The organism is Pseudomonas helmanticensis (assembly GCF_900182985.1).
Taxonomy (GTDB): Bacteria; Pseudomonadota; Gammaproteobacteria; order Pseudomonadales; family Pseudomonadaceae; genus Aquipseudomonas; species Aquipseudomonas helmanticensis.
The window spans coordinates 4,070,304-4,126,911 of record NZ_FXUY01000001.1; the positions used below are offsets into that span (position 1 = coordinate 4,070,304).

The following is a 56,608-nucleotide window of genomic DNA, read 5'->3' on the forward strand; positions in this document are numbered from 1 at the left end:
CTGCGATCTTCGCCGCTGACGCCCCACTGAAAATCGGCACCACCGCCGCCTTCGCCATCCCTCTGGAAGCCGCCGTCGAAGAAGCCTCCAAACAGGGCCTGAAGGTCGAGCTGGTGGAGTTCACCGACTGGATCGCGCCGAACGTCAGCCTCGCCGCCGGCGACATCGACGTGAATTACTTCCAGCACATCCCGTTCCTCGAAAACGCCAAGGCTGCCGCCGGTTTTGACCTGGTGCCGTTCGCGCCGGGGATCATCAATAACGTCGGCCTCTACTCGAAAAAATACAAAAGCTTCGATGAGCTGCCAGAGGGCGCCAGCGTCGCTATCGCCAACGATCCGATCAACAGCGGTCGCGGTCTGCAATTGCTCGCCAAGGCTGGTTTGATCACGCTGAAACCGGGTGTCGGCTACAAGGCCACCGAAGACGACATCGTCGCCAACCCGAAGAAAATCAAAATCCTTCAAGTCGAGGCCGTGCAACTGGTACGCGCCTATGACGACGCCGATCTGGTCCAGGGTTATCCGGCCTACATTCGTCTGGCGAAGACCTTCGATGCCGGTTCCGCGCTGCTGTTCGACGGTCTCGATCACAAGGAATACGTGATCCAGTTCGTCATCCAGCCGAAGAGCAAAACCGACCCGCGCCTGATCAAATTCGTCGACATCTACCAGCATTCGCCAGTCGTTCGCGCAGCGCTGGATAAGGCCCACGGCAAGCTGTATCAAGCCGGTTGGGAAAGCTGAGCATGACGGCCGCGATCCAACGGCGACTGGAAATTCCAGAGCCACACAATGCTGAAAAAACCGAGCTGCATCCCGAGTTGAATCGCGCCCACGTACGCTTCATCGGCCTGGGCAAAACCTACAACGGCCGGCAAGGCCCGGTCGCTGCGCTGCAAGGCATCGATCTGGCGATTTCGCGCGGTGAAGTGTTCGGCATCATTGGTCGCAGCGGTGCCGGCAAGTCGTCGTTGATCCGCACGATCAATCGTCTGGAACAGCCGACTTCGGGGCGCGTGCTGATCGATCAGATCGACATCGGCGAGTTCGATGAAGACCGTCTCGTAGCGCTGCGTCGGCGGATCGGCATGATCTTCCAGCACTTCAATCTGATGTCGGCGAAAACCGTTTGGCAGAACGTCGAACTGCCGCTGAAAGTCGCGGGCGTGCCGAAAGAGCAACGCGAGAAAAAAGTTCGCGAACTGCTCGAACTGGTCGGTCTGCAAGAAAAGCACAAAGCCTATCCGGCGCAGCTTTCCGGTGGGCAGAAACAACGTGTCGGCATCGCCCGCGCGCTGGTGCATGACCCGGACATTCTGCTCTGTGACGAAGCGACTTCGGCGCTCGACCCGGAGACCACCCAGTCGATCCTCGGCCTGCTGCGCGAGATCAACAGACGCCTGGGCCTGACCATCGTGCTGATCACTCACGAAATGGCGGTAATCCGCGAGATCTGCGACCGCGTGGTGGTGTTGGAGCATGGCCGCGTTGTCGAGCAAGGCCCGGTCTGGGAAGTGTTCGGCAACCCACAACACGAGGTCAGCCAGACCTTGCTCGCGCCGTTGCAGCACGCCTTGCCGGAAGAATTGCAGAGCCGTTTGCACCCGCAGCCGCCCTCCTCCGACGCAGCCGTGGTGCTGCGTTTGCAGTTCACCGGCAGTGCCAGCGACGAACCGGATCTGGCGGCGCTTTTTACTGCGCTCGGTGGCCGGGTGAAGTTGCTTCAGGGCGGCGTCGAACGGATTCAGGGGCATGCGCTGGGGCAACTGCTGTTAGCCGTCAGCGGCTCATCGTTTGGCGCCGAGCAATTGCGCGAGCGCGCCGCGCCATGGGCACAACGGGTGGAGGTCGTCGGATATGTGGTTTGATCGCTTGCTGCAAGGTTTTATCGACACGTTCTTGATGGTCGGTGTGTCGTCGTTGATTGCGCTGCTGGTGGGGATTCCCATGGCGGTGATCCTGGTCACCAGCGACAAGGGCGGGATCTACGAAGCGCCACTGTTGAACCGCGCGTTGGGCGCGTTCGTGAACCTGTTTCGCTCGATCCCGTTTCTGATTCTGATGGTCGCGCTGATTCCGTTTACCCGGTTGATTGTCGGTACTACGTACGGCGTTTGGGCCGCCGTTGTGCCGCTGACCATTGCCGCTACGCCGTTCTTTGCGCGGATTGCCGAAGTGAGTCTGCGCGAGGTCGATCATGGTTTGATCGAGGCGGCGCAGGCAATGGGTTGCCGGCGTTGGCACATTGTCTGGCATGTGCTGTTGCCGGAGGCGCTGCCGGGGATTGTCGGCGGGTTCACGATTACCCTGGTGACGATGATCAACTCTTCGGCGATGGCTGGGGCGATTGGTGCTGGCGGCTTGGGGGATATCGCTTATCGCTACGGCTATCAGCGTTTTGATAGCCAGATCATGCTAACGGTGATTGTGTTGCTGGTGGCGTTGGTAGCGGTGATTCAGCTGGGTGGGGATCGCTTGGCGCGGGGGTTGAACAAGCGCTGAGGCAAGAGCAAAAGATCGCAGCCTGCGGCAGCTCCTACATTGGCATGTGTACCCTCTGTAGGAGCTGCCGCAGGCTGCGATCTTTTCGCTTATAGTCAGCGCATCTCTCCTTGAACACGCAACTGACCATGAAACAGACCCCCACCGACCTCGAACAGATCACCGCCACCACCCTCGGCCACTACAACTCGGTGGCCGAGGACTTCCGCGAAGGCACGCGCGACCACGATGTCAGCCAGAACATCGATGCGTTGCTGCGGCATATTCAGGGCGCGGCGCCGTTCACGATCCTGGATTTCGGTTGCGGTCCGGGCCGGGATTTGCAGACGTTTACCCGTATGGGGCACGTTGCGGTCGGCCTGGATGGTTCGCAGGAATTTGCGCGGATGGCGCGCGAGGACAGCGGCTGCGAGGTGTTGCAGCAGGATTTTCTCAAGCTTGATCTACCGGTTGAACGCTTCGACGGGATTTTTGCCAACGCGGTGCTGTTTCACGTTCCATTGCAGGAGTTACCGAGGGTACTCAAGCAATTGCACGGCGCGTTGAAGCCTGGTGGGGTGTTGTTCAGTTCGAATCCGCGTGGGGATAACCGTGAGGGCTGGAACGGGCCGCGCTATGGCTCTTATCACGATCTGGAGGCCTGGCGCGGATTGCTGAAAGCGGCGGGGTTTGTCGAGCTGGAGCATTATTTCCGGCCGGCGGGGCTGCCACGCGAGCAGCAGCCCTGGTTGGCCAGTGTCTGGCGGCGTGTGGGTTGAAGATCAAAAGATCGCAGCCTGCGGCAGCTCCTACATGGGGTGATAGGTAGGAGCTGCCGTAGGCTGCGATCTTTTACTTTTGCCCTAGGCGGCGTCTTTTTTCGGTTCGCGAATCTTGTACCAGGCCACATACAGCGCCGGCAGGAACAGCAGCGTCAGCAATGTCGCGATCACGATCCCGCCAATCATCGCGTAGGCCATCGGCCCCCAGAACACCTCCCGGGCAATCGGGATCATGCCCATGCTCGCCGCCGCTGCGGTCAGCAAGATCGGTCGGCGGCGGTGCTCGGTCGCCTCGACCACTGCATCCCACGGCGCATAACCCTTCTTCTCGTATTCATCGATCTGCGTCACGAGAATCACCGAGTTGCGGATGATGATGCCGATCAGCGCGAGAATCCCCAGAATCGCCACGAAACCCATCGCCGTACCGGTCGGCACCAGCGCCAAAACCACGCCGATCAGACCCAGCGGCGCCACGCTCGCCACCAGGAACATCTTCTGCACGCTGTGCAACTGGATCATCAGGAAGGTCGCCATCAGGAACAGCATCAACGGCAGAACCTTGGCAATCGGCCCTTGGGCCTTGCCGCTTTCCTCGACGGTACCGCCGGTGGCGACCTTGTAACCCACCGGCAGTTTATCGGCGAAAGCGTCGATAGAAGGCTTGAGGATTTTCACCAGGTCGGTGGGTTGGATCTCGTCGCGCACCGACGCCTTGATGGTGATCGTCGGCAAGCGGTCGCGACGCCAGACCAACGGCTGCTCCAGTTCGTAACGCACAGTGGCGAACGCCAGCAACGGAATCGACGTGCCGCTCGGCGTGACGATCTGCAGGTTTTGCAGGGTTTCCGGGGTACCGCGTTCGGAATCCACTGCGCGTCCGACCACGTTGATCAGGTAGATATCGTCATCGACCTGGGTCAATGGCGAGCCGCTGACGATGCTGTTCATCAGGTTTGCCACGTCTTCGGACGACAGCCCGAGTTGGCGCGCCTTGTCCTGGGCGATGTCGATGCGCAGGACTTTGCCCGGTTCGTTCCAGTCGTAAATGATTTCGCCGATGTGCGAGTTCTTGTCCAGCTCGGTGGCGAGGTCGATGGCGTGCTTGCGCACCTGATCGATGTCCTTGCCGCTGACCCGGTACTGGATTGGACGCCCCACGGGCGGGCCCATTTCCAGCGCTTGCACGTAGCTGCCGATGCCGACGAACTCCTTGTGCAGACGCTCGCGCAAGCGCTCGCTCAATGCTTCGCGGGATTCGAAGCCTTTGCTGACGATCACCAGTTGCGCGTAGTACGGGTTCTGCAATTGCTGGTCGAGCGGCAGGTAGAAACGGATCGCGCCCTGACCGATGTAAGTACTCCAGCGCACGATGTCCGGGTCGCCCTTGAGGGTTTCCTCGAGTTTGTCGACGGCTTTGCGGGTTTCGTCGATCGAGGCGTTTTGCGGCAGGTTCAGATCAACCAGAATTTCCGGGCGGTCGGAAGACGGGAAGAACTGGTTCTGGACAAAACGCATGCAAAAGATCGACAGGGCAAAACACAGCACGGTGATACCGATGGCCCACCAGCGATTGCGCATGCACCAGAGCAAACCGCCATTGAACGCGCGGCCGATGCGCCCGGGCTCGGCAGAATGGGGTTTGACGTTGGTGCTGAGGATGTGTACGCCGATCACTGGCGCAAAGAACACCGCGACCACCCACGACACCAGCATCGCCACGGCAATCACCGCAAACAGCGTGTAGGTGTATTCGCCGGCAGAACTGGCATTGAGGCCGATCGGCACAAAACCGGCGACGGTCACCAGCGTACCGGTGAGCATCGGGAATGCTGTCGAGGTGTAGGCGAAGGTCGCCGCCTGTTCCTTGGTCTCGCCCATTTCCAGGCGCGTGACCATCATCTCCACGGTGATCATCGCGTCGTCCACCAGCAGGCCGAGGGCGATGATCAACGCACCGAGGGAAATCCGCTGCATGGTGATGCCGCTGTACTCCATGTACACAAACACCATGGCCAGCACTAACGGAATCGAGCACGCCACCACCAGACCGGCGCGCACACCGAGGCTGATGAAGCTCACCACCAGCACGATGATCACCGCTTCGAACAGCGCGCTGGTGAAACCGCCAACGGCTTCTTCCACCACCACCGCCTGATCGGAAACGGTGTGCACGCCGACGCCCACCGGCAGGTCGGCGGTGAGTTGGTCGATGCGTTCGTGCAGGGCTTTACCGAACGCCTGCACGTTGCCGCCCTTCTGCATGGCAATCGCCAGGCCGATTGCCGGTTTGCCGTCGAAACGGAACTCCGGTGTCGCCGGGTCGACGTAACCGCGACTGATCTCAGCGATGTCGGCCAGGCGATAGAAACGATCATTGAGTTTCAGATTGACCTCGGCCAGATCCTTTTCCGAAGCAAACTGCCCCGAGGTGCGCACGGAAATCCGTTCTGGACCGGCCTCGATCACACCCGCCGGGGTCACGGCGTTCTGCGATTGCAGGCTCTGCACCACCTGACGCTGATCGATCCCCAGCGCGGCGAGTTTGCGCGTGGAGAAGTTCAGGTAAATCACTTCGTCCTGCTGGCCGACCATTTCGATCTTGCCCAGCCCCGGCACGTTGCGGATCTCGGCTCGCGCCTGCTCGACGTAATCGCGTAGCTGGCGCATGGTCAGGCCGTCGGCGGTAAACGCGTAGACCGAACCGAATACATCACCGAACTCGTCGTTGAACCCCGGGCCTTGAATGCCTTGGGGGAACTGCCCGCGAATGTCGTTGATCTTCTTGCGCACCTGGTACCAGATTTCCGGGATGTCCTTGGCGCTGGTGGTGTCGCGCAGGTACACGTACACCGTCGATTCGCCGGGGCGCGTGTAGCTTTTCACGTAGTCGAGGGAGTCGAGCTCTTCGAGTTTTTTCTCGATGCGATCAGTAACCTGCTTGAGCGTTTCCTCCTGGGTCGCGCCCGGCCATTTGGTCTGGATCACCATGGTCTTGATGGTGAACGACGGGTCTTCTTCGCGGCCCAGATTGAAGTACGAAAACACCCCCATGAGCAATCCGACGAACATCAGATACCAGACGAATGACTGATGCTTGAGGGCCCATTCGGAGAGGTTGAAAGAGCCTTTCATTGACTGTCCTCGTCAAGTTTCACGGATTGTCCGGGTTTGAGACTGTTGACGCCGGCGCTGACCACTTGCTCGCCGTTCTTTACCCCGCCGGCCAGCACCACAGTGCTGTCGGTGCGGCTGATAACGCTGACATCACGCGGGCTGACGGTTTTGCTTTGGGTGTCGATCACCCAGATGCGCGCTTTGCCATCGACCTCCTGCAATGCCGTCGCGGGCAATTCGATACGCGGCTTGATCGCTGAACTGAGGGTCACACTGATCGCGGTACCGAGGCGGAAACCGTCCGGCGTATCGGCCAGGGTCAGCCGTGCACGGCGAGTACGCGTGGCACTCTGCGCTTGCGGTTCGATCTCGCGAATGACGGCGGTGGTGTTGATGCTTGGATCGAGTTGCGCGGCCACTGAAAACACTACGTCGGCGGGGATCTGATCGACCAGGGTGTCGGGCAGATCAATCACCGCTTCCTTGATGTCCGGCTGCGCCAGTGTCACCACTTGCTGGCCGGCGGTCACCACCTGCCCGGCCTCGGCGTTCCACGCGGTGACCACGGCTTTGTGGTCGGAGCGCAGCTCGGTGTAGCCGAGTTGATCCTTGCTCTGATTGACCGCCGCCCGCGCCTGATCGAGCGAAGCCTGAGTGGTTTTCAAGTCGGTGTTGGCGACGTCCAGTTGCGCCTGCGCGCCAACGCCGCGATCAAACAGCGCTTGCTGCCGACGAGCGTTGGCCTGGGCGTTGATCAATTGCGCCTGGATCTTCGCCAGGTCGCCCTGGGCCGAGCGCAACTGATTCTGTTGATCGGAGGGGTCGAGGGTCGCAAGCAGCGTGCCCTTCTCGACTTCCGTGCCGACATCGACGTTACGACTGGCGATACGGCCACCGACGCGGAACCCGGTATTGCTCTCGTAGCGCGCCTGAATGCTGCCGGCAAAACGCCCGAGGCTTTCCTCACTCAACGCCTGGACCTTGACCGACAGCACCGGGCGCACCGGCTCGGGCGGTGGTTCTTTCTTCGAGCACGCGGCTAACAACACAGCTACGGGAAACAGCCACAGAGACTTCATGGCTGTGCTCCCGGTTGCAGATCCTTGTAGGTGTTTTCGGCAATCTCGACTTTCATCCCCGGGTGCAACAACTGCCCGCCGGCGACGATGACCTTCTCGCCGCCCTTGAGGCCTTCGCTGATGATGACTTTGCCAGTCAGGTAGCGACCGACCGTGACCGTGTGCAACTGCGCCTCGCCCTTGTCGTCGACCATCCACACCGCCGGGTCGCTGATGTTTTTCGTCAGCGCCGACCACGGCAATTCAACCGCCGATTTGCCGGAGCCTTTCGCCGTGGCGCTGACCACCGAACCGAGCTGCATGCCCGGCGGCAATTTATCGAGGGTGACTTTGACTTGCACGGTGCCGGACTGCGCGGACACCGCCGGGGTGACTTCGCGCACGGTGCCGGTGGTTTTGATCTCGGGATTGTCGAGCAGGCTGACGGTGATCTTGTTATCCGTGGGGCGCTCGGCGAGCAGTGATTCATAAACGTTGAACACCGCGTCGCGGTCGCCATCGCGGGCCAGACTGAAAATCGGCGCGGTGGCCTGGACCACTTGACCCACTTCGGCCTGGCGCTCGGTGATCACGCCCGGCGCATCAGCGATCAACGAGGTGTAGCTGAGTTGGTCTTTGGCATTGGCCAGTTGCGCCTGCGCCGCGCTCAATGCGCTCTGACTGCTGCGCAATGCCGCTTGCGCGGAATCGTATTCGCTCTGGCTGGTGTAGCCTTTGGGCAGCAATTTCTGCTGACGCACGAAGGCCGCCGCGCTCTGTTGCACCCGCGCCTGTTCAGCGACCACCTGGGCTTGCGCAGAATCGACGTTGGTCTGCAGATCCTTGGGATCGAGCTTGGCCAGTACCTGTTTGGCCGAAACCCGGTCGCCGACATCGACCATGCGCTGGATGATCTTGCCGCCAACACGGAACGATAGCTCGGTCTGCACGCGCGCCTGCACGTCACCGGTGAGTGTCACCGAAGCCGCGTAATCCGTGGGTTTCACTTCCTGTACGAAGACCCGTGGCAAGTATTCCTGCGCGGGTTTCTTGTCGCCGCAAGCGGTCAGCAAGGCGACGGCACTGAGGGCCACCACCACTTTCAATCCGGGACCCGCCATGCAGACTCCTTGGCATTTTTCGAGACTATCGGGACGATACGACTTCAGAGCTTAGAACAGGGTTCCACCATTGCTCGCTCGAATGAAGATTAATCTCCGCAGGAGCTGCCGCAGGCTGCGATCTTTTGATGGTGTTTTCAAAGATCAAAAGATCGCAGCCTGCGGCAGCTCCTACACAGGAGGTATTCTGTGGCGGATTCAGTGCATCCAGAGAAGGACACTCATGCTTAAAACCCTGGCGGTGGCCAATTACCGCTCGATCAATAAATTGGTGATCCCGCTCGGCCGGCTGAACCTGATCACCGGCCCCAACGGCAGTGGCAAGTCCAATCTCTATCGAGCTTTGCGCCTGCTGGCGGAAACCGCGCAGGGCGGCGTGGTCAATGCGCTGGCCCGCGAGGGCGGACTGGATTCGACCTTCTGGGCCGGGCCGGAAACCATCAGCCGGCGCATGCGCAACGGCGAGGTGCCGATCCAATCGACAGTGCGCCAAGGTGTGAAGCGTCTGCGCCTGGGATTCGCCGGGGAAGATTTCAGCTATTCGATCAGCCTCGGTCTGCCCGACTCCAATGGCCATTTCATGCTGCCCGAACATGCGCGGCCAATTCCCTCCCGCTTCAGCCTCGACCCGCAGATCAAACGCGAATGCATCTGGGCCGGGCCGCATTACCGGCCAGCCAGCCTGTTGGTCGATCGCGACGGGCCGATGATCCGCGCACGCGCCGAGCGCAAATGGGATGTGCTGGCGCAGCACACGCCGAACTTCGACAGCCTGTTCGATCAGGTCGGCAGCCTGCGCAGCTCGCCGGAAGTGTTTCAGATGCGCGAGTTCATCCGTCGCTGGCGCTTCTACGATCACTTTCGCAGCGATGCCGACGCGCCGGTGCGTCAGCCACAACTGGGCACGCGCACGCCGGTTCTGCATCACGATGGACGCGATCTGGCGGCCGCGTTGCAGACCATCATCGAAATCGGCGACGGCGAGGCGATGCGCGCCGCCATCACCGATGCCTTTCCCGGCGCGCGCCTGCATATCGAAGCTCAGGCCGGCGGAAGATTTGCTATCGAGTTTTATCAGGAAGGCTTGTTGCGGCCGCTGTCGGCGGCGGAGTTGTCGGACGGAACATTGCGCTATCTGCTGCTGGTTGCGGCGCTACTGACGCCGCGGCCACCGTCGCTGATGGTGCTGAACGAGCCGGAAACCAGCTTGCACCCGGATCTGCTACCGGCGTTGGCGCGGTTGATTATTCGCGCCTCGGAGCAGTGTCAGGTGTGGGTGGTATCGCATGCGCGGCGGTTGATTTCGGCGTTGCAGGAGGATCAGGAATGCAATTGCATTGTGCTGGAGAAGACGCTGGGGGAGACCGGGATTGTCGGGCAGAAAGTGCTGGAGACGCCGGCGTGGTATTGGCCGGACTGAGTGCTTCGGTCAAAAGCCCCTCACCCTAGCCCTCTCCCGGGGGGAGAGGGGACTGACCGAGTTGAATATTCGAGGTGCACCAACCTGATCTTGCTGTGTTGAATCCATAATCGACTCGGTTTTTCAGGTCGATGTGTGACGCAGGACACCTCGGTCGGCTCCCTCTCCCTCCGGGAGAGGGCTGGGGTGAGGGCCAAGCCTCACCACCGCCCCACAGACAATCACCCCTGCCACTTGCCCCCTTCAACAATCACGCTCTCAGGCTTGGTGTCATCGCTCAGTTCTTTACGCACGTATTGGTCGTACAGCTTGAGCAGATACTTCTCTTCACCCAACTTCGTCAGCTCGGTATTCACCCAGTCACGCAGTTCGATATTGCCCTTCTTCACCGCCGGCGCAATCGGCGCTTCTGCACCGAGTTTGTCCTCCAGCACGCGGTACCCCGGGTTCTGCTTGGCCCAGCTGAACAGCACCAGATTGTCCTGCGCATAGGCATCGCCACGACCGTTGGCCAAGGCTTGCAGCGACTCGGAGTTCTTCTCGAACTTCAGCAGTTTCCAGTCCGGGTGGTTTTTGGTCAGCCAGATATCAGCGGTGGTGCCAGTGGTGACGATGGTGGTGCGAGTCGCCAGGTCATCAAGGTTTTTCACCGGGCTGCTTTGCGGTACCAGTGCCTGCACGGCAACCTTGAGGTTCGGGTTGGTGAACTCCACCGCTTCCTTGCGCTCCGGGGTCACGGTCATGTTGGCGAGGATCAGGTCGACCTTATCGCTTTGCAGGAACGGAATACGGCTCGCTGGCTCGACGGCAACGAACTCGACCTTGGTCTCGTCACCGAGCAGATCCTTGGCGAAGCGCCGGCCGATGTCGGTATCGAAACCAACGTAACGCCCGGCCTCATCGACAAAACCGAACGGCGGCTTGTCGGTGAAGACGCCGACGATCAGCTTGTCGCGGGCCTTGATCTTGTCCAGATAACCAGCTGGCGCAGCGCTTTCGCTGGCGACTTTCGGCTTCGGTGGTTCTTCGGTTTTGCTGCAACCAGCGAGCAAGGCGAGGCTGAGCAAGGGCAGTAAAAAAGTGGCCGTTTTCATAACAGTTCCAGTTCCTTTGTCGGATTCGTTTTTGGCAGTGTTGCAACGAAGGAGAACTTCTCCAGAAACTGCTGCGCGCGTGCGGTTTGCGGGTTCGTAAAGAAAATCTCGGGCGGGGTTTGTTCAAGGATGCGCCCGGCATCCATGAACACGATGCGGTCGGCCACCGCGCGGGCGAAGGCCATTTCATGGGTGACAATCAACAGGGTCATGCCTTCGCGGGCCAGGCCCTGAATCACCTGCAAGACTTCCTTGACCATCTCCGGGTCGAGGGCAGCGGTGACTTCATCGAAGAGCATCACCCCTGGGTTCATGCACAACGAACGGACGATGGCGATGCGTTGTTGCTGGCCGCCGGAGAGCTGGCGCGGAAATGCATCGCGCTTGTCGGCCAGACCTACGCGTTCAAGCAAGGCCTCAGCTTGCTGCTGCGCTTCGCGGCGCTGGCGCTTCTGCACCTTCAGCGGGCCGAGCAGCAGGTTGTCGAGCACGCTCATGTGCGGGAACAGGTGATAACTCTGGAAAACCATGCCGATCTGCTGGCGGATGTCACGCCAGTCGGTGGCTTTGTCCAGCAGCTCGCGGCCGACAAATTTCAGGCTGCCGCTGTGTGCTTCTTCCAGACCGTTGAGGCACCGCAGCAAAGTGCTTTTGCCGCAGCCGCTAGGGCCGAGGATGACGATCACTTCGCCGCTCTGCACTTGCAGGTCGATGCCGTTGAGCACTTGCTGCTCGCCATAGAATTTGTTGAAGCCGTGAAACTCGATCAATGCGCTCATGCTGGCGTCCAGCGCCGCTCCAGCACGCGCGAGGCGGCCGAGAGCGGGTAGCAGATGAAGAAGAAAAACAGGAACAGCGCGCCGTAGATCAACACCGATTCGTAAGTGCGCTCGATGATCTGCTGGCCGACCTTGATCACGTCGACCACACCTATGAGCACCGCCAGCGAGCTGGTCTTGATGATCCGCGTGTAGACGTTGATGGTTGGCGGCGTCATGCGTTTCAGCGCTTGCGGCAACAGCACGTAGCCGTAGAGTTGCGCAGTATTCAGGCCAATCGACAGCCCCGCCTCACGCTGGCCGCGTGGCAACGAATGCAGCGCACCGCGTGCCACTTCGCCAACCTCGCTGGCTCCCCACAGCGACAGCACCAGTACCGCGCACCAGAAACTCGGAATGCTCAAACCAAAGAAAATCGGCAAGCCGAAAAACAACAGATACAACCAGACCAGCACCGGAATCGCCCGGAACAGCTCCAGATACACCCGCAGAATCGCGTTCAGCCACGTGATGTTGAGCGTGCGCAACACGCCGTAGAGCACGCCGCCGATCGTACTGATGGCGATGCTCAGAAACGAGATCGACAAGGTTTGCCCGGCGCCCTTGGCCAATTGCGGCAACGACACCCAGAGCAACTCAAGACCCGAACTGGCCATGCTGGAGCCTCCTTTCCAGACGGCTGAGCAGCAGCGACAGCGGCAAGAACAACAGCACGCAGATCAGCGTCAGCACGGCGAGCATTTCGTAGGTTTTGTAATAGAGCGCGATGTAGCTCTTGGTGGTGTAGAGGATTTCCGGCACCGCCACCGCCGAGACCACGGTGGTTTCCTTGAGCAGGAAAATGAAATTGGCGAACAGCGACGGCAGGCTGAGGATCCCCGCTTGCGGCAGGATCACGTAGCGCAGCAATTGGCCGTGGGACAGGCCGATGGAGCGTCCCGATTCCAGCTGCGCCTGCGGTACGGCATCGACGCCGGCGCGCAGCACTTCGGTGAGGTAGGCGCCACCGAGAAAGGTCATGGTGATGATCGCGGCGGTGAAACCGGAAACCTGAATTCCCGCTGCCGGCAAGGCGAAGTAGACGAAGAACAGCTGGATCAGTAGCGGCGTGTTACGCGCCAGTTCCACGTACAGGCCGACCAGCTTTTGCAGGTAAGGCGTGCGGAATACCAGAATCGTCGCGTTGAGCAGCGCCACCAGTAACGAGGTACCGATGGCGATGAAACCGACCTGCAGCGTCACGCCCACGGCTTTGAGAAACGCCGGCAGGGTGCTGAGGATGAAAGCGTAATCGAAGGTCATGAAACGTCCTGGACGTCGCTCGGTAAGCGGCGGTGATGCAGTCCATGGACAGCGGATGGCTGTCCGGCAGGGGATGACTTTATAGGTATAAAAACCAGAATTTAAATACCGTTAAAGCATATTGATATCACCCAAAAAACTATCTTGTAGGTTTGCCGGGAAGGAATAAGAAGGCTATTTTCCTTTGCGCTGTAGGACGGATCTTTTTTTCACAAAAGCCCTCCAAGGATGAACAGCTTTTGGCCAGACTCCCCCGGCCAAACCATAACAAGGAAGACAACATGGACGTAAAAGTGCCGCAGCGACTGGATCCGCAGGACATTGTGAAATTGCTCGTGGCGTTGCGCCGGGCGTTGAAGGCTCAGGTGGCCTGAGAATCAAGAGCACCCTCACCCCAGCCCTCTCCCCGAGGGAGAGGGGGCTGAGCGAGGTGTCTGGCGTCATACATCGACCTGAAAGACCGAGTCGATTATGGATTCGGCAGAGATCTTTCACGTCGGCGTATTGCGTCAATATCCCCCATTCAGTCCCCTCTACCTCTGGGCGGTCCGACGTTTCGGGAGGGTTAGGGTGAGGGCCGCTTTGCGCACGCACACAAAAACGCCGATGACCGTCGCTGGCCATCGGCGTTTTCATACCTTGAAGGGGTTCACTCAAGCGTCAGATCAGAACGCCGGCAGTACCGCGCCGTTGTACTTCTTCTCGATGAACGCTTTGACTTCCGGGCTGGTCAGGGCTTTGGCCAGTTTCTGGATCGCGTCGCTGTTCTTGTTGTCCTCGCGGGCCACCAGGAAGTTCACGTAAGGCGAGTCAGCACCTTCGATCACCAGAGCGTCCTTGGTCGGGTTCAACTTGGCTTCCAGCGCGTAGTTGGTATTGATCATGTCCAGATCAACTTCTTTCAGAACGCGTGGCAGCAGCGCCGATTCCAGTTCCTTGAACTTGAAGTTGTGCGGGTTCTTGGCGATGTCTTTCGGCGTTGCCAGGGCGTTTTTCGGGTCTTTCAGTTCGATCAAACCAGCCTTCTGCAACAGGATCAGTGCACGGCCGCTGTTGCTGCCTTCGTTGGGGATGGCGATGGTCGCGCCGTCCGGCAGTTCAGCCAGGGTTTTGTACTTGCTCGAGTAACCACCGAACGGTTCAACGTGCACGCCTTGCACGGTCACCAGGTACTTGGATTTGTCGTCCTTGTATTTGCCCTGGTTGAAGCTGTTCAGGTACGGCAGGGTCTGGAAGTAGTTGGCGTCCAGACGCTTCTCGCCCACCTGTACGTTCGGCTGAACGTAGTCAGTAAAGACTTTGATTTCCAGATCTACGCCTTCTTTGGCCAGGGTCGGCTTGATCAGCTCGAGGATTTCAGCGTGCGGAACCGGGGTCGCGGCAACCACCAGTTTCTCGCCGGCGTTGGCCAGAGAAGCAGTCAGAGCAGCCGCCAATGCGGTAAACAACAGAACCTTTTTCATGCAGTGTCCTTATCGAAAATCACGGTCGCGAATGGCGACGGCATTTAATACGAGTGCCAGTGAAGTGCTATCTCTGGCGTGAAGCGGACAATACCGGTATTTTTTATTCCCGGACAATAACGTTTATTCACGTTGTTATTCCATTTTGTTCATACACCCGATTTAGACGTGTAGGAGCTGCCGAAGGCTGCGATCTTTTGATTTTCAATAGGTTAAATCGCCAAAGCAGGGTCAAAACATCGCAGGCTGCGCCAGCTCCTACAGGAGACCGGTGTTTTTCAGGAGTTGCTTGAGGGCGGTCTGGTCGGTTGTCGAGCCGGTGGAGAGGATCTGCTTGATCTGGGCCTCGATCTGCGTCAGTAGCGGCGGCAGATTGAGGTGCTCCGGGAGGATTTCGTCGCCAGTGCTCACCAGCAAGGCGAAGTGAATGACGTTTTCCAGTTCGCGGGTGTTGCCCGGCCAACTGTGCTGTTCAAGCACGTGCTGCGCGGCTTCGCTGATCAGTGGCACAGGGAGATCCAGACGCTGGCTGTAGATGCCGAGGAAGTATTCGGCCAGCGAGAGGATATCGCCGGTACGCGCGCGCAACGCTGGCAGCTCGAGATGTCCCTCGCTGAGGTAATGATAGAGCCGCTCGTGGAATTTCCCGGCGTCGACCGCTTGCGCCAGATCGATGCTGGTCGCGGCCACCAGGCGCACATCCACCGGGCTCGGCTGATGCGCACCGACGCGGGTGACTTCGTGGTTTTCCAAAGCGGCAAGCAGTTTGATCTGGATCGGCAGCGGCAGGTCGCCGATCTCATCCAGATACAACGTGCCGCCATTGGCCGAACCGAACCAGCCAGCGCGACTGCTGGCCGAACCGCTGTAACCGCCGGCGGCGTAGCCAAATAATTCCGCGTCGGCGTAGGTCGGGCTGATGGCGCCGCAATTGACCGAAACGAACAAACCGCTGCGATCACTGGCGCGATGGATATGCCGGGCGAGCAACTCCTTGCCGGTACCGGTCTCGCCACGGATCAAAACCGAAATCGAGCGCGGCGCCAGATGCTCGAGTTCTTCACGTAATTGCCGCGAACGCGGATCGACGAACACCAGCGCTTTGGCGCGAATGCTCAGGGGGCTTTTTTCCGCATCGGGAAAGGTCAGCAACGGCTGACCGAAAGTTTCGAAACTCATGGCAGACTCCCGCCCAAAACCGCCGGCAGACGGGGGCGTTGAAAGAAAAAATCAGGCGCGACGGCGGGCGTGGTGTTCCATACGGTTTTGCAGGCGATAGAGATACGCAAAACCCTGCTCCCAACGCTGATGCCCGGACTTCACATTGATGTGCCCGGCACCGCCGAGAATGCCCGCCTCGGCGCCCCAGTTACGCGCCAGCTGCAGCGCTCGCGGGGCGCTGACGGCGGCGTCGTTGTCGGAGCTGACGACCTGACTTGGGAATGGCAGCAGATCCGTCGGGATCGGGGCAAAATTGCGCAATGCCGGGGCGCAGGTCGGACGTTCTACATCCGCTGGCGCGACCAGCAAGGCACCGCGCACCTGACGCAGGTATTGCAACGGCGCAGTGGCGGCCCAGTGAGCAACGGTGACGCAGCCGAGACTGTGCGCGATGAGGATCACCGGCGTGCTGTCGGCGGCGATCGCATCCGCCAGTGCCGCCACCCAGTCTTCGCGGCGCGGCGTCAGCCAATCGGCCTGCTCGACCCGCGCACTGTTCGGCAGGCTGTTCTGCCAATGGGTTTGCCAATGATCATCTGGCGATCCTTGCCAGCCCGGCACAATCAGGTAGCGGATTGATTCGTTGCGCATGGGGAAGCTCTCCTGCGTCGTGTCTGTTCCTGAACGAGTATAGGGAGAGGATTTATATTCGTTAAGGAATAAGAAGCTATTTATTAAGACCTGAATTGAATATGAGATTTGTGCGTGCGTTGAAATCTTTTCCCCCTCACCCCAGCCCTCTCCCCCAAGGGGGCGAGGGGAAAAGGAGCCGATCTTCATGCCGTTCAAATCTTGAGTTCGACTCGATATCCCACGTCGGCGTACGTCTACCAAATACCTCGATCAGTCCCCTCTCCCTCTGGGAGAGGGCTAGGGTGAGGGGCTTTTTCAACGCAATAAATAAAAAAAAGGGCCGCACCCTGCCAAGGAGACGGCCCCGGAAAAACATGAAAGCTTTTACCGCGCGGTGATCACCGATAATTTGGTAATCCCCGCGCGCTCGATCGAGGCCATGGCGCGCGCCACTTCGCCGTAGTTCACCCCGTCATCGGCCTGCAATTGCACGCGCACTTCCGGGTCCTTGGCTTTCGCCGACTTCAAGTTGAATTCCAGCAAGTCCGGCTGAATCTCATCCTTGTTGATAAACAGTTTGCCGGCGCCATCGATGCTCACCACCAGCGGGTCCTTCTGCTCGACCGGCGCCACCGCTTCGGTCTTCGGCAGGTTGATCGGTATCGCGTTGGTCAGCAGCGGCGCGGTGACGATAAACACCACCAGCAGCACCAGCATCACATCCACCAGCGGCGTCACATTGATCTCGCTGAGCACCTCATCACTGTCTTGCGTGGAGAAGGCCATATCAGGACGCCTCCTTCACTTTTGCCGCGTTGCCCGGCGCTGCAACCTTGTGCGCGGTCGGGTGGATCAGCACGCGGAACGCACTCTTCTGCGCCAGGCTGTAGAAATCGTGGGCGAAGTCATCGAGATCCGCCGCCGTCAGTTTCAACCGACGCAAAAAGTAGTTGTAAACCAGCACCGCCGGCACCGCGACAGCGATCCCCACACCGGTGGCGACCAGTGCCGCACCAATTGGGCCGGCGACCGTTTCCAGGCTCGCCGAACCCGCTGCGCTGATACCTTTCAACGCCTCCATGATCCCCCACACCGTGCCGAACAAACCAATGAACGGCGACGTACTGCCGATACTCGCAACCACCGCCAGACCGGTTTCCAGCGAACGGCGTTCGCGGACAATCTGCTGACGCAACGCACGCTCCAGGCGATCCTGATGGTTGATCGCCTGGCTCAGATCCGCGGCCTGTGGCGCCTCACCTACTTGAATCGCTGCGTAACCGGCTTGTGCCACCCGGGCCGCAGCGCCGGGTTGGGTTTCGCTCAATTCAGCGGCGGAATCGAGACTCGACGCCGCCCAGAAACGTTTATGAAACTTGCGATCCTGTGCCTTCAGGCGACCGAACTGCACAGCCTTGAGCAATGCCAGGCCCCAGGTGGCGACGGAAAAAACCACCAGCAGCCAGATCACCGCGCTTTCGATGGATTCCAGTGGAGATGCCAGTAACGTCATGATGATTCCCTCGTGTAAACGTTTCGCGCGAATTTGGTTTCGGTTTAATGAATCTTGAAATCGATGGGCACGCTGACCCAGCCGTCCTGGGCGACATCACCCTGCTTGGCCGGGACGAAACTCCAACGTTTGACGGCGCTTAGGGCCGCATCGTCGAGTTGTTGCCGGCCACTGCTTTTGGCTATCTGGATCTCGCCCGGTTTGCCGCTGGCCAACACATGCACCCGCAACAAAACCGTGCCTTCCCAACCTCGACGCTGGGCCAGCGACGGATATTCCGGCGCCGGGTTTTTCAGGTACGCGGCGTTGGCCGAGGCCGGCGTTACCGGTGCTGGCGCAGGAGGTGCCGGAGGCGCTGGCGCGGCGACCGGAGCGGCTGGCTGTGGCGGTGCCGGTGGTTGCTCGACAGCCTTCGGTGCGGGTTTCGGCGGCTGTTTAACCACCGGTTTCGGTTTTGGAATCGGCTTCGGCTGTGGTGGTTTGACGGCCAGTTCGTCCTCTACCGGTGGTGGCGGCTCCACCACCGGCGCAGGTGGCGGCGGCTCGACAACCGGTGGCGCTGGCGGTGCCGGGCGCGAGAATTCGATGGTCATCGGTGGAATTTCCGGCGGCACGATTGGCAACGTCGGCGTCGGCTGCTGATTGATCCAGTAGATCACCGCGCCATGCGCCAACAACGCCAGCACACCCAGCAGGATTGCCTCGCGCCGACTCAAGATGCCTTTGGGGGCACGCTGCAAACTCTGCTGCCCCAACGGCACACGGTGCGGCCGGCCGAGATCGACCAGTTCGCCACTCGGCGTCTGACGCCACAGCAATTCCTCTGCGCTGGCGGCGGTCTGGACATTGCCCATTGATTCACTCCCTGCGGTCTTTTTGCGTTCTCTACAAAAGATGCCGATCGACCGTTTGTTGAAGCCCCCACGGCAGATCGCTGGGTGAATCATTGGGCTTGGCACTTATCTCCGAAAGTAATCTTTAACGTTATGCATAGGCATTTATGGAATATGTAAATTGATCAATTCCGCCAAAGCCACGTCGTACGGGGGCTGCAGCGCAGGTTGCAAAAATACATGCTTTTCAGGCATTGAAAGTATTCATGCAACGCATCGAATGCGGCTGACCCGGTTTCGCCGGACAACTAATACCAAGTAGATAGTTGATTATTATTTTCCAGAAATAACAAAAAAGGCCGGTGCACCTTCGTGCACCGGCCTTTGGGTTTAATCAACTTTTATTGCTTGACGAACTCCCCTGCGACGCCAACAACATCACCGTCGAAGTTGGTGCGCGAGCCAACCGCACGAACTTTCGAGTAATTGTGATCCGGCGAGAACAATGTCCAGGACTGATAGCCAGTGCCGTCATTCAGAGCCGTGAACGTGATGATCGTAGGCTGCCCGGTGCTGTTCTGGAAATGGTAGTGACCGTAGGCGATGTCGTAATTCACGCCATTCTGGCTGAATTTGCCGCTGAAGGTGCCGTTGGAATCGTTGCCATCGGTAATCGTCAGTTTCGCGCCAGCGTTAGCGTTTACGTAATTGCCATTAATGCTCGACATAACTAGATTCCCTTTATCGTTGGATAAGTGTCTTCCGATGAGAGCAAGTTTCCTCCTGGAAACTCACGAGTCAGAGAATGGTTCGACATCCAGTCATTGTCCACACGAGCAACTAACCAATTCGCAATAAGCACCATTCAACTCGCTCATAACTTATCGCCAATCATTCGAGCATTAATTCCAATTAAACTAGCGACTGGCGTTGGTCTGTTGTATTGCGATGCCAGGCGCAATCACCGCCGTCTCGGAGCGCGGTGTACCTTGCGGCACCCAGTCATAACTCACAGGCAGCGCGCGATACACCCAGTTGCTGATGGCGTCACCGCCCGGCGCCTTGCCGAGGTACGGGCTGACGTATTCCCAGACGTTTTCACCGCTGGCCGTTACTTGGAAAAACCGCCCGTTCATGCCTTCATCGATCAACGTATTGCCGTTGGGCAAACGCCGCGCGCTGCTGATGAACGAGCTGTAAAACGCCCATCCCGGTTGCTTCGAATTGGCGGCGCTGTACTGCCAGACAATTTCATTTTTCACTGGGTCGATTTCCAGCACCCGTGAACCGGAAATCAGCCCGAGGGTGACGTTCGGATAACCTGCCGAACCCTGGTTATCGAACACCAGCACATTGCCCGCGCCCGGTAACCCGGCCGCAATGATATGGGCGTCATGCTGACCGACAAACTGATCGACCGGACGCGGCAAGGTTCGTGCGGTTTTCGGGCTGGCCAATGGCAGGTTCGGCCCCAGACGCCAGACTACTTTGCCGCTGTGCTTGTCGATGATCGCGATGAAGTTGGCATTGCGTGAATCGAACAGCAGATTGTCCGGATTGAAACGCTTGTCGCCGGCATCGAACCACTTGTTCGGCCCGACCACACTGAGGTTGTTGATGTGCAGGTAGTCGGCATCCTCGCTCCCTCGCACCAGTTTCAATTGCTCTGGCGTGAAGCCGAATTCGTTGAGGTGCTCCGACGCCAGCCACTGCCATTTCACTTCACCGTCAGGGCTGACTTCATAGATTGCATCGTCGATCACCTCGGGGACTTTGAAGCCTTTGATCGGGTGCACTTTGTTCGCCAGCACCACCGTGTTGCCGTTGCTCAACCGGCGTTGGTCGTGATGCTGCTGCGCTGCGCCACCGGGCGCCTTGTCGCCCCATTGCCAGACGACTTTGCCATTCCAGTCCAGTTCGCCGACGCTCTGATTGCCCAGGCCATTGCCAGCCGAACCGAGCTTGCCGGGGTCCTTGTCACTCAGTTGCAGCAGGACATGCCCGCGCTCGCCGTCGACCAGTTTCGGGTCGATGATCGCTGACGGGAAACCTGCCTGCGGCCAGGTTTTGACCTCGTTGCCGTTCATGTCGATCAAGTGCGTCTGCTTGTCGGCGCCGCTGAAAATCACGTACTGATTGAACGCTTTGTCCGGGTCGTACCGAGTGACGCCGGTCGGGTACACGCTGGGCGCGGCGAAGGCGCCAGCGCTGAACACCGCGCCGGACAACAACAGCGCAAAAGCCGTTTTGATACGTAACATGGTGCAGCTCCTTGAGTGACGAATCAGAAGTCGTAGCGACCGGTGACGCCGAGGGTTCTTGGCGTGCCGAGCAAGCCTTCATAGCCGCCGTTGCCGCCCGTCCACAGGGTCGTGTAGTAGGTTTTGTCGAAGGCGTTTTTCAGCCACAGCGAGATGTCCCACTGCCCTTGGTTGAAGTCGCCGCGCAGGCCGGTGGAGAGATTGACCACTGCGTAACTCGGGATCTGCCCGTAGTCGGAATCCTCGACCGTACCGACGGCTTTCGAGCGGAAGGCGTAGCTGCCGGTGACGTAGGGTTCGAAGCCGTTATCAAGATTCCATTTGTATTCACCGTTGGCGTTGCCGATCCATTTCGAAGCGCCGACCACTTGATGGCCGCTGAGGTCGCAAGAGGCTGGGGCACCCGGCGCCTGGCTGATTTCCGGCGGGCATGGCGCGTCTTTGTAGGAGAGGTAGCTGACGTCGTTGAAGGAGCCGTTGAAGTTCAGCGTGAGGCCGCGCAACGGGATCACCGTGCTTTCAAACTCGGTGCCGCGCGAGCGCACCGAACCGGCGTTGGTCAGGTATTGCACGCGGTTGACGTCGTCGTAGGCGTTGGTCTGATAGGCGTTGACCTGGGTCCAGAATACGTTGGCGTTAAGCTGCAAACGTCGATCCCACAGCGTGCTTTTGAAACCGAGTTCGGCGTTGTTTGCGCGTTCGGTGCCGATCAGCAGCGAGTCAGCGCCGGCGGCTGGTGCAGAGCCGACCGAGAGGTTAACGCCGCCTGATTTTTCACCGTGGGACACGGTCGCGTAACCGAGTAAATCGTCAGTGATGCGATAGCTGAGGTTGAGCAAACCGGACGGGCTGGAACTGTACTGATTCAAGTCGCCGGAATCGTAGGCACCGGCACGACCGCGTCGCGCCGTCGCCGCTGCACCCGCCACCGCCGCGCCACCGACCGGCGCATCGCGAGTGACCCAGGCGTTCTTCTCTTCGTAAGTACCACGCACGCCGGCCGTGAAATCCAGACGCTCGCTGAGGTGCCAGGTGCCTTGGGCAAACAGCGCAAAACTGTCGGTCTTGATATGGCCGTTGCCGACGCTGCCAATGTTAGCCAGCGCAACGGCCGGCGTGCCGTTCCAGATATCCGCTTGCGGGCCGTAATAGGCGAAGGATTTGTTGTCCAGATCGTTGCCGAAGTAGTAGGCGCCAACAACGTAATCGAAGAACTCGCCTTTGGGCGAAGCCAGACGAAATTCCTGTGAGTACTGTTTGTCTTCTACCGATACACCAGCGTTGTAAGTCGACGCGACGTTGAGACCATCGTCATTTTTCGGGGTGAAATTCCAGAAGCGATACGAGCTGATCGAGGTCAGGGTGAAATCGCTCGGCAGTGCCCAATTGGCTTCAACCGAGGTGCCGCCCTGGTGCACGGTGACGTGTTGGTCGCTGTCCAGATTGACCTTGCGGTGCGAACCGTTGACCAGCGTTGCGCCAGCGGCAGCCGCCCGCGCCGAGTAGAGATTGACGCCATTGATGGTCGGCCCGGTGTTGTACAACACGCGGGTGCCGGCGCTGGAATCCTCTTCGTTGTAGTCGCCGATCCAGCGCAGGTTGAAGTCTTCATTCGGCTTGAACAGCAACTGCGCACGGAAGCCATCGCGCGAGCCGCCATTCAGATCATGGCCGTTGTATTCGTTCTTGATGTCGCCGTCGCTGCGCGTGCGATACGCCGAAAAACGTCCGGCCAATTCATCGTTGAGCGGCCCGGAAATCGTGCCTTTGGTTTGAAAATAACCATCCTCGCCAACCGAGGTTTCGATGCTGCGCTCAGGCGTGAACGTCGGCGCGCGGGTGCTGATGTTGATCACCCCGGCGGTGGTGTTCTTGCCGAACAACGTGCCCTGCGGCCCGCGCAGAACTTCGAGCTGTTCGATGTCCATCAAGTCGAACACCGCCATCCCCGGGCGGCCCAGATAGACGTTGTCGATGTACAACCCGACGCTGCCTTCCAGACCATCGCTGGCCGGGTTGTTGCCCAGGCCACGGATCGACACGCTGGACTGCCGCGCGTGCATGTAGGCGACGTTGACGCTGGGCACCAGTTGCTGCAAATCCTGAATCCGGTAAACCCGTTGCGTCTCCAGATTCTGGCCGCTGACCACGCTCATTGGTGTCGGCACGTCCTGCGAACTTTCTTCGCGGCGGCGAGTGGTAACGGTGACCGTTTCCAACTGCGAACTGTTCGCCACCGGTTTGCCTGCGGGTACCGGCGTCGGCGCTTGCGTTTCCGCCGCGTAGCTGTGCGTCCAGCTGGCGCTCCCTGCCAGCAACAGGGCCAGAGGCAGGCGTTTGAGCCGTCGTGGTGTTAGGGGTGACGCGAGGTTCAACGGACTCATGGCGCGGCTCCTGGTCAAAAAACACACAGACATCTTCAGCGCTGCATATTCTTTTAAGTTATTTATTTATGGATTTACAAATATTTACTGCATAAGAGATTGCCTTTATAAGGAGTCGACCTAATGCATATCCAATGCATTTCCCGGATATTTTTTATGTGAAAAATGCATATCGACTTGCGACAACTTCGTCACTTCATCGCCCTAACTGAGCAACGCAGCTTTGTTGCCGGCGCGCAGGCGGTGAACCTGTCGCAGTCGGCGTTCAGCCGCAGCATTCAGGCGCTGGAACACAGCGTCGGCTGTCAGTTGGTTGATCGCGGGCGCAAGGAATTGCCGCCGACCAAACAGGGCCAGGTGCTGCTTGAGCACGCGCGGCGGCTGGTCAGTGGCGCGCAGCAAATGGCCAACGAGATCAGCCAGTTCAATGGGCTGGAGGCGGGGGAACTGCGCTTCGGTTGCGGGCCGGCGCCAGCGGCGGGTTTGATCCCGCGCGCGATTGGCAGCTTCATCGGGCGTTATCCAAAAGCGCGCGTTCAGTTCCAGGTCGATGACTGGCAGAGTTTGAGCAAACGCTTACTGAGCGAAGAGTTTGAATTCTTCGTTGCTGATACTCGGCATTTTGAAGCCGATCCGGATTACCTGACGCACCGGTTGCGGCCGCGCAAGTGGCATTTCTGCTGCCGCGCGGGGCATCCGTTGGCGGCTTTTGATCGAATCACTGCTGAGCAATTGATGAGCTATCCGCTGGCGGTGAGCATTCGGCCGCCGAACTTGCGCAAGGTGATTGTCGATCTCAGCGGGCGGCCGGATTTCACCCCGAATGTGGAGTGTGAAAACAGCTCCAGCCTACTGAGTGTGGTGTTGCGTTCGGAGGCGATCGGGATTGTTGGCGCCTATTCGGATGCACTGCATCAGGCCAAGGGTGAACTGGTGTGTTTGCGCATTGAAGGGTTGGCGGATGATCTTGAGGAGTTGTATACGCGCTATGGGATCGTCAGCCGCGCGGGGTATCGGTTGTCGCCGCTGGCGGAGGCGATGATTGAGCAGATCAAGGCGATTGATGCGGTGGATGAGGAGGTGTGTTCACTGGACGGACTCGCTGTCTGATCGACCGCTATCGCGAGCAGGCTCACTCCTACATTAGAAATGCATTCCCCTGTAGGAGTGAGCCTGCTCGCGATAGCGGCTGCCCGGGCACCAATGCACTCCCTGCATAAACCCCATTCCCCAAATGCACTTGCCGAACACCCCCACCGAAAGCGAAAACCCTCGCCTGTCCCACTGACCGGTGAACCCCATGCCCACCCCGCCAAACCCCGTGCGCAATGTGCTGTACATCATGTGCGATCAACTGCGCCGCGATTACCTGTCCTGCTACGGCCACCCGCATTTGCACACACCGAACATCGATCGCCTGGCCGCCGCCGGCGTACGTTTCAGCCGCGCGTACACCCAAGGCACGATTTGCGGCCCGTCGCGAATGTCGGCCTACACCGGGCGCTACGTCAGCAGCCATCAGGTGGCGTGGAACGCCGTGCCGTTGCCACTGGAAGAATTGACCATCGGCGATTACCTGCGCCCGCACGGCATCCGTACTGCATTGGTCGGCAAGACCCACGCAACGGCGAACGTGGATGCCTTGCAGCGGCTGGCGATCAATCCCGATAGCCAACAAGCGGAAATCCTCAACGAAGTCGGCTTCGAACCGTACATGCGCCACGACGGTATCTATCCCGACGATCCGCTGTTCGCCGACAAACGCGAATCCGCGCCCTACACCCATTATCTGCGCGAGCAGGGTTTCGACGGCAAAAACCCCTGGCACGACTGGGCCAATGCCGCCGAAGGCGAAAACGGTGAAATCCTCAGTGGCTGGCAAATGCGTCATGCGAATTTGCCAGCACGAATTCCCGAGCAACACTCAGAGACTGTCTACACTACAAATCGAGCCATCGACTTCATCGCCGAGCAAGGTGAGAAATCCTGGTGTTTACACCTTTCCTATATCAAACCGCACTGGCCTTACATCGTACCAGCTCCATACCACGCCTTGTACAGTACGAAATCGATTCTCGAAGCGGTCCGCGCGGCGCCCTCAGAAGCCAGCAAACACCCCGTATACACTGCCTTTCGCCAGCACGAGGAAAGCCTCAACTTCTCCCGCGATTCAGTACGATTGACTGTAATTCCCACCTACATGGGCTTGATCAAGCAAGTGGATGATCAGCTCGGGCGTCTGTTCGACTTTTTGCAAAGCAACGGCCGTTGGGACGACACACTGATCGTGTTCACCAGCGATCACGGCGACTTCCTCGGCGATCATTGGCTCGGTGAGAAGGAGTTCTTGCTGGAGCAGGCGGTGGGTGTGCCGTTGATCGTGCGTGACCCTCGGGCGGCGGCGGATCTCACGCGCGGAACGGTGGACCATCGGCTGGCGGAAACCATCGATGCGTTGCCGACCTTCCTTGAAGCGCTGGGATTACCGGATGCGGCGCATCGACTGGAAGGGCGCTCTTTGATCCCGCTTCTTCATGGCGAAAACCCGGACTGGCGCCGCTATGCGATCAGCGAATACGACTACGCCTTTCAGGCACCGGCGCGAGAGCGACTGGGTCAGCCGATCGACCGTTGCCGCATGACCATGGTGCGCAGCGAGCGCTGGAAATACCTGGCGTACGACGGCTTTCGGCCGCAGTTGTTTGATCTGCTCAATGACCCGCAGGAGCTGCATGATTTGGGTGATGACCCGGAATTCGCAGCGGTGCGCGAGGAGCATGCGGGGTATTTGTTCGAGTGGGTGCGGGGGTTGAAACGACGCACGACGATCAGTCATCAGGAGATAGATTTGCGTGGGCAGCGGTTTCGTTACGGTGAGCCGGAAACCGAGAAGGTCGTGCAGATCGGCGTTTGGTGATTCCAGTAGGAACTGCGGCACGCTGCGATCTTTTGATCCTGACCTTTGAAATCAAAAGATCGCAGCCTCGTTTCACTCGACAGCTCCTACAGGTGCCAAGTCCGGTCAGACGCCGACGATATCTGCGCCTTTGATGGTTTGACTGCGCTGCCCGTTTGCACCCACCGGCACTTCACCTTTGAGTGTCACCCGACGCACCACCCGATCCTGAGTGCCGTAATCATCAATCGCGTAATGCTGCGTCGAGCGGTTATCCCAGATCGCCACATCACCCGCCTGCCAGCGCCAGCGCACGGTGTTTTCCTGGCGAATCACATGGCTCTGCAGCAAGCCGAACAGGTGCGCCGAATCTGCCTGCGAATAACCCTTGATGCGTTTGACGAAATGCCCGAGCAACAAGCTCTTCTCGCCACTGATCGGGTGCACACGCACCACCGGGTGCTCGGTCTCGTAGACGGTCGAGGTGAAGACCTTGCGATAGAGCTCAAGCTTCTCCGCCGAGACGTCAGGCTTGGCGCTGGCGTAGTCGTATTCGTTGCTGTGCACGGCGATCAGTTTATCGGCCAGTTCACGCAGCTCGCTCGGCAGGCCGTTGTACGCCGTCGCGGTGTTGGCCCACAGGGTGTCGCCACCGAATGCCGGGGCCACCACCGAACGCAGGATCGAGGCTTTCGGGTAGGCATCGACGAAGGTCACGTCAGTGTGCCAAGAGTTGGCGCGCTGACCTTCAGCGCCGTCCAGTTCGAGCAGATAGCGCGTGCCTTCACGCGACGGCACGGTCGGGTGCGCCACAGGTTCGCCGAGCAGATGGGCGAAGGCTTCCTGACGCTGATCGTCGAGCTGGGTCTGTTCGCGGAAGAACACCACCTTGTATTGAATCAGAGCCTGCTGGATGGCTTCGACGGTGGCGGCGTCCAGCTCACCGGACAAGTGCACGCCACGAATCTCGGCGCCGATACGACCGGCCACCGGGTGAATTTCCAGCGCGTGGACAGCGGGTTTTACAGCGAGTGCGGCATTGCTCATGGGTAGACCCTCATCGACTGCTTACGGTTGGACGGCAGCGAAACAACGCTCTATCTATATTCCATTTACATCTAATAGATATTCACATGCTTCGTTGACGGAATAAGAGCTTGCATTTAAAACCTCTAGCAACCCTCGTCGCAAATGCCTTCGAGCTATTTTTAGGATGCCGGAAAAGCATATGGATCTTCGCCAGTTGCGTTACTTCATCGCCCTCAACGAACACCGCAGTTTTGTCCGTGCGGCGGACGCGATGGGCATCACTCAACCGGCGTTCAGCCGCAGTATTCAAGGGCTGGAGCAAGAATTCGGCTGCGTGCTGGTGGATCGCGGCAACAAGGATTTACGCCCCACCCCCGAAGGCCAAGTGGTGCTGCAACACGCCCTGAGCCTGGTACAAGGCGCGGCGATGCTCAGCGCGGAAGTGACGCAGATGACCAAGCTCGATGCCGGCGAAGTGCACTTCGGCTGCGGCCCGGCGCCGGCGGTGAAACTGGTGCCGGATGCAGTGGCGCAATTCATCAATGCGCACCCGAAAGTGCGCACCTGTTTTCAAGTGGATAACTGGGAAAAACTCAGCCGCGCGCTGAGCCGTGAAGAGATCGAATTCTTCATCGCCGACATCCGCCATTTCGAGGCGGATCCGAACTTTCAGACTCAAGCCCTGACACCGAAACGCGGAGTGTTTTTTTGCCGTCCGGGGCATCCGTTGTTGGCCAAGGAAAGCCTGTCGACCAACGACATGTTCGACTACCCGCTGGCGACCACGCGGATCCCGCCGGGCATTCGTAAATTGCTGGCGAACCTCAGTGGACGCATCGATTTTTCCCCGACCATCGAGACCGAGCATTTTCCGGCGCTGGTGAAAGTGGTGCTGCAATCGAATGCGATTGGCGTCGGTACGGAAGAGGCGTTTGTCGAGGACATTGCCAAGGGTTCGCTGGTGCTGCTGCACTGGCGCAATTTGCCGCAGAACCTGGAGAGCATGAATGCGCGTTGCGGGATTGTCAGCCGTACCGGGTTTCGACTGTCGCCGGCGGCGCGGGCGATGATTGAGACGCTGGTGGCGGTGGATCGAGAGGAACATCGCGTCGCTGTTTAAAGAGGATCGTTCCCACGCTCTGCGTGGGAATGTAGCCCGGGACGCTCCGCGTCCCAAAGCGGACGCAGAGCGTCCATTGATGCGTTCCCACGCAGAGCGTGGGAACGATCGGTTCCCCTGTAGGAGCTGCCGCAGGCTGCGATCTTTGTTTTTAAAGCTTCGCCGCGGCCAACTCCGGCGCCACCCATTCATTAACCTTGAACGGCTTGCGAATCAGTCTCTGCTGCGCCGCCAGATCGACCTTGTCCTGCAAGCTATCCAGGAACGCCGGATCCAGCGTCGACGGGAATACTTCGCTCAGTTTCTGATCTTTCAGATCTTCAGTGAGAATCACCGGCGGATAACTCGCCAGCCCCGACACCAATTGCACATAGGCGTCCTTGTTGCTGTCCTGCGTTAGCCACTCCACTGCCTGCTGCTGCGCCTTCAACAACTTCGCCACTGCCTCCGGATGCGCATCGACAAACTTGCCGGTGCCAACCAGTACCGACTGCACACTGCCAGCACCACCGAGATCCTTGGTGTTCAACGGCAACTCGGCGAGGCCCTTGGTCTGCAACGCCGCCAACCCGGAACTGCCCCACGATGCATCAATCTGTTTGGCCGCCAGCGCTGCGGTCGCGCCGGTGAAGTCGAGGTTAATGACCTTCAGATCTTTCTCGCTCAAGCCCTGACTGGCCAGCGCCGCGTCAAACGACAGTTGCGTCGCAGTACCCCGGAAGATCGCCACGCGCTTGCCCTTCAGATCCTGCAGGGTCTTGATCCCCGAGCCAGGCACTACGCCCAGATACTGCTTCACCCCACGCGCACTCGCGCTGAGCAACCGGGTATCGAGACCATTGGACTTGCCGATGATCGCCGCCAGATCGCCCAGATACGCCAGATCCACCTGGCCATTGGCGAACGCCTCATTGATCACCGGTCCGGCGCCTTTGAAGAAACTCCACTGAATCTTGATGCCCTGATCGGCGAAGGCCTTTTCGAAGATCTGCTGATCGCGCAATACGTCGACCACACCGCCACCGCTGTGCTGAGTGCCGGCACTCAGGTCGGGCACGGCGATCCTGATTTCCTTGAGTTCGTCGGCGTGAACGGTGAACGCCAGCAGGCCCGCCAGTGCAGGAACGGCAAACAGACTGAAAACACGTTTGAAGGGAAGGTTCATGGGTGCTGCTCCTTGATCACGACAGGCGTTGAGGAGCCGAAAGTAGGCTGAATGCACACCTTCACTTAAATACTATAAATGCACATTTTTATAGCTTTTAAAGCTAAGCAAGCAAAAGCGGGGCTTGCAGCGGCGTATGCATTAACAGCATGGAAAATATTCTCCGAATGCATTGGATGCGTGTGGTCTGGAGGCCTTAAATGGCCTCGCTTATCTCTTAAAAGAATCTATATCGATATTGTTATAACTATTTGTTTTTAGCTAATACCGCTAAAGATCGCAGCCTGCGGCAGCTCCTACAGGGGCGACGCAATCCCATGCAGGAGCTGCCGCAGGCTGCGATCTTTGATCTTGACTCGATCTCGATCCAACCCGACAACGGAGGTCACCCATGGCCCGTCAATCCCTGCTCAGTTTGCCGCTGCCGGCGCCACCGCTGAAAAGCCAAGGCATTTCGCCAACCATCAACCAACGCCTGTTGCCGTGGCTGCTGCCCATCGGCCTGTTCGTTTTGTGGTGGCTGGCAGCGCGCAACCAATGGATGAGCGAGCAGATCCTGCCCGCGCCATCACTGGTGTGGAACAGCGCCGTCGAACTGGCGCATGGCGAGTTGTGGAGCCATTTGTGGATCAGTCTGCAGCGATTGTTCTGGGGCTTGCTCGCAGGGGTTTGCGCCGGTGCGTTACTCGGTGCGGCGCTGGGTTTCAGTCGCCGTCTGGAACGTTTGATTTTCCCGACCTTCGCCGGTCTGGCGCAGGTGCCGACGCTGGCGTGGATCCCGCTGTTCATGGTGTTTTTCGGCATCGGCGAAGTGTTGAAACTGGTGGTGCTGATCAAAGCCATCGTCGTCCCCGTGACCCTGCACACACTGGTTGGCGTGCGCGACGCACAGCCGAAACTGCGCGAGGCTGCCGCCGTCTTGCGCCTGCCGCCGCATCTGCTGATTCGTCGATTGGTCTTGCCCGCCGCCCTTCCCGCGTTCATGGCCGGCGTGCGTCTGGCGCTGGCAGCCGGCTGGACGTCGTTGCTGGCGGTCGAGTTGCTCGCTTCCAGCGAAGGCATTGGTTACCTGATGGTCTGGGCGCGCCAGCTGTTCATGCTCGACATCGTCTTCGTGTGCATCGTGGTCATCGGTGTGATCGGCGTGGCGATGGATCGCGGCATCGGGCTGCTGGACCGCAAACTGGTGCACTGGCCACATCCCGCCACTGCCGAGATTCGGCGAGGCCCGCGCTATCAAGGCTGGCAGCGCCTGCAACCGTGGTTGTTGCCGCTGGGCTTGCTGGCGTTGTGGCAACTGGCGAACGATCAGCAGTGGGTCGATAACAACATTCTGGTCAGCCCGCTGGCCGTGTTGATCACTGCTTGGGACGGTTTGCTTGACGGCACGTTGATCAGTGGCATGGCGCTAAGCCTCGGTCGCACCCTCGGTGGTTTGCTGCTGGGTGGCGGGTTCGGTTTCGCCCTCGGCTTGCTGCTGGGGCTGTCGCGCACCAGTGAACGCCTGCTCGGTCCGACCCTCGCCGCCATCCGCCAGATCGCGATTTTCGCCTGGGTGCCGTTGCTCACCGCCTGGTTCGGTCTGGGTGAATTGGCGAAGTGGGTGTTCGTCGCCCTCGCCGCGTTCTTCCCGCTGTTCATCGCCACGCAACGCAGCGTCGCCAATCTCTCACCGCAACTGAACGAAGCCGCGCAAGTCTTGCGCCTCAGCCTCGGCCAGCGCTTGCGTCGCCTGGTGCTGCCGGGCGCCGCGCCGGGGATTTTCGCCGGCCTCAGGCTGAGTCTGATCTACGCCTGGCTCGGCACCATCGGCGCTGAATATTTCATGCCGTCGAATGGCGGCATCGGCAGCCAGATGATCGGCGCACAACAACTGCTGCGCATGGATCTGATCATGGCCGGCATGCTCTTCGTCGGCCTCACCGGCGCCCTGCTCAACCTCATTGGCCAACGCCTGGAAATTCGCGCGACCCGCTGGAGACACGCATGAACGCACCGATTGTCAGCTTCAACCACGTAGGCAAATCCTTCGACGTCGACGGTTTCGAACTGGAGGCGATTCGTGAATTCAATCTGGACATCGCCGAGGGCGAATTCGTCGCCATCGTCGGCTCCAGCGGCTGCGGCAAATCGACGTTATTACGCTTGCTCGTGGGCCTCGATACGCAATTTCGTGGGCAGATCACTGTTGACGGCAAAGCTGTCAGCGGCATCGGCGGCGAACGCGGCATTGTCTTTCAGGAACACCGTTTATTCCCGTGGCTGACCGTCGCCGACAACATTGGCCTGGGTCTGGTCAACGAGCCGTTGAGCGCTGCGCAAAAGCAAAAACGCATCGACGATTTCATTGATCTGGTCGGTCTGCGCGACTTCACTCGCGCCTATCCGCACCAGCTCTCCGGCGGCATGGCGCAACGTGTGGCGATCGCTCGCGGTCTGGTCGCCAGCCCACGAATTCTGCTGCTCGATGAACCCTTTGGCGCGCTCGACGCACTGACACGCCAGCAAATGCAGGACGAACTGTTGGCGATCCGCGCCCGCGCGAAGATCACCACGATCCTCGTCACCCACGACGTCGAAGAAGCGATCTTCCTCGCCGACCGCGTGGTGGTGATGGAGCCGCGTCCGGGGCGGATCAAGCAAGTGGTCGACATCGCCCTGCCCCATCCGCGCCAGCGCAGCAGTTTCGACTTCCATCAGTTGCGTGAAGAGCTGCTGCACGAACTGACCAGTGACGACCATTACCAACCGAGCGTGCCGGTGCAGATTCGTGATCTGCCGCTGACGTTCATTGCCTGCTGAACAGGAGTTTTGCGATGCCGCAACGTCCCAATTTTCTGGTGATTCTGGCCGACGATCTCGGCTTCTCCGACATCGGTGCGTTCGGCGGCGAAATCGCCACGCCGCACCTTGATGCCCTGGCCAACAACGGCCTGCGCCTCACCGATTTTCATACCGCACCGACCTGCTCGCCGACCCGCTCGATGTTGCTCACCGGTACCGACCACCACATCGCCGGCATCGGCACCATGGCCGAAACGCTGACCCCGGATCTGATCGGCAAGCCGGGTTACGAGGGCTACCTCAACGACCGCGTCGTCGCCTTGCCGGAACTGCTGCGCGAGGCCGGATACCAGACGTTGATGAGCGGCAAATGGCACTTGGGCCTGAAAGCCGAACTGGCGCCGCATGCGCGCGGTTTCGAGCGCTCGTTTTCGCTGCTGCCCGGCGCGGCCAACCACTACGGTTTCGAGCCGACCTACGATGAGCAAACCCCCGGCCTGCTGAAATCCACCCCGGCGCTGTACATCGAAGACGACACCTTCATCGACGAATTGCCAAAGGATTTCTATTCCTCCGATGCCTTTGGCGACAAGTTGCTGCAATACCTCAAGGAACGTGACCAGACCCGGCCGTTCTTCGCTTACTTGCCATTCTCCGCGCCGCACTGGCCGTTGCAGGCACCCGCCGATATCGTCGAGAAATACCGTGGCCGCTATGACGCTGGCCCGGAAGTGTTGCGCCTGGAACGACTGGAAAAACTCAAAGAACTCGGCCTGATCGAGCCGGACGTTGAGCCGCATCCGCTGATTCAGTTGACCCAGCAATGGGACGCGCTGAGCGCGGAGCAAAAACAGATCTCCGCACGGGCGATGGAGGTCTATGCAGCGATGGTCGAGCGCATGGACTGGAACATCGGCCGGGTGGTCGATTATCTGCGCCAGCAAGGGCAGCTCGACAACACGTTCATCCTGTTCATGTCCGACAACGGTGCCGAAGGCGCGCTGCTGGAAGCGTTCCCCAAGTTCGGCCCGGAACTGGTGACGTATCTCAGCCAGCACTACGACAACAGCCTCGACAACATTGGCCGGGCCAATTCCTACGTGTGGTACGGGCCGAACTGGGCGCAGGTAGCGACCGCGCCATCGCGGTTGTTCAAGGCGTTTACTACTGAGGGCGGGATTCGCGTGCCGGCGCTGCTGCACTATCCGCAGTTGGCGCTCAAAGGGCAGATCAGCCATGGCTTCGGCACAGTGATGGACATCACGCCGACGATTCTCGATCTGGCGGGCGTGCGTCATCCGGGCAAGCTCTGGCACGGCAAACCGGTGGCGCCGCTGCGTGGCAAATCGTGGCTGGGGTTCTTGTCGGGCGAGACCGCGCAGGTGCATGACGAACACACGGTGACGGGTTGGGAATTGTTTGGGCGAAGGGCGATTCGGCAGGGGTCGTGGAAAGCGGTGTGGATCCCGGGGCCGGTAGGACCGGCGACCTGGCAGCTTTATGATTTGAGCAGTGATCCGGGAGAGATTCATGACCTGGCGGTGAGCCAACCGGAGAAGCTCAGCGCGTTGATCGGGCATTGGCAGCAGTATGTCGAGGAGACCGGGGTGATTTTGAGTGAGTCGCCGTTTCAGCCGGATTGAAGGGGAAGATCAAAAGCCCCTCACCCTAACCCTCTCCCTGAGGGAGAGGGGACTGACCGAGGTGTCTTCCGTTAAATATCGACCTGTGAAAACGAGTCGATTATGGATTCAACGAAGCACTTTCACGTCGGCGTAACTCTTCAATATCCCCCAATCGGTTCCCTCTCCCTCCGGGAGAGGGCGAGGGTGAGGGCAACTCGTCAGGCCTCCACCGCCTCCCCAGCCACCGCGATTTCATCCCTGCGAACAAACCGGTTCGCCCGCCCAAACGTGCCGAAATCATTAAACCGCACGCCCATCTCGCGCATCACCTTATGCGCCACCGGCACGGTCATCTGGCGGATATAAAACGGCTCCTTCACCACAAAATGATGAATCCCGTGGCTGCTGCCAAAGTTGAAGCAGAACGCCTGCAACGGCCACAACCACCAGGGGTTCAGCACCTGACACTGCTGCAGCACGTTGCCCAGTTCAACGTCCCCGTAGTAATGCATGTTCGAGCTGATGAAGTGCAGGCAGAACGTACGCAACACGTTCGGGCCGATGATCACCACGGCAGCGATATCGATCACCTGCATCACCGACAACGTCGTCGCTGACCATTCAATCGGCGCGCCCAGCAGATACGCAACGCCATTGGCCGCATGGAAGCCCAGGAACACATACCAAGCGCCCCAATGCACCAGCGCCAGCGGCGCGTAGACCTTCAACGTGCGTTTGATGATGCTGGACTTGTGCGCCCAGGTCTTGGCTCGGAGCATGCGGATAAACGCCGACATCACGTTGTCGCCGACCATCAGCAACCGTGCAAAACCCCACGGCTCGCCGTTGGTGATCGCGCGCTCTTCCATGTCGGTTTCGGTGCCGGAGACCTTGTGGTGATTGAGGTGCAGATGCCGACGAATCCACGGATTGATCGTGCTCGGCCGCGCCAGCCACACCAGGCCCATCATCAAATTGTGCGGCACGCGTTGCTTGCGGAAATACATGCTGTGGATCAGGTCATGCTCCAGCTCATGGGTCAGCGAAGCGAAAAACGCATTGAGCAACAGGCACACCCACCACGCCATATGGCCGCTGATGTACAGCGCCGCCGAGCCGATCATCCCGATCAGGGCCAAGGCCAGAATCCCCGCGCCCAACGCGTCCTGATGCTTGAGAATCGGGTAGCGCTCGCGCAGTTCGACGCCTTTGGCCAGCACCACTTCGCGAATATGCGCTGATCGCTGGGCCGCATTGTGTCGCTGGAGACTTGCAGAAGTACCGTCCATGCTTCCATCCTCGGGTTTATGATGTTCGCATCGTGCCTCGCCAAGGCTTCACTTACGGTAGCCGAGAACGCCAACCTGTTGACCGGAAGCGCCAATCAGCATGAAGGAACCGACCTCCCTCGCCAGCTGGACCCGTGCCTTGCGCAAGCAACTCGACGCGCTGGGACTGGACAGCATTGCCCTGTGCCAACAGGCCGGGCTCGATCCGCAGTTGATGGACGACCCCAACGCGCGCTATCCACTGTCCGGCACTACCCGCCTGTGGGAAATCGCCGTGCAGGTCAGCGGCGACCCGGCGATTGGTCTGCGGGTGTCGCGGTTCGTCAGCCCGACCACCTTTCATGCGCTCGGATATGCGCTGGTCGCCAGCGGCAGTTTGCGGGAAGTGTTTGAACGTATCGTGCGTTATCACCCGGTGGTCAGCGATGCGCTGGAACTGGAGCTGAGTCGTAGCGATGATCGCTATCAATTTCGTCTGAAAATTCCGTCAGGCAATCCGGCGCCGGCCTTCGAAGCCATCGATGCGTTCGCCGCAATCTATGTGCGCACCTGCCGCAATCGCCTCGGCCGCGATTACGCGCCGCTGGCCGTTTATCTGCGCCGCCCGGAGCCGGCCGACGCGCACCAATGGCACAAAGTCTTCCGCGCCCCGGTGCATTTCGGCTGTGCCGAGGATCGCCTGGAGTTCGCCCTCGCCGACTTCGACAGCCACCTCGACGACGCCAACCCGGAACTCGCCGAGCACAATGAAGCCGTGCTCAAACGCACGATGGCCCAGCTCAAACCGCTGACCTGGGAGCGCAAGGTGCGCGATGCCATTGAAGAACAATTGCCGGAAGGTGAGCCAAGTGCTGAACGGATTGCCCAGGCGCTGCACCTGAGTTTGCGCAGCTTGCAAAGGCATCTGGCGGATGAGGGTTGTCGCTTTGATACCTTATTGAACGAGAGCCGCGAGAATCTGGCGCTGCTGCACCTGCGCGATCCGCAGTGTTCGCTGAGTGAGGTGAGTTATCTGCTGGGGTTCGCTGATACCAGCAGCTTCAGCCGCGCGTTCAAGCGCTGGACGGGGATGACGCCGGGGCAGTTTCGGGATGGGTTGCGCTGATCGTCAGCCTTTAGCCAGACTTCGCTCCATACCGGACGACCATTGTTCGATCATGGCAGCCCCCATCTCGGCGAAAGCTGGATGAGTTGCGCTGTACTCCGCCATTTCGCCCATCGCCACCAGCATGCCGTTAGCAACTTGCAGCAGTAATTCACTGCAACGCGCCTCAGTCAGGTTGCAGACCGTCCGGCCAAAACGCACCAGCATTTTGTGCTTGGGCCAAGCCTTCGAGCCACCCAAGAGCAACGCCATGCTGTCGTGCTTTATGTAGACCGACGTGGTGATGATGTCGTATGCGGGCGCGAGTCTGATTGTCGATTTCTCGCCACAGTCTTCGTACAACACACCGAAGTTTTTTAGATGTGCATCGCCGTTTTTCAAGCCTGCGGACAAAGCCACAATTTTGAAAAATGCTTCCAGCGCCTGATTGAGCAATGCAGGCGAAACAAATGCTTTGATCTGCCGGGCCGCGCCTTCGTAAGAGCCGTCGTATTTGGCTTTCGAGGGCCAACCGTTGAGCACGCAAAAGTCCTCAAAACCGAGGTAGCCTGTAGCGCTCAGGTCAAAGCGCTCGATAACCAGAAACTTGCCATGTTCGCTCAGCTCAAACTGCGGCACCTCAAGCCCGCTGTGTTGCGCAGCACGCATGCAAAAGTATTCGTTGGTTGCCAACTGCGGATATTCATCGGCGCGAAAAGCTTTAACCAGATGAGTGGATCCCCGATGAGTCAGGCGATCAATCGCAGCCGCACTGTCACGCACCAGTACTTTGGGCTGCACTCCTGATACCCCGGAATACTGGCCATAGGTTTGCAACAGATCCTCGAACAAGTCTTGCGCACCATCGTGAACCAGCAGATCGGCAAGCGACGTTTCAGGCGGGCGATCCGTCATCGATGCGCCGGCAATGGATAATCGACCGAGCTGATAGGGGCCGACAATGGCCAGCAATGCAAAGTCATCGAAGCCGCGAACCGCTTTGCTGAAACGCCGGACCAGCTCATCACGAAGCGCGCCTTCGGGCAGGTTCATCTCGAAAACCGGATGAATGCCATGCTCCCAACCATAACTTTCCAACCGGGACGGCATTGTCAGTGACACGGCATTCTCAGCACTGGCTTCTTCGCGGTAATTGAAGACGCTGTCGACTCGATCTTGCCCGCGCGCCAACGTTCCCACCGCTTGTCCGCCGACACTGACGTTTAATCGATCCGATGACTCAGTCATGGAAGCTGACCTTTTGCAGCGTATCGAGTGTCGGGCGGCGAGCCTGCCGTGGAGCCGCAGTCAGCTCATAGCCAAACCCGTTGAGGATCGCTTCGACTTTGCGCAGGCCGATTTCCGCAATGGTGTTGTTTTCTATCCCCGAGATCGTCGCGCGGCTCATTCCGTATTGCTGAGCCAATGCCTGTTGGGTCATTTTGTTCGCCTTGCGCAGGGCTTTGATTAGTTCGCCTAGCTGTTCCATATGATTACCTGCATCAAATGCGGTGCAAAATTCGATATATGTATAGTTTGCATCGCATTTGATGCACTCACTGAACAAGATTAGCCTAGTTCCGAGTGATCACGAAGGAATCACTTGCTCAGCACAAACCCCAGCTCAAAAACAGTGCCGTCAGCATCACTGCTGACCCGAACCTGTCCCCCATGCAACTGCATGATCGACTGCACGATCGCCAAACCCAGCCCACCCGAATCCCCCGGCTCTGCTCGTGAAGGATCAACGCGGTAGAAGCGGTCGAACAGCTTGCCCAAATGCTCCGGCGCAATCGCCTGGCCATGGTTGTGAACCTGCAACCAGCACTCACCTGGCTCGTCGCGACGACGCAAACTGATTACCGATCCGCGATCAGCGTGACGCACAGCATTGGCCAACAGATTGCCGAGCGCCCGCTGCAACAGTTGCTGATCGGCAAACAATTCACCGAGCAGTCGATTGTCCAGCCGCAGATCGCGGTCATCGGCCAACGCTTCAAAATAATCACACAACTCGCTACCAACACTGTGCAAATCCAGCGTTTGCAGATTCAGCGCGCGCTCAGCCTGTTCTGCACGAGCGAGAAACATCAGGTTTTCCGCCATGCGCTTGAGCCGTTCAAACTCTTCCATATTCGAAGCCAGAACTTCCTGATACTCCGCCGTGCTGCGCGGATGATTCAGTGCCTGGCCGTTACTGGCGAGCAAGGTGTGCAACGGCGTGCGGATTTCGTGGGCGAGGTCCGCGGAGAACTGCGACAGGCGCTGCACGCTGTCGTCCAGCCGCGCCAGCATGCCGTTGAGCGCCTGCACCGGTTCGAGCAGTTCGGCAGGCGTGCCATTGGCGGGCAAGCGTTGATCGAGGCTGCGCAGATCGATGCCGCGCACCGCTTCGCTCAACTGCCGCAACGGTTGCAGGCCCCGGCGCAGCAACAGCAAGCCCAAGGCAAAAGCGAGCAACGCGCCCAGTCCCACCGACAGGTACAAGCGCATGCGATAGCTGCCGAGCATCTGCTCGCGCTCACTCAGCACTTTGCCGGCGATCACCGTCAGCGGCTCGCCGTTCGGCCCTTGCGCCGCGCCGGACAACAGCGCCAGTTCAGCACCGTCCGGCGCTTGCCACGTGAGTACATCGGAACGCTGTGGCGTGTGCTCGCGGGGGATGGCGTTCAGCGCAGGCAAATCGCGTTGACGGGGATTGATCGCGATCACGCTTGAACCGTCGGCACGCAGCACCAGCAGCAGACTGTCGAGATTGCCAAGCATGTTCTGATACAGCCGTGGTCGCGCCTGCAAGGCACCCAGGCTGTCGCTGTCGGCGAGCAAGGCGCGCACTTGCTCCAGTCGACCGAGCAACGCGAGGTCGTCGCGATAGGCGATTTCCGACGCGAGCGAACGGTAGAGAAATACGCCAATCGCGCTCAGCACCAACGCGCAGACCAGTGCGAACGCCAGCGCCAGGCGCCAGGCGATCGACCTAGAGCGCATCGTCGGGAGCTTCCAGCTGATAACCGACGCCGCGCACGGTGTGGATCAGTTTCGGCATGTACGGGTCATCGACTTTCGCGCGCAGACGTCGCACTGCTACTTCGACCATGTTGGTGTCGCTGTCGAAATTCAGGTTCCACACCTGCGAGGCGATCAACGTGCGCGACAGCACTTCGCCTTGGCGACTGGCGAGCAGTTGCAGCAGGGCGAACTCTTTATTGGTCAGGGAAATGCGCTGACCACCGCGACTGACGCGACGGCGCAGCACGTCGATTTCCAGATCGGCGATGCTGTACGACTCGGCTTCACGCATCGGCCCACGGCGCAGCAATGTGCGCACGCGCGCGAGCAGTTCGGCGAAGGCGAAGGGTTTCAGCAGATAGTCGTCGGCACCCAGTTCGAGGCCGCGTACGCGGTCTTCAATGGCGTCCTTGGCCGTCAGGAACAACACCGGCGTTGCGCTGCGCTGGCGGATCAGTTGCAGCAACTGCCAGCCGTTGAGGCCGGGGAGCATCACGTCGAGGATGATCAGGTCGTATTCCTGCTGCTCAATGAAGTAACGGCCATCGAGACCATTGAGCGCCACGTCCACGGCAAAACCCGACTCGCCCAGGCCTTTGGCGAGGAAATTCGCGGTTTTGGCTTCATCTTCTACGACCAGCAAACGCATGGCACACCTCGATTGACAGGCACACAGGCTAGGCGCCTTCGGCGGCGTTGCCCATTACAAACTTGTAATCAGACTGACGAGGTTCTGACGAAGACCGGCGATTAAGGTGGCGACCTTAGCTTTTGGAGCCTGCCCATGACCGTCAAATACCTTGTCGCCAGCCTCGCCTTCAGCCTCAGCGCCAGCGTGTTCGCAAGCCCTGAACTGCCGCGCCATGCCGACCTCGACCTGAAAACCGCGCAACTGCTGGCCAACACGGCAATGAGCAATTGCACCGGCACCGTGTCGGTGCTCGACCGTGGGGGCAACCTGCTGGTGACCTTGCGCGGCGACGGTGTCGGCCCGCACAACACTGCCGCCAGCCAGCGCAAGGCGTACACCGCGCTGTCGACGAAAACCGCGACCCGGTTGTTTGCCGAACGTGCTCGCAACAACCCGGAAACCGCCAACCTCAACACCCTCGACGAGTTGCTGTTGCTCGGTGGCGGAATTCCGCTGTTCGCCGCTGATGAGCTGGTTGGCGCCATGGGCGTGGCCGGTTCCGGCGGCGGCGAGCAAGACGAAAACTGTGCGCTCAAGGCTGCCGAAAAAACCGGTCTGGCCACCACCCGTTCCCAATAAGGAGATGCATCGATGAATACTTTGCGCATGACTTTCGCCGCGCTCGGCATGAGTGCTTTCTCAAGCCTGGCGCTGGCCGCTGGAAACCCCTTGAGCGTGCACGTGCTCAATCTGGAAAACGGCTTGCCGTCGCCGGGCATCGACGTGACGCTGGAGAAACACGTCGGCCAGAACTGGCAGCCGTTGGCTCAGGGCACAACCAATGAACAAGGGCGGATTGCCGAACTGTTCCCGGCCAGGCAGCCTTTTGAGGCGGGTGAATACCGCGTGGTGTTCAAGACCGGCGAGTACTTCAAGAAGATCAGGCACGACACGTTCTTCCCGGAGATCCCGGTGATTTTCGAGGTAAAACAGACGGATCAGCACTACCACATCCCGCTGCTGCTCAGCCCGTACGGCTTCTCGACCTATCGCGGTTCCTGAGCCCCACGCAAAACCCCTATGGGAACTGGCCCCTGTGGCGAGGGGATTTATCCCCGCTGGGGCGCGCAGCGGCCCTAAAAATGGGACTGCTGCGCAGTCCAACGGGGATAAATCCCCTCGCCACAGGGGCCAGTTCCAACAGGGGATCGGTGTGAGTTTTTAGATCGTGGCCAAGGCGCGTAAGCGCGTTGCGTCGAGGATTTCGATTTCGCCGTACCCGAGCCCGATAATCCCCTGCCCCTGAAAATCCTTGAGAATCTGGTTGGTGGTCTGCCGTGACAGCGACAGCATCGACGCCAGTTGCTCCTGCGGCAGTTGCAGCACCCGGCGCGGCGCATCGAGTTCGCCGTAGCCTTCGGCGATCATCAGCAAGCGATGGGCCAGACGTGCCGGCGCTGGCAGCAGGCTCAATTGTTCGAGGTTGATAAAGGTCAGGCGCAGTTTGTGGCTCATCAGCAGCGCCAGATGCCGCCAATACACCGGCTGTTCGTCGAGCAGTTTCAGCAGCGTCGCCTGCGGAATATTCAGCAGGGTGCACGGCCCGACGGCATAGGCGTCATGGGTGCGCGGCTGACCATCGAACAGACAGATTTCGCCAAACCAGTGCGGCGCCTCCACCAGGCTCAACAACGCCTCCTTGCCCTGCTCGCTGACCGCACCGATGCGCACGGCGCCATCAAGCACCGCGTACAAACCGCAAGGCGCATCGCCGCGCTGGAACAACCGTTGCCCCGCCGTCAGCCGCCGCTCCCGGGCCGCGGCCAGCAGACTATCCTGAAAGGACACCGGCAGATGACTGAACCACTGGCCGCTCATCAGCCGCGAACGCATTTGCATAAACACTCCTGGATTGTCGCCTGCCTGACAGAGCGAAACCTGATCCCGAGGGATGATGCAATCAACCCTACCGGAGGAACAACAATGAAAAGCCTCGTCGACCATCTCAGTCAATACGCCGCCTACCACCGCGATCCGCGCAACATCGCCAGCCACTTTATCGGTATTCCGCTGATCGTGGTGGCGGTGGCCGTGTTGTTGTCGCGGCCAGAATGGTTGCTGGGTGGATTTTGGATATCTCCAGCCGTTGTGTTGGCGCTGGCCTCGGCGTGGTTTTATCTGCGCCTGGAAGTGAAGTTGGGCGTACTGATGACGGTGCTGATGGGACTATCTGTTTGGGCCGGGCATGTTCTGGCGCAGCAGAGCACCATGGTCTGGCTGAGCAGCGGTGTGGCGATGTTTGTGATCGGCTGGGTGATCCAGTTTGTCGGGCATCACTATGAAGGACGCAAACCGGCGTTTGTCGATGATGTGTCGGGGCTGATTGTCGGGCCGCTGTTTGTCGTGGCCGAATTGGCGTTCATGCTCGGGATGCGGCATGAATTGAAAGAGCAGATCGAGGCGCGGGCGGGGGTGGTGCGGGTTAATCCGAATGGCAAAGCGGCGGCTTAGGCCGCTTGAAAGATCGCAGCCTGCGGCAGCTCCTACAGTGGATTTGGTCGATCACAAAATGTGTGACCAACCGAAACCACTGTAGGAGCTGCCGCAGGCTGCGATCTTTTGATCTTAGAGGCTGGCGACTTTCTGCCAGACCTTGGGCTTGAAGAACAGGGTCTCACCCTTGGCCAAGCCGATCAGACTGTCGTGATCCTTGACCACTTCGGCTTCGATCAAATCAGTCTGCCCTTCAACCTTCAACGTCACCCGCGTAGTCGCGCCCAACGGCCGAATATCACGCACCTCAGCCGCATGGTGATCCTCCAGCTCATGCTTGGACAACGACACCTCGTGCGGACGGAACAGCACGTGATTATCGTCGCTCAACAGCAGGCGATTCGAATCGCCGAGGAAGTGATAAACAAAATCGCTGGCCGGGTTTTCGTAGACATCGCCCGGTGAGCCGATCTGCTCGATCACGCCCTTGTTCATCACCACGATACGGTCAGCAACCTCCATCGCCTCTTCCTGGTCGTGGGTCACGAATACCGACGTCAGGTTGATGTCTTCATGCAACCGCGCCAGCCAGCGGCGCAGTTCTTTACGCACCTTGGCATCAAGGGCGCCGAACGGCTCATCCAGCAGCAACACCTTCGGCTCTACCGCCAAGGCGCGGGCCAGGGCGATGCGCTGACGCTGGCCACCGGACAACTGCTCCGGATAACGATCCGACAGCCAGTCCAGCTGCACCATGTTCAGCAGTTCGTGAACCTTGACCGCGATCTGGCTTTCGCTTGGGCGCTGGTTTTTCGGTTTCATGCGCAGGCCGAACGCGACGTTGTCGAACACGGTCATGTGGCGGAACAAGGCGTAGTGCTGGAACACGAAACCGACGTTGCGATCACGCACGTCGTGGCCGGAGACGTCTTCGCCGTGGAAGACGATTTTGCCCTGATCCGGGGTTTCCAGACCGGCGATAATCCGCAACAGCGTGGTCTTGCCGCAGCCCGATGGGCCGAGCAACGCGACCAGTTCACCGCTGTGAATGTCCAGGCTGATGTTGTCCAGCGCCTTGAACGCATTGAAATTCTTGCTGACGTTACGCACTTCGATCGACATGAATTATTCCTCCGCGGCGCTGGCGCGCAGGCGGTTGATACGGTTTTCGCTCCACTGCTTGAGCAGCAGGATGAAGAGCGCCAGGATCAGCAACAGGCTCGCCACGGCGAACGCGGCCACGTGGTTGTATTCGTTGTAGAGGATCTCGACGTGCAACGGCAAGGTGTTGGTCACCCCGCGAATGTGCCCGGAGACCACCGACACCGCACCGAATTCACCCATGGCCCGCGCGGTACACAGCACCACGCCATAGATCAGGCCCCACTTGATGTTCGGCACAGTGACATGCCAGAACATCTGCCAGCCGTTGGCACCGAGCAGGCGCGCGGCCTCCTCTTCCTGTGTGCCTTGTTCCTGCATCAGCGGAATCAGCTCGCGGGCCACGAACGGCACGGTGACGAAAATCGTCGCCAGCACGATGCCCGGCAGGGCGAAGACGATCTGGATGTCGTGATCCTGCAGCCACGGCCCGAACAGGCCCTGCGCACCGAACATCAGCACGTAGACCAGACCGGCGATCACCGGCGACACCGAGAACGGCAGGTCGATCAGCGTCACCAGCATGCTCTTGCCACGGAACGAGTACTTGCTCACGCACCATGCGGCGCTGACGCCGAACACCAGGTTCAGCGGCACCGAAATCAGTACGGCGAACACCGTGAGTTTCAGTGCCGACAGGGCATCCGGTTCAAAGATCGCGGTGAAGAAGGCACCGAGGCCGTTTTTCAAGCCTTGCGATACGACGATGAACAGCGGCAGCAGCAGAAACAGGAAGAAGACCAGCCAGCCAAGACCGATCAAGACTCTGCGCGAAGTGGCGCTGCCACGGCGTGCAGCGTTGGCCGAAGAGGCGGCCGCAATAGACGATTGGGACATGGTTCGCGCCTCCTTATGGGGTTTCGATGCGCCGCTGCAGCAAGTTGATCAGCAGCAACAGGACGAAGGAAACCACCAGCATCAGCACGCCGATGGCGGTAGCGCCGGTGTAATCGTATTGGTCGAGTTTGACCATGATCAGCAGCGGCAGGATCTCGGTTTTCATCGGCATGTTGCCGGCGATGAAAATCACCGAACCGTACTCGCCGACACCACGGGCAAAGGCCAAGGCAAAACCGGTGAGCCAGGCGGGCAGCAGCGCGGGGACGAGAATATGGCGGAACACCTGCAAAGGCTTCGCACCGAGGCACGCGGCGGCTTCTTCGACTTCACGGGGAATGTCGGCCAGCACCGGTTGCACCGTGCGCACCACGAACGGCAGCGTGACGAAGGTCAGCGCCAAAGTGATACCCAGTGGGGTGTAAGCGATTTTGAAACCGAGGTCTGCAGCGAACTGGCCGACCAGTCCGGCCGGCGCATACAGCGCGGTCAGCGCGATGCCGGCCACCGCTGTCGGCAGCGCGAACGGCAGATCGATCATCGCGTCGATCACCTTGCGCCCCGGGAAGGTGTAGCGCACCAGTACCCACGCCAGCAGTGTGCCGATGATGCCGTTGATGATCGCGGCGCATAGCGCGGTGCCGAAGCTCAGCTTCAATGCCGCCAGCACCCGTGGTGCGGAGATGATCGCCCAGAACTGATCCCAGGTGAGTTGGGCGGCGTGGACGAACATCGCCGCCAGGGGGATAAGCACAATCAGGCTGAGGTACACCAAGGTGTAACCCAGCGTCAGCCCGAAGCCGGGTATGACGGGGGAGATACGACGCGACATAAAAGTCCTTGGTTAAAAACGCATCAATGTGGGAGTGAACCCTGTGGCGAGGGGATTTATCCCCGTTGGGCTACGCAGTAGCCCCAAAATCGGCAAATGCGGAAAACCAGATACACCGCATGTGATGGTTTTGGGGCAGCTTCGCTGCCCAACGGGGATAAATCCCCTCGCCACAAAAGCCCGCTCCCACAGTTTTGTAGTCAGATTACTGCGCCTGATAAATCTGGTCGAACACGCCACCGTCGTTGAAGAATTTCGGCTGCGCGGTTTTCCAGCCGCCGAAGTCCTTGTCGATGGTCACCAGGTCCAGTTTCGGGAACTGCTGGGCGTACTTCGCAGCCACGTCCTTGTCACGCGGACGGTAGAAGTTCTTCGCAGCAATTTCCTGACCGGCCGGGCTGTACAGGTGCTTCAGATAGGCTTCGGCAATCTGCTCGTTGCCTTTCTTCTCGGCGTTCTTGTCGACCACGGCCACTGGCGGCTCGGCGAGGATCGACAGCGAAGGCACGACGATGTCGAACTTGTCAGCGCCGCCATCTTCTTTCAGCGCCAGGAACGCTTCGTTTTCCCAGGCCAGCAACACGTCGCCCTGACCGTTGTTGACGAAAGTAATGGTCGAACCGCGCGCACCGGTGTCGAGGATCGGCACGTGCTTGAACAGGGTCTGTACGTATTCTTTGGCTTTGGCTTCGTCACCGCCATTGGCTTTCAGGCCATAGGCCCACGCGGCGAGGAAGTTCCAGCGCGCACCGCCGGAGGTTTTTGGGTTCGGGGTGATTACCGAGACGTCGTTCTTGACCAGATCGCCCCAGTCCTTGATGCCTTTCGGATTGCCCTTGCGCACCAGGAAGACGATGGTCGAAGTGTACGGCGTGCTCGCTTCCGGCAGACGCTTCTGCCAGTCGGCGGGCAGGGTCTTGCCGAGTTTGGCGATTTCATCGATGTCGCCGGCCAAAGCCAGGGTCACTACGTCAGCGCGCAGACCGTCGATCACCGCACGGCCCTGCTTGCCCGAACCGCCGTGGGATTGCTGGATTTTCACGGTGTCGCCGGCGTGGTCTTTCTGCCAGAACTTGATGAATTCGGCGTTGTAGTCCTGATACAGCTCGCGCGTTGGGTCATACGACACGTTGAGCAGCTCGTAATCCTTGGCAACCGCGGAACCGGCAAACACAGCGCTGGCCAGGGCGGCCAAAGCGTAACGGCGAATCGACGACATGGTGAAAGCTCCTGGAATTCTTGGTGGTGGCTTTTTCTTATGAATATCTGGAATCGGGTTTGCCGGCTAAAGATCGGAGCCTGCGGCAGCTCCTACATCAATCCCCCGTAGGAGCTGCCGCAGGCTGCGATCTTTTGATCTTCACCTCAGCCCGGTTGTTTACCCGGTTGCTGCAAACGAAACTTCTCTTTGCGCTCGATCTGCACGACCTGCGCGTTGTGCACAGTGATCTCCACCGCGCCAAACCGCAGATCGCGCAGGGCGCTCTGGATTTCACGCAAGATGGTGGTTTCGTCCTGACCGTCAACGCTGCGAAGGGATGCGCTCATGGTGCTGCTCCTTTGAATGGGATTTGCCTGGCAGTGGGCGGCACTGCGTTCGGCGTGGGAGCAATATAAGAGAGGCATGGATATTCTTAAAAAGACTATTTAAGAATGTTTATATAACTAGAAAACATTATGTGGCGGGGCAAGGGTTTGCGCCGATCTGAGAGCGATAGATAACCCTGTGGCGAGGGGATTTATCCCCGTTGGGTTGCGAAGCGACCCTGAAAATTTGGGACTGCTGCGCAGTCCAACGGGGATAAATCCCCTCGCCACAGATTTTGTATTCACCTCAGGTTTTGTGTCAGCTGTCAGCAATAACGGGGGCTTTCGTCCAGTCAATTTCGGTCGCCGGGCTCGGCCGTCCAAACCAGTAGCCCTGTCCAAGATCACATTCCTGCGCGAGCAGGAACACCGCCTGCTCAGCCTGCTCAATCCCCTCGGCATGCACCTGCATGCCCATGCTCCGCGCCAGCGCAATAATCACCCGGACAATCGCCGCGTCATCCTCATCCCACGGCAAACCGGCTACAAAGCCCTGATCGATCTTCAATTTTTGCACCGGCAAACGCTTGAGTCGCAGCAGCGACGAATAGCCGGTGCCGAAATCATCGATCGCCAGGCGAATCCCCAACTCACGCAAACGATGCATCTGCTCCAGTGCCACTTCCGGATCGTCCATCACCGCACTTTCGGTGACTTCCAGCTCCAGATACGCCGGATCCAGCCCGGTGTCATGCAGCACCTGCGCCACTTGCTGATACAACTCGCGGCGCGCAAACAACCGCGATGACACATTGACCGCGACAAATGACAGCACCATTCCGGCCTGCTGCCACTCACACATCTGCCGACAGGCCTGTTGCATCACCCATGCGTCGATTTCGGCGATCAATCCGGTGCGTTCGGCAATCGGGATGAACTCCGCCGGCGACACCAGACCGCGTTGCGGATGCTGCCAGCGAACCAGCGCTTCGACGCCAATCAGGCGACTGCTTTTCAGGTCATGCACCGGCTGGTAGTAGACACGCAGTTCCTGCTGTTCCAGCGCCCGGCGCAGTTCGAAAGCGATTTCGACCCGTCGCTGAGCGTGGGCGGTGAGTTCTTCGGTGTACAAAGCGTAACCGTTGCGGCCGCTGCTCTTGGCCTTGAACAATGCCGCATCAGCATTACGCAACAGTTGATCGGCGCTCAATGCATCGCTGGGAAACAGGCTGATGCCGATACTGGCGTTTATGAACAACTCGTGGCCATCGATGCAGAGCGGTTCCTTGAGCGCATCGAGAATGCGTTGCGCCAGTGCCGCCGCTTGCACGGGCTGTGGACAACTTTCCGCGAGCACGGCGAACTCGTCGCCGCCGAGGCGCGCCAGGGTGATTCCCGGTCCGAACAGTTCCTGCAGGCGCGCCGCCACGGCCTTGAGCAAGCGATCGCCGACGTTATGCCCGAGGCTGTCGTTGATCATCTTGAAGTGATCGAGATCGAGCATCAGCAACGCGCAACCGCGCTTGTGGATCTGCGCAGAGGCCAGCGCCTGCTCGGCACGGTCGCTGAACAACAGGCGATTGGGCAGATCGGTCAGCGGGTCGTGGTGCGCAAGGTGTTTGAGTTCATGCTCGGAGTGCTTGATCGCGCTGATATCGGAAAACACTGCGACGTAATGACTGAGTCGGCCCTGATCGTCATGAATGACGCGGATGGTTTGCCACTGTGGATAAATCTCGCCGCTCTTGCGGCGGTTCCAGATTTCCCCACTCCATTCGCCCTCGGTCTCGAGGGTGGCGAACATTGCCTGATAGAAACCCGGCGGATGATGCCCGGACTTGAAAAGGCTGGGACGCTGGCCGAGGACTTCTTCGCGCTGATAACCGGTGATCTCGATGAACGCACGATTGACGTGCACGATCAGCCCCTGATGGTTGGTCACCAACACCCCTTCGCGGGTGCAATCGAACACCGCAGCGGCCTGGCGCAGGCGTTCGCGATCAGCGTGACGCTCGCGCAACCGCGCGCCGATCCCGAGAAACTCGCACAGTCGAACCCGCGCCAGAAAAATCAGCGCGGCGCTGACCGCCGCAAACACATAACCGTTGATCAGTTGCCATCGGCCAAGATCGACGGAGTTATCGAAGAAATTGTTTAATAAATGATCAGCACCTTGCAGCCAGACGACGGCAAGCACGAGATAGAGCAGCGCTGCACGCAAGGCATCGCGATATGTGGCAGACATTCGGCTATCCATGTCCCTACAAAAAGGTTGGAATTATAGGTCAAGAAACATCCAGCGACTCTTATCTGAAAGGGCGACTGGTTTTATCTGTGTGCTTAGTGATAATGCAACGGCTGTTTTTATCTTTATCGAGGGCCCTATAGCCTATGTGGTACGAAGGTTTTCTTGGCTTGTCGGCCTGGTCTCTGGTCGCGGTCACCCTGTTGATGACCCACGTGACAATTGTCGGCGTCACGGTCTATCTGCACCGCTATTCGGCCCATCGCTCGCTTGAGCTTAATGCCGGCCTGAAGCACTTCTTCCGTTTCTGGCTGTGGCTGACCACGGCGCAGAACACCCGCGAGTGGACCGCCATCCACCGTAAACACCACGCCAAGTGCGAAACCGAGGATGACCCGCACAGCCCGGTCATCAAAGGCCTTTCCACCGTGCTGCGCACTGGCGCCGAGCTGTACCGCGCTGAAGCGCAGAATCCGGAAACCCTGCGCATCTACGGCAAGAACTGCCCGGAAGACTGGATCGAACGCAACGTCTACAGCCGCTACCCGCTGCTGGGCGTGGCAATCATGGGCGTGATCGACCTGCTGCTGTTCGGCACCATCGGCATCACCATCTGGGCGATCCAGATGATGTGGATCCCGGTATGGGCCGCCGGCGTGATCAACGGTCTTGGCCATGCCGTCGGCTACCGCAACTTCGAATGCCGCGACGCGGCGACCAATCTGGTGCCGTGGGGCATCCTGATCGGCGGCGAAGAACTGCATAACAACCATCACACCTACCCTAACTCGGCCAAGCTGTCGGTGAAGAAGTGGGAGTTCGACCTCGGTTGGGCGTGGATCAAAGTCTTCAGTTTCCTGCGTCTGGCCAAGGTTCAGCGTGTCGCGCCGATCGCCCACCGGGTCGAAGGCAAGGGCAATCTGGACATGGACACCGCCATGGCGATCCTCAACAACCGCTTCCAGATCATGGCCCAGTACCGCAAGTTGGTGATCGGGCCGCTGGTCAAGCAAGAGCTGGCCAAGGTCGATCATTCGGTGCGCCACCAGTTCCACCGCGCCAAGCGCCTGCTGTCGCGGGAAACCAGCCTGCTGGAAGATCGTCATCACTTGCGCATCCAGAACATGCTCGAACACAGCCAGGCATTGAAGGTAATTTACGAAAAACGCCTGGCCCTGCAGCAGATCTGGGTCAAGACCAGCGCAAATGGTCACGACATGCTCGCGGCCATCAAGGAATGGATTCACGAGGCGGAAGCCAGCGGCATTCAGTCGTTGCGTGAATTCGCCGACCAGTTGAAAACCTACTCGCTGCGCCCGACTGCGTAATCGCGTAATCGCGTAATCGCGTAATCGCGTAATCGCGTAATCGCGTAATCGCGTAATCGCGTAATCGCGTAATCGCGTAATCGGTAGGAGCTGCCGCAGGCTGCGATCTTTTGACTTTGTTTCAAAAAGAAAAGATCAAAAGATCGCAGCCTGCGGCAGCTCCTACAGGGTTGACCATTGGCAGCCGCCCGGCGGAACCCCGCACCCGCTGGGAACTTCGCTGAAAATCCCCTATCTCAAAGACACTTCGCCACCCCGGCGGGTTGTACTGTGGTTGTTGTCGAACTCCCGGCACGCCCTTTGAGATCTGTGCCGATGGTCAACAACAATCAAAAAGACTCATCCTTCCCGCAGTGGCCCGAGGCCGCACAAACCCTCATGGCATTGATGCACGCCCAAGGCGAAGTTGCGCGCTTGAGCGAACGCGAACAGCTGTTCAGCTCGCTGCTGGTCAGCGTCAATGCCGTACTCTGGGCCTTCAACTGGGAAACCCGGCAAGTGCTGTACGTCAGCCCGGCTTATGAACGGATTTTCGGCCGTTCTGCCGGCTTGTTGCTGGGCGACTACAACCAGTGGCGCGACAGCATCTACCCCGACGATCTGGAATACGCCGAACGCAGCCTCGCCGAAGTGCTGCACAAAGGCGCAGTAGAAGATCGCGAATACCGCATCATCGACGCCGATGGCCAGGTGCGCTGGCTCAGCGACAAGTGCTTCATCAATCGCCAGGACGAACCCGGGCAACCGGTGATCATCGTCGGCATCGCCGAAGACATCACCGACAAGAAGCAGATGGAAACCGAGCTTCATCGCCTGGCGACCACCGACGTGCTGACGCAAAGCAGTAACCGCCGGCACTTTTTCGAATGCGCCAACCGCGAGTTCGAAGAGGCGCGCCTGCAAGGTTCGCCCATGGCCTTTCTGCTGCTGGACATCGACGACTTCAAAATAATCAACGACACCTACGGCCACCCGGAAGGCGACAACGTGCTGCAGCGGATTGCCGAGTGCGGCCGCGGTTCGTTACGCCGTGGCGATCTGTTCGGGCGAATTGGCGGGGAAGAGTTTGCCGCGGTGTTCCCGGGCTGTGCGCCGGACATGGCGATGCAGGTGGCCGAGCGGTTGCAGCAGGAGATTCAACGGTTGAGTTTCAGCCATGCCGGCCTGACGTTCGGCATCAGCGTCAGCCAGGGCCTGACCAGTCTCACTGAAGAAGACGAAAGCCTCGACAGCCTGTTCGCCCGCGCGGATGCAGCGATGTACGAAGCCAAGCGCCAGGGCAAGAACCGCATCATCACAGCCTGACCCCGAACACAAACCCTGTAGGAGCTGCGGCACGCTGCGATCTTTTGATCTTGTTCTAAAGATCAAAAGATCGCAGCGTGCCGCAGCTCCTACAGGGGGATTGTGCGAATGTTATTTGCGCATCCGCATCAGCTCCGGCAAGCCGATCTTGAGCAACCGCGCCGTGCGGCTCTTCGCCAACTCTTCGATGCCTTCATGCTCGGTCAGATGCGCCATCTGCGCGGCCATGTTCATCACCAGCGCCTCGCGCGAATACACCCCGCCGCCGAGCTGGTAGACCGACGCAATCAACTCACGCAGCTCCAGCGGCAGTCGCCAGCGCGTACGCAGCGCCGAACCGTAGGCTGCACCAAATTGTGCCAGCGCTTCGCCAACCTCCTCCAGCTCATCCAGCTCACCGCCAGCCTGCTGCCATTCCTGCAAACAACGCAGCAGCGCGAGATCACCCAGACGGTGCAGCATGCCTGCGCAATAGCAGCGCTCCTGATCGAGATCAAGCAGTCGAGCCAGCGTGCGCGCGTATTCAGCGGTGTGCAGCGACAAGCCCCAATAACGCTCGGCATAGTCGGCCAGACACGGATCACTGAGTTTGGCACTGCGCTTGAGCGCCAGGCCGAGAATCAGGTTCATGCTCTGCCCGGTGCCCAGTCGATGCAGCGCCTGAGCCAATGTCTGCACCGGCGCACCATGGTGTTGCGCGGCGCTGTTGGCCGCCGCGATCAACACCGCGGTGATTTGCGGATCGGTTTTTATCTCATCTTCCAGCAGCTTCAGGTCGAGGCCATTGGGATTCAGGCTGCGCTTCACGGCCACTTGAACGTCGGTCATCAACGGCGCGCCATCGGCTTGCTCACGGCGACGCTCAAGAAACACCGACAAGGTCATGCCCGGCGCTAGCGCCGGCACTTCGCAGAACACCTCTTCCCCGGCATTGAGCAGCAAACCCTGCAAACGGGCGGTCAGACTTTCCATGTTCAGCGGTTTGGTCAGATACGCCGTCGGCGCCAACGGAATGGCTTCGCGCACACTGGCGCTGTCATTGCGACTGCTCATCAGAATGAACGGCAGCGGCGGATTGCGTTTGCGCTGGCGCACGCTGCGCAGCACATTCAAGCCATCGACGCCGGGCAGTTCCCAATCGACGATGGCCAGGTCATAAGGAATTTCGCTGAGCATCGACAGCGCTTGCTGGCCATCGGCACACAGATCCAGCCGCGCATCGCAGCGCACGTTCAGCAGCACTTGTTTGAGCAGGTCGCGGGACCACGGATCAGCCTCGGCAATCAGCACTCGCGGTACGGCGGGTAATTCAACGGCAGTCATGCGCGCTCTCCCTTGCAATCCCTGAACCTTAGCCAATGCTGGCCTTTCGATACAGCGCTAAAGCGCCCGATGTGTTTCAAGGGGCGTAAAAAAACCCGCCGAAGCGGGTTTTTTGTCGATCAGGTCACACTGGGTGATCAGAGCTCGGAGAAGCACTCTTCGATGATCGCCAGGCCTTTGTCCAGTTGCTCGTCCGGCGAGGTCAGCGGTACGAGGACGCGCAGAACGTTGCCGTAGGTGCCGCAGGACAGCAGGATCAGACCTTTGTCGCGGGCCTTGGCCACAACCGATGCCACTGCTGCAGCGTTCGGCTTGTGGCTGTCGCCGTTTTCGAACAGCTCGACCGCGATCATCGCGCCCAGGGCACGGACTTCACCGATCACCGGGTACTTGGCCTGAATGGCCTTCAAGCCAGTGACCAGACGCTCGCCGACTGCCTTGCAACGATCCAGCAGGTTTTCTTCTTCGAACACTTCCATCACTGCCAGAGCAGCGGCGCAAGCGATCGGGCTACCGGCGTAAGTGCCACCGAGGCCGCCCGGAGCAATGGCGTCCATGTATTCGGCCTTGCCGCAAACACCGGCCAGCGGGAAGCCGCCAGCGATGGATTTGGCGAAGGTGGTCAGGTCGGCAGCAACGCCCATCTGTTCCATGGCGAAGAACGTACCGGTACGGCCAGCGCCTGTTTGTACTTCGTCAGCGATCAGCAAAATGCCGTGCTGGTCGCACAGCGCGCGCAGACGCTTCATGAATTCCTTCGGCGCGACGTAGAAACCACCTTCACCCTGTACAGGCTCGATGATGATCGCGGCGATGTCTTTCGGCTCGGCGTCGTTCTTGAAGATGCGTTCGATGGAAGCGATCGAGTCGTCGATGCTTACACCGTGCAGCTCATTCGGGTACAGCGCGCGGAAGATGCCGCCTGGCATCAGGCCCATGCCGGCCGAGTACGGCACGACTTTACCGGTCAGGCCCAGGGTCATCATGGTGCGACCGTGGTAGGCGCCGGTGAAGGCGATCACGCCAGCGCGGCCAGTGGCGGCACGGGCGATTTTCACGGCGTTTTCTACCGCTTCGGAACCGGTGGTGACCAGCAGGGTTTTCTTGGCGAAATCACCCGGGATCTTCGCGTTGATCTTTTCGCACACTTCTACGTACGGCTCGTAAGCCAGCACCTGGAAGCAAGTGTGGGTCAGCTTGTTCAGCTGTTCGGTCACGGCGGCGATGATTTTCGGGTGCACGTGGCCGGTGTTCAGTACAGCGATACCGCCGGCGAAGTCGATGAACTCACGACCTTCAACGTCAGTCACGGTAGCGTTTTTTGCCGACTCAGCGAAGATCGGGTGAATCTGGCCAACACCACGTGGAACAGCTGCGGTACGACGGGCCATCAGTTCAGCGTTAGTCTTGCTCATTACAGTCCTCATTCGCCGCTCATCGGGCGGCGTGGTTCAAGGATTAAGCGGGAGGAAGCGACGGCGGCAGCATGCGATGATCGACTGCCACGGCGTTCCCGGCCGCAGAGAAAATTCCGGTTTGAAACGACGCAAAGGGACAGCGCTCTCGTGCCCTTTGCGTTTGCAGCGATCCTTGTCCGGGCTTAGATGCCCAGGCAGAGGTATTTGATTTCCAGGTAATCTTCGATGCCGTACTTGGAGCCTTCACGGCCCAGGCCCGAGGCCTTGATGCCGCCGAACGGCGCGACTTCGTTGGAGATCAGCCCGGTGTTGACGCCAACCATGCCGTACTCCAGTGCTTCAGCGACACGGAACACACGACCGAGGTCGCGAGCATAGAAGTACGAAGCCAGACCGAATTCGGTGTCGTTGGACATCGCGATCACTTCGGCTTCGTCTTTGAAGCGGAACAGCGGCGCCAGCGGACCGAAGGTTTCTTCCTTGGCCACTGCAGCATTTTTCGGCACGTTGGTGAGGATGGTCGGTTCGAAGAAGTTGCCTTCCATCGCCTTGCCACCGGCCAGCACGGTCGCGCCTTTGGCCACAGCGTCAGCAATGTGCTCTTTGACCTTGGCCACGGCTTTTTCGTCGATCAGCGGGCCAGTGGTGGTGCCGTCTTCCAGACCGTTGCCGATCTTCAGTTTGGCCACAGCCACTTTCAGCTTCTCGGCGAACGCGTCGTAGACCGAATCCTGAATGTACAGACGGTTGGCGCAGACGCAGGTCTGGCCGTTGTTGCGGTATTTGGAAATGATTGCGCCTTCGACGGCCTTATCCAGGTCCGCGTCGTCGAACACGATGAACGGCGCGTTACCGCCCAGTTCCAGCGAGACTTTCTTGATGTCCTTGGCGCATTCAGCCATCAGCTGGCGGCCAATTTCGGTCGAACCGGTGAAGGACAGTTTGCGCACGATCGGGTTGCTGGTCAGCTCGCTGCCGATGTCGCCGGCGCTGCCGGACACCACGCTGAACACGCCCGCAGGAATGCCCGCGCGCTGAGCCAGTTCGGCCAGGGCGAAAGCGGAGAATGGCGTTTGCGAAGCAGGCTTGAGGACCATGGTGCAACCGGCGGCCAGTGCCGGGCCGGCTTTACGGGTGATCATCGCGGCCGGGAAGTTCCACGGGGTGATCGCTGCGGTCACACCGATTGGCTGCTTGATCACGATCAGGCGCTTGTCGGGCTGGTGACCTGGAATCACGTCACCGTAGATGCGCTTGGCTTCTTCGGCGAACCACTCGATGAACGAAGCGGCGTAAACGATTTCGCCCTTGGCTTCGGCCAGCGGCTTGCCCTGTTCGAGAGTCATCAGGCGCGCGAGGTCGTCCTGGTTCTCGATCATCAGTTCGAACCAGCGACGCAACTTGCCGGCACGCTCTTTGGCGGTCAGTGCACGCCAGGCCGGCAGCGCTTTGTCAGCGGCTTCGATGGCACGGCGGGTTTCGGCGGCGCCCATTTTTGGCACGGTACCGAGGATTTCACCGGTGGCCGGGTTGTTGACCTTGATCGTCTGACCGTTGTCCGCATCGACCCAAGCGCCATCAATGAAGGCTTGCTGGCGGAACAACTGGGTATCTTTAAGCTGCATGTCGGCTTTCCTTAACAGCACCGCGGCCTGCGCGGAGCAAATTATGATTGTAGAAAGGCGCCTCGCAAGGCTGCCGTCAGGGAAATCAGTGACCGGGTGTGGCGCATAAACAGTGGACGATTCGAACCACCAGCGCTTCAACACCCAGCAAAGAGCGTTTGAAATCTCAAACGGATCGTAGGATCAAAGGGGGTAAAGGACAATAGGTCGTTCGAAAAAAAGAACAAAAACGCCGCGTTTGTGGAAATTTTCAGATCAACGAGCAAAAAGCCCTCGCGGCAACAGAACCATAGATCAGTCCCGCGAAAGCGCCAAGCGAGGGTTTTGCAGGACGTTACAGCTTTCAGGAATGCAGCGATTTCAACCGACACGCGTACTGACAATCCGCGCCGAAACCCAGCATGGACGCCCCGAGCCGACCTAGGTATGATGTCGCCCGCTGCACCAGTAGCTCAGCTGGATAGAGTACTGCCCTCCG

The 56,608-nt window shown here is 59.5% G+C and carries 50 protein-coding genes and 1 tRNA gene (2 of these 51 only partly in view); 18 read left to right on the top strand and 33 right to left on the bottom strand.

The features are described from left to right. From QOL84_RS18175 to QOL84_RS18190, 4 genes are all read left to right on the top strand, one after another. Positions 1-746, top strand: partial view of a MetQ/NlpA family ABC transporter substrate-binding protein gene (locus tag QOL84_RS18175; protein WP_283438077.1) — the 3' portion only. It extends 64 nt beyond the left edge of the window; only the last 746 of its 810 coding nucleotides appear in the window; the start codon falls outside the window, past its left edge; the stop codon is at positions 744-746. A gap of 2 nt (positions 747-748) precedes the next feature. Next, complete coding sequence (locus QOL84_RS18180; RefSeq protein ID WP_283438078.1) at positions 749-1,870, top strand: methionine ABC transporter ATP-binding protein; 1,122 nt, start codon at positions 749-751, stop codon at positions 1,868-1,870. Continuing rightward, the gene (locus QOL84_RS18185) at positions 1,860-2,504 is read left to right on the top strand and encodes a methionine ABC transporter permease (protein WP_039756400.1); all 645 of its coding nucleotides are present in this window, start codon (positions 1,860-1,862) and stop codon (positions 2,502-2,504) included. Before QOL84_RS18180 ends, QOL84_RS18185 begins: the two co-directional genes overlap by 11 nt. Positions 2,505-2,632: 128 nt before the next feature. After that, a complete protein-coding gene (locus QOL84_RS18190; protein ID WP_283438079.1) occupies positions 2,633-3,262 on the top strand; it encodes a class I SAM-dependent methyltransferase in 630 nt (209 codons plus the stop codon). Positions 3,263-3,346: 84 nt separating this feature from the next. Here QOL84_RS18190 and QOL84_RS18195 read toward each other — a convergent pair whose 3' ends face one another. Genes QOL84_RS18195 through QOL84_RS18205 form a run of 3 tightly spaced genes read right to left on the bottom strand, consistent with a single transcriptional unit; the run spans position 3,347 to position 8,561 of the window. Beyond that, positions 3,347-6,400 (bottom strand): efflux RND transporter permease subunit, encoded by a 3,054-nt coding sequence (locus QOL84_RS18195; RefSeq protein ID WP_283438080.1) that lies wholly within the window; start codon positions 6,398-6,400, stop codon positions 3,347-3,349. Beyond that, entirely contained in the window at positions 6,397-7,461 is a 1,065-nt protein-coding gene (locus QOL84_RS18200) for an efflux RND transporter periplasmic adaptor subunit (RefSeq protein ID WP_283438081.1), read from the bottom strand. The genes QOL84_RS18195 and QOL84_RS18200 overlap by 4 nt, the downstream gene beginning before the upstream one ends. Then, positions 7,458-8,561 carry an efflux RND transporter periplasmic adaptor subunit gene (locus tag QOL84_RS18205; protein ID WP_129387514.1) on the bottom strand — a complete coding sequence of 368 codons (1,104 nt, stop codon included), beginning with the start codon at positions 8,559-8,561 and terminating at the stop codon, positions 7,458-7,460. Before QOL84_RS18205 ends, QOL84_RS18200 begins: the two co-directional genes overlap by 4 nt. Positions 8,562-8,784: 223 nt before the next feature. On the opposite strand from QOL84_RS18205, the gene QOL84_RS18210 reads away from it, so the two are divergent. After that, positions 8,785-9,981: an AAA family ATPase gene (locus tag QOL84_RS18210; protein ID WP_283438082.1), complete on the top strand. Its 1,197-nt coding sequence runs from the start codon at positions 8,785-8,787 to the stop codon at positions 9,979-9,981. Between the two features lie 221 nt (positions 9,982-10,202). Here the strand turns inward: QOL84_RS18210 and QOL84_RS18215 are convergent, their stop codons facing one another. The 13 genes from QOL84_RS18215 to QOL84_RS18275 form a co-directional block, all read right to left on the bottom strand. Next, positions 10,203-11,075, bottom strand: coding sequence for a transporter substrate-binding domain-containing protein (locus QOL84_RS18215; protein ID WP_283438083.1), 873 nt, complete (start codon positions 11,073-11,075; stop codon positions 10,203-10,205). Further along, positions 11,072-11,854, bottom strand: coding sequence for an amino acid ABC transporter ATP-binding protein (locus tag QOL84_RS18220; RefSeq protein WP_283438084.1), 783 nt, complete (start codon positions 11,852-11,854; stop codon positions 11,072-11,074). The genes QOL84_RS18215 and QOL84_RS18220 overlap by 4 nt, the downstream gene beginning before the upstream one ends. After that, positions 11,851-12,510 (bottom strand): amino acid ABC transporter permease, encoded by a 660-nt coding sequence (locus tag QOL84_RS18225; RefSeq protein ID WP_283438085.1) that lies wholly within the window; start codon positions 12,508-12,510, stop codon positions 11,851-11,853. Before QOL84_RS18225 ends, QOL84_RS18220 begins: the two co-directional genes overlap by 4 nt. Further along, positions 12,491-13,156: an amino acid ABC transporter permease gene (locus QOL84_RS18230; RefSeq protein WP_283438086.1), complete on the bottom strand. Its 666-nt coding sequence runs from the start codon at positions 13,154-13,156 to the stop codon at positions 12,491-12,493. Before QOL84_RS18230 ends, QOL84_RS18225 begins: the two co-directional genes overlap by 20 nt. Positions 13,157-13,821: 665 nt before the next feature. After that, a complete protein-coding gene (locus QOL84_RS18235) occupies positions 13,822-14,619 on the bottom strand; it encodes a MetQ/NlpA family ABC transporter substrate-binding protein (protein ID WP_016985636.1) in 798 nt (265 codons plus the stop codon). Positions 14,620-14,877: 258 nt separating this feature from the next. Next, entirely contained in the window at positions 14,878-15,798 is a 921-nt protein-coding gene (locus QOL84_RS18240) for a sigma 54-interacting transcriptional regulator (protein WP_283438087.1), read from the bottom strand. Between the two features lie 51 nt (positions 15,799-15,849). Continuing rightward, entirely contained in the window at positions 15,850-16,431 is a 582-nt protein-coding gene (locus QOL84_RS18245; protein ID WP_283438088.1) for an alpha/beta hydrolase, read from the bottom strand. 366 nt (positions 16,432-16,797) lie between these two features. After that, positions 16,798-17,199 (bottom strand): ExbD/TolR family protein, encoded by a 402-nt coding sequence (locus tag QOL84_RS18250; protein ID WP_003220570.1) that lies wholly within the window; start codon positions 17,197-17,199, stop codon positions 16,798-16,800. Position 17,200: 1 nt separating this feature from the next. Beyond that, the gene (locus QOL84_RS18255) at positions 17,201-17,926 is read right to left on the bottom strand and encodes a MotA/TolQ/ExbB proton channel family protein (protein ID WP_283438089.1); all 726 of its coding nucleotides are present in this window, start codon (positions 17,924-17,926) and stop codon (positions 17,201-17,203) included. A 44-nt stretch (positions 17,927-17,970) separates the two neighbouring features. Continuing rightward, complete coding sequence (locus QOL84_RS18260) at positions 17,971-18,780, bottom strand: energy transducer TonB (RefSeq protein WP_283438090.1); 810 nt, start codon at positions 18,778-18,780, stop codon at positions 17,971-17,973. A 380-nt stretch (positions 18,781-19,160) separates the two neighbouring features. After that, positions 19,161-19,487, bottom strand: a complete 327-nt coding sequence (locus QOL84_RS18265) for a hypothetical protein (protein WP_034151843.1) — start codon at positions 19,485-19,487, stop codon at positions 19,161-19,163. A gap of 189 nt (positions 19,488-19,676) precedes the next feature. Beyond that, positions 19,677-21,020, bottom strand: a complete 1,344-nt coding sequence (locus tag QOL84_RS18270; protein WP_283438091.1) for an aryl-sulfate sulfotransferase — start codon at positions 21,018-21,020, stop codon at positions 19,677-19,679. A gap of 23 nt (positions 21,021-21,043) precedes the next feature. Continuing rightward, positions 21,044-23,404 carry a TonB-dependent receptor gene (locus QOL84_RS18275; protein WP_283438092.1) on the bottom strand — a complete coding sequence of 787 codons (2,361 nt, stop codon included), beginning with the start codon at positions 23,402-23,404 and terminating at the stop codon, positions 21,044-21,046. A gap of 165 nt (positions 23,405-23,569) precedes the next feature. On the opposite strand from QOL84_RS18275, the gene QOL84_RS18280 reads away from it, so the two are divergent. Continuing rightward, positions 23,570-24,514 carry a LysR family transcriptional regulator gene (locus QOL84_RS18280; RefSeq protein ID WP_283438093.1) on the top strand — a complete coding sequence of 315 codons (945 nt, stop codon included), beginning with the start codon at positions 23,570-23,572 and terminating at the stop codon, positions 24,512-24,514. A 190-nt stretch (positions 24,515-24,704) separates the two neighbouring features. Next, a complete protein-coding gene (locus QOL84_RS18285; protein WP_283438094.1) occupies positions 24,705-26,321 on the top strand; it encodes an alkaline phosphatase family protein in 1,617 nt (538 codons plus the stop codon). A gap of 105 nt (positions 26,322-26,426) precedes the next feature. Here QOL84_RS18285 and QOL84_RS18290 read toward each other — a convergent pair whose 3' ends face one another. After that, positions 26,427-27,347 carry a TauD/TfdA dioxygenase family protein gene (locus QOL84_RS18290; RefSeq protein WP_283438095.1) on the bottom strand — a complete coding sequence of 307 codons (921 nt, stop codon included), beginning with the start codon at positions 27,345-27,347 and terminating at the stop codon, positions 26,427-26,429. A 181-nt stretch (positions 27,348-27,528) separates the two neighbouring features. Between QOL84_RS18290 and QOL84_RS18295 the strand changes: the two genes are divergently transcribed. Continuing rightward, the gene (locus QOL84_RS18295) at positions 27,529-28,449 is read left to right on the top strand and encodes a LysR family transcriptional regulator (protein ID WP_053116485.1); all 921 of its coding nucleotides are present in this window, start codon (positions 27,529-27,531) and stop codon (positions 28,447-28,449) included. A gap of 151 nt (positions 28,450-28,600) precedes the next feature. On the opposite strand, the gene QOL84_RS18300 is transcribed toward QOL84_RS18295, so the two are convergent. Further along, entirely contained in the window at positions 28,601-29,614 is a 1,014-nt protein-coding gene (locus QOL84_RS18300; RefSeq protein ID WP_283438096.1) for an ABC transporter substrate-binding protein, read from the bottom strand. A gap of 391 nt (positions 29,615-30,005) precedes the next feature. Here QOL84_RS18300 and QOL84_RS18305 point away from each other — a divergent pair, with 391 nt between their 5' ends. The 3 genes from QOL84_RS18305 to QOL84_RS18315 are packed head-to-tail and all read left to right on the top strand — an operon-like array spanning position 30,006 to position 34,041. Continuing rightward, positions 30,006-31,604, top strand: a complete 1,599-nt coding sequence (locus tag QOL84_RS18305) for an ABC transporter permease (protein ID WP_283438097.1) — start codon at positions 30,006-30,008, stop codon at positions 31,602-31,604. Beyond that, the gene (locus QOL84_RS18310; RefSeq protein WP_007917657.1) at positions 31,601-32,416 is read left to right on the top strand and encodes an ABC transporter ATP-binding protein; all 816 of its coding nucleotides are present in this window, start codon (positions 31,601-31,603) and stop codon (positions 32,414-32,416) included. Before QOL84_RS18305 ends, QOL84_RS18310 begins: the two co-directional genes overlap by 4 nt. 14 nt (positions 32,417-32,430) lie before the next feature. Next, positions 32,431-34,041: an arylsulfatase gene (locus tag QOL84_RS18315; RefSeq protein ID WP_283438098.1), complete on the top strand. Its 1,611-nt coding sequence runs from the start codon at positions 32,431-32,433 to the stop codon at positions 34,039-34,041. A gap of 200 nt (positions 34,042-34,241) precedes the next feature. Here the strand turns inward: QOL84_RS18315 and QOL84_RS18320 are convergent, their stop codons facing one another. Beyond that, positions 34,242-35,312, bottom strand: a complete 1,071-nt coding sequence (locus tag QOL84_RS18320; RefSeq protein ID WP_283438099.1) for a fatty acid desaturase — start codon at positions 35,310-35,312, stop codon at positions 34,242-34,244. 100 nt (positions 35,313-35,412) lie between these two features. Between QOL84_RS18320 and QOL84_RS18325 the strand changes: the two genes are divergently transcribed. Beyond that, positions 35,413-36,417 (top strand): AraC family transcriptional regulator, encoded by a 1,005-nt coding sequence (locus QOL84_RS18325; RefSeq protein ID WP_283438100.1) that lies wholly within the window; start codon positions 35,413-35,415, stop codon positions 36,415-36,417. A 3-nt stretch (positions 36,418-36,420) separates the two neighbouring features. Here the strand turns inward: QOL84_RS18325 and QOL84_RS18330 are convergent, their stop codons facing one another. From QOL84_RS18330 to QOL84_RS18345, 4 genes are all read right to left on the bottom strand, one after another. After that, on the bottom strand, positions 36,421-37,644 hold the full coding sequence (locus QOL84_RS18330; protein WP_283438101.1) for a type II toxin-antitoxin system HipA family toxin: 1,224 nt from the start codon (positions 37,642-37,644) through the stop codon (positions 36,421-36,423). Beyond that, complete coding sequence (locus tag QOL84_RS18335; protein ID WP_283438102.1) at positions 37,637-37,885, bottom strand: helix-turn-helix domain-containing protein; 249 nt, start codon at positions 37,883-37,885, stop codon at positions 37,637-37,639. The genes QOL84_RS18330 and QOL84_RS18335 overlap by 8 nt, the downstream gene beginning before the upstream one ends. A gap of 110 nt (positions 37,886-37,995) precedes the next feature. Continuing rightward, on the bottom strand, positions 37,996-39,384 hold the full coding sequence (locus tag QOL84_RS18340; protein WP_283438103.1) for a heavy metal sensor histidine kinase: 1,389 nt from the start codon (positions 39,382-39,384) through the stop codon (positions 37,996-37,998). Continuing rightward, positions 39,374-40,054: a heavy metal response regulator transcription factor gene (locus QOL84_RS18345; RefSeq protein ID WP_129387443.1), complete on the bottom strand. Its 681-nt coding sequence runs from the start codon at positions 40,052-40,054 to the stop codon at positions 39,374-39,376. Before QOL84_RS18345 ends, QOL84_RS18340 begins: the two co-directional genes overlap by 11 nt. A gap of 135 nt (positions 40,055-40,189) precedes the next feature. Between QOL84_RS18345 and QOL84_RS18350 the strand changes: the two genes are divergently transcribed. Together QOL84_RS18350 and uraH are read left to right on the top strand one after the other, a co-directional pair. Then, on the top strand, positions 40,190-40,675 hold the full coding sequence (locus QOL84_RS18350; protein WP_283438104.1) for a GlcG/HbpS family heme-binding protein: 486 nt from the start codon (positions 40,190-40,192) through the stop codon (positions 40,673-40,675). Between the two features lie 12 nt (positions 40,676-40,687). Further along, a complete protein-coding gene (gene uraH, locus QOL84_RS18355) occupies positions 40,688-41,098 on the top strand; it encodes a hydroxyisourate hydrolase (RefSeq protein ID WP_283438105.1) in 411 nt (136 codons plus the stop codon). Positions 41,099-41,257: 159 nt separating this feature from the next. On the opposite strand, the gene QOL84_RS18360 is transcribed toward uraH, so the two are convergent. Continuing rightward, positions 41,258-41,935: a Crp/Fnr family transcriptional regulator gene (locus tag QOL84_RS18360; protein ID WP_283438106.1), complete on the bottom strand. Its 678-nt coding sequence runs from the start codon at positions 41,933-41,935 to the stop codon at positions 41,258-41,260. Between the two features lie 84 nt (positions 41,936-42,019). Between QOL84_RS18360 and QOL84_RS18365 the strand changes: the two genes are divergently transcribed. Further along, positions 42,020-42,547: an Mpo1 family 2-hydroxy fatty acid dioxygenase gene (locus QOL84_RS18365; RefSeq protein ID WP_283438107.1), complete on the top strand. Its 528-nt coding sequence runs from the start codon at positions 42,020-42,022 to the stop codon at positions 42,545-42,547. Positions 42,548-42,661: 114 nt separating this feature from the next. On the opposite strand, the gene QOL84_RS18370 is transcribed toward QOL84_RS18365, so the two are convergent. From QOL84_RS18370 to dibA, 6 genes are all read right to left on the bottom strand, one after another. Further along, on the bottom strand, positions 42,662-43,651 hold the full coding sequence (locus tag QOL84_RS18370; protein ID WP_283438108.1) for a sulfate/molybdate ABC transporter ATP-binding protein: 990 nt from the start codon (positions 43,649-43,651) through the stop codon (positions 42,662-42,664). Positions 43,652-43,654: 3 nt separating this feature from the next. Further along, positions 43,655-44,527, bottom strand: coding sequence for a sulfate ABC transporter permease subunit CysW (cysW, locus tag QOL84_RS18375; protein ID WP_108224225.1), 873 nt, complete (start codon positions 44,525-44,527; stop codon positions 43,655-43,657). 13 nt (positions 44,528-44,540) lie between these two features. Further along, a complete protein-coding gene (gene cysT, locus QOL84_RS18380; RefSeq protein WP_008080019.1) occupies positions 44,541-45,359 on the bottom strand; it encodes a sulfate ABC transporter permease subunit CysT in 819 nt (272 codons plus the stop codon). A gap of 205 nt (positions 45,360-45,564) precedes the next feature. After that, positions 45,565-46,578: a sulfate ABC transporter substrate-binding protein gene (locus QOL84_RS18385; RefSeq protein WP_038367242.1), complete on the bottom strand. Its 1,014-nt coding sequence runs from the start codon at positions 46,576-46,578 to the stop codon at positions 45,565-45,567. A 146-nt stretch (positions 46,579-46,724) separates the two neighbouring features. Then, positions 46,725-46,907, bottom strand: coding sequence for a sulfur starvation response protein OscA (gene oscA / locus QOL84_RS18390; protein ID WP_034151822.1), 183 nt, complete (start codon positions 46,905-46,907; stop codon positions 46,725-46,727). A 298-nt stretch (positions 46,908-47,205) separates the two neighbouring features. Then, positions 47,206-49,131 (bottom strand): phosphodiesterase DibA, encoded by a 1,926-nt coding sequence (dibA, locus tag QOL84_RS18395; RefSeq protein WP_283438109.1) that lies wholly within the window; start codon positions 49,129-49,131, stop codon positions 47,206-47,208. 146 nt (positions 49,132-49,277) lie between these two features. Here dibA and desA point away from each other — a divergent pair, with 146 nt between their 5' ends. Further along, positions 49,278-50,459, top strand: coding sequence for a delta-9 fatty acid desaturase DesA (desA, locus tag QOL84_RS18400; protein ID WP_129387416.1), 1,182 nt, complete (start codon positions 49,278-49,280; stop codon positions 50,457-50,459). 315 nt (positions 50,460-50,774) lie between these two features. Next, the gene (locus tag QOL84_RS18405; protein WP_283438110.1) at positions 50,775-51,764 is read left to right on the top strand and encodes a GGDEF domain-containing protein; all 990 of its coding nucleotides are present in this window, start codon (positions 50,775-50,777) and stop codon (positions 51,762-51,764) included. A gap of 111 nt (positions 51,765-51,875) precedes the next feature. Here QOL84_RS18405 and QOL84_RS18410 read toward each other — a convergent pair whose 3' ends face one another. The 3 genes from QOL84_RS18410 to gabD all read right to left on the bottom strand — a co-directional run bounded on the left by QOL84_RS18410 (position 51,876) and on the right by gabD (position 56,130). Further along, a complete protein-coding gene (locus QOL84_RS18410) occupies positions 51,876-53,087 on the bottom strand; it encodes a response regulator (RefSeq protein ID WP_283438111.1) in 1,212 nt (403 codons plus the stop codon). 137 nt (positions 53,088-53,224) lie between these two features. Continuing rightward, on the bottom strand, positions 53,225-54,502 hold the full coding sequence (gene gabT / locus QOL84_RS18415) for a 4-aminobutyrate--2-oxoglutarate transaminase (protein ID WP_008080000.1): 1,278 nt from the start codon (positions 54,500-54,502) through the stop codon (positions 53,225-53,227). A gap of 185 nt (positions 54,503-54,687) precedes the next feature. Then, positions 54,688-56,130 (bottom strand): NADP-dependent succinate-semialdehyde dehydrogenase, encoded by a 1,443-nt coding sequence (gene gabD, locus QOL84_RS18420; protein WP_053116466.1) that lies wholly within the window; start codon positions 56,128-56,130, stop codon positions 54,688-54,690. 441 nt (positions 56,131-56,571) lie between these two features. Here gabD and QOL84_RS18425 point away from each other — a divergent pair. Next, a tRNA-Arg gene (locus QOL84_RS18425) sits at positions 56,572-56,608 on the top strand; it runs 40 nt beyond the window's last position.

Bases quoted from the DNA above. Each gene is read 5' to 3' on its own strand.
- QOL84_RS18265 (WP_034151843.1), bottom strand. From the start codon at position 19,487: ATGTCGAGCATTAATGGCAATTACGTAAACGCTAACGCTGGCGCGAAA.
- QOL84_RS18225 (WP_283438085.1), bottom strand. From the start codon at position 12,510: ATGGCCAGTTCGGGTCTTGAGTTGCTCTGGGTGTCGTTGCCGCAATTG.
- QOL84_RS18290 (WP_283438095.1), bottom strand. From the start codon at position 27,347: ATGAGCAATGCCGCACTCGCTGTAAAACCCGCTGTCCACGCGCTGGAA.
- QOL84_RS18350 (WP_283438104.1), top strand. From the start codon at position 40,190: ATGACCGTCAAATACCTTGTCGCCAGCCTCGCCTTCAGCCTCAGCGCC.
- QOL84_RS18325 (WP_283438100.1), top strand. From the start codon at position 35,413: ATGAAGGAACCGACCTCCCTCGCCAGCTGGACCCGTGCCTTGCGCAAG.
- QOL84_RS18340 (WP_283438103.1), bottom strand. From the start codon at position 39,384: ATGCGCTCTAGGTCGATCGCCTGGCGCCTGGCGCTGGCGTTCGCACTG.
- QOL84_RS18280 (WP_283438093.1), top strand. From the start codon at position 23,570: ATGCATATCGACTTGCGACAACTTCGTCACTTCATCGCCCTAACTGAG.
- QOL84_RS18320 (WP_283438099.1), bottom strand. From the start codon at position 35,312: ATGGACGGTACTTCTGCAAGTCTCCAGCGACACAATGCGGCCCAGCGA.
- QOL84_RS18310 (WP_007917657.1), top strand. From the start codon at position 31,601: ATGAACGCACCGATTGTCAGCTTCAACCACGTAGGCAAATCCTTCGAC.
- QOL84_RS18200 (WP_283438081.1), bottom strand. From the start codon at position 7,461: ATGAAGTCTCTGTGGCTGTTTCCCGTAGCTGTGTTGTTAGCCGCGTGC.
- QOL84_RS18195 (WP_283438080.1), bottom strand. From the start codon at position 6,400: ATGAAAGGCTCTTTCAACCTCTCCGAATGGGCCCTCAAGCATCAGTCA.
- gabT (WP_008080000.1), bottom strand. From the start codon at position 54,502: ATGAGCAAGACTAACGCTGAACTGATGGCCCGTCGTACCGCAGCTGTT.
- QOL84_RS18250 (WP_003220570.1), bottom strand. From the start codon at position 17,199: ATGGCCTTCTCCACGCAAGACAGTGATGAGGTGCTCAGCGAGATCAAT.
- QOL84_RS18190 (WP_283438079.1), top strand. From the start codon at position 2,633: ATGAAACAGACCCCCACCGACCTCGAACAGATCACCGCCACCACCCTC.
- QOL84_RS18255 (WP_283438089.1), bottom strand. From the start codon at position 17,926: ATGACGTTACTGGCATCTCCACTGGAATCCATCGAAAGCGCGGTGATC.
- desA (WP_129387416.1), top strand. From the start codon at position 49,278: ATGTGGTACGAAGGTTTTCTTGGCTTGTCGGCCTGGTCTCTGGTCGCG.
- QOL84_RS18205 (WP_129387514.1), bottom strand. From the start codon at position 8,561: ATGGCGGGTCCCGGATTGAAAGTGGTGGTGGCCCTCAGTGCCGTCGCC.
- QOL84_RS18185 (WP_039756400.1), top strand. From the start codon at position 1,860: ATGTGGTTTGATCGCTTGCTGCAAGGTTTTATCGACACGTTCTTGATG.
- QOL84_RS18405 (WP_283438110.1), top strand. From the start codon at position 50,775: ATGGTCAACAACAATCAAAAAGACTCATCCTTCCCGCAGTGGCCCGAG.
- QOL84_RS18300 (WP_283438096.1), bottom strand. From the start codon at position 29,614: ATGAACCTTCCCTTCAAACGTGTTTTCAGTCTGTTTGCCGTTCCTGCA.
- QOL84_RS18335 (WP_283438102.1), bottom strand. From the start codon at position 37,885: ATGGAACAGCTAGGCGAACTAATCAAAGCCCTGCGCAAGGCGAACAAA.
- QOL84_RS18365 (WP_283438107.1), top strand. From the start codon at position 42,020: ATGAAAAGCCTCGTCGACCATCTCAGTCAATACGCCGCCTACCACCGC.
- cysW (WP_108224225.1), bottom strand. From the start codon at position 44,527: ATGTCCCAATCGTCTATTGCGGCCGCCTCTTCGGCCAACGCTGCACGC.
- QOL84_RS18260 (WP_283438090.1), bottom strand. From the start codon at position 18,780: ATGGGCAATGTCCAGACCGCCGCCAGCGCAGAGGAATTGCTGTGGCGT.
- QOL84_RS18220 (WP_283438084.1), bottom strand. From the start codon at position 11,854: ATGAGCGCATTGATCGAGTTTCACGGCTTCAACAAATTCTATGGCGAG.
- QOL84_RS18215 (WP_283438083.1), bottom strand. From the start codon at position 11,075: ATGAAAACGGCCACTTTTTTACTGCCCTTGCTCAGCCTCGCCTTGCTC.
- QOL84_RS18305 (WP_283438097.1), top strand. From the start codon at position 30,006: ATGGCCCGTCAATCCCTGCTCAGTTTGCCGCTGCCGGCGCCACCGCTG.
- QOL84_RS18210 (WP_283438082.1), top strand. From the start codon at position 8,785: ATGCTTAAAACCCTGGCGGTGGCCAATTACCGCTCGATCAATAAATTG.
- QOL84_RS18315 (WP_283438098.1), top strand. From the start codon at position 32,431: ATGCCGCAACGTCCCAATTTTCTGGTGATTCTGGCCGACGATCTCGGC.
- QOL84_RS18235 (WP_016985636.1), bottom strand. From the start codon at position 14,619: ATGAAAAAGGTTCTGTTGTTTACCGCATTGGCGGCTGCTCTGACTGCT.
- QOL84_RS18180 (WP_283438078.1), top strand. From the start codon at position 749: ATGACGGCCGCGATCCAACGGCGACTGGAAATTCCAGAGCCACACAAT.
- QOL84_RS18370 (WP_283438108.1), bottom strand. From the start codon at position 43,651: ATGTCGATCGAAGTGCGTAACGTCAGCAAGAATTTCAATGCGTTCAAG.
- QOL84_RS18270 (WP_283438091.1), bottom strand. From the start codon at position 21,020: ATGTTACGTATCAAAACGGCTTTTGCGCTGTTGTTGTCCGGCGCGGTG.
- QOL84_RS18295 (WP_053116485.1), top strand. From the start codon at position 27,529: ATGGATCTTCGCCAGTTGCGTTACTTCATCGCCCTCAACGAACACCGC.
- oscA (WP_034151822.1), bottom strand. From the start codon at position 46,907: ATGAGCGCATCCCTTCGCAGCGTTGACGGTCAGGACGAAACCACCATC.
- QOL84_RS18410 (WP_283438111.1), bottom strand. From the start codon at position 53,087: ATGACTGCCGTTGAATTACCCGCCGTACCGCGAGTGCTGATTGCCGAG.
- QOL84_RS18285 (WP_283438094.1), top strand. From the start codon at position 24,705: ATGCCCACCCCGCCAAACCCCGTGCGCAATGTGCTGTACATCATGTGC.
- uraH (WP_283438105.1), top strand. From the start codon at position 40,688: ATGAATACTTTGCGCATGACTTTCGCCGCGCTCGGCATGAGTGCTTTC.
- QOL84_RS18385 (WP_038367242.1), bottom strand. From the start codon at position 46,578: ATGTCGTCGATTCGCCGTTACGCTTTGGCCGCCCTGGCCAGCGCTGTG.
- QOL84_RS18330 (WP_283438101.1), bottom strand. From the start codon at position 37,644: ATGACTGAGTCATCGGATCGATTAAACGTCAGTGTCGGCGGACAAGCG.
- dibA (WP_283438109.1), bottom strand. From the start codon at position 49,131: ATGTCTGCCACATATCGCGATGCCTTGCGTGCAGCGCTGCTCTATCTC.
- QOL84_RS18245 (WP_283438088.1), bottom strand. From the start codon at position 16,431: ATGCGCAACGAATCAATCCGCTACCTGATTGTGCCGGGCTGGCAAGGA.
- gabD (WP_053116466.1), bottom strand. From the start codon at position 56,130: ATGCAGCTTAAAGATACCCAGTTGTTCCGCCAGCAAGCCTTCATTGAT.
- cysT (WP_008080019.1), bottom strand. From the start codon at position 45,359: ATGTCGCGTCGTATCTCCCCCGTCATACCCGGCTTCGGGCTGACGCTG.
- QOL84_RS18240 (WP_283438087.1), bottom strand. From the start codon at position 15,798: ATGAGTTTCGAAACTTTCGGTCAGCCGTTGCTGACCTTTCCCGATGCG.
- QOL84_RS18360 (WP_283438106.1), bottom strand. From the start codon at position 41,935: ATGCAAATGCGTTCGCGGCTGATGAGCGGCCAGTGGTTCAGTCATCTG.
- QOL84_RS18230 (WP_283438086.1), bottom strand. From the start codon at position 13,156: ATGACCTTCGATTACGCTTTCATCCTCAGCACCCTGCCGGCGTTTCTC.
- QOL84_RS18275 (WP_283438092.1), bottom strand. From the start codon at position 23,404: ATGAGTCCGTTGAACCTCGCGTCACCCCTAACACCACGACGGCTCAAA.
- QOL84_RS18345 (WP_129387443.1), bottom strand. From the start codon at position 40,054: ATGCGTTTGCTGGTCGTAGAAGATGAAGCCAAAACCGCGAATTTCCTC.